The 57,553-nt window shown below is 73.3% G+C and carries 44 protein-coding genes (2 of these 44 only partly in view); 19 read left to right on the forward strand and 25 right to left on the reverse strand.

Annotated elements, in window-relative coordinates; translation table 11 throughout:
* Positions 1–2,019: the 5' portion of an FUSC family protein gene (locus ACIRQ9_RS14120; protein ID WP_404171526.1), read on the reverse strand. The gene continues 279 nt to the left of window position 1, outside the view; only the first 2,019 of its 2,298 coding nucleotides appear in the window; the start codon lies at positions 2,017–2,019; its stop codon lies beyond the left edge, outside the window.
* A gap of 118 nt (positions 2,020–2,137) precedes the next feature.
* Positions 2,138–2,917, reverse strand: coding sequence for a polysaccharide deacetylase family protein (locus tag ACIRQ9_RS14125; RefSeq protein ID WP_404171529.1), 780 nt, complete (start codon positions 2,915–2,917; stop codon positions 2,138–2,140).
* Positions 2,918–3,134: 217 nt separating this feature from the next.
* On the opposite strand from ACIRQ9_RS14125, the gene ACIRQ9_RS14130 reads away from it, so the two are divergent.
* Positions 3,135–3,785 (forward strand): TetR family transcriptional regulator, encoded by a 651-nt coding sequence (locus ACIRQ9_RS14130; protein WP_404171532.1) that lies wholly within the window; start codon positions 3,135–3,137, stop codon positions 3,783–3,785.
* A 51-nt stretch (positions 3,786–3,836) separates the two neighbouring features.
* Here ACIRQ9_RS14130 and ACIRQ9_RS14135 read toward each other — a convergent pair whose 3' ends face one another.
* The 3 genes from ACIRQ9_RS14135 to ACIRQ9_RS14145 all read right to left on the reverse strand — a co-directional run bounded on the left by ACIRQ9_RS14135 (position 3,837) and on the right by ACIRQ9_RS14145 (position 6,011).
* The gene (locus tag ACIRQ9_RS14135) at positions 3,837–4,895 is read right to left on the reverse strand and encodes an LLM class flavin-dependent oxidoreductase (RefSeq protein ID WP_404171536.1); all 1,059 of its coding nucleotides are present in this window, start codon (positions 4,893–4,895) and stop codon (positions 3,837–3,839) included.
* Positions 4,895–5,401 (reverse strand): SRPBCC family protein, encoded by a 507-nt coding sequence (locus tag ACIRQ9_RS14140; RefSeq protein WP_404171539.1) that lies wholly within the window; start codon positions 5,399–5,401, stop codon positions 4,895–4,897. The genes ACIRQ9_RS14135 and ACIRQ9_RS14140 overlap by 1 nt, the downstream gene beginning before the upstream one ends.
* 109 nt (positions 5,402–5,510) lie before the next feature.
* Positions 5,511–6,011 (reverse strand): winged helix-turn-helix transcriptional regulator, encoded by a 501-nt coding sequence (locus ACIRQ9_RS14145; protein ID WP_404171542.1) that lies wholly within the window; start codon positions 6,009–6,011, stop codon positions 5,511–5,513.
* Between the two features lie 172 nt (positions 6,012–6,183).
* Here ACIRQ9_RS14145 and ACIRQ9_RS14150 point away from each other — a divergent pair, with 172 nt between their 5' ends.
* From ACIRQ9_RS14150 to ACIRQ9_RS14170, 5 genes are all read left to right on the forward strand, one after another.
* Positions 6,184–6,885, forward strand: a complete 702-nt coding sequence (locus ACIRQ9_RS14150) for an SDR family oxidoreductase (RefSeq protein ID WP_404171545.1) — start codon at positions 6,184–6,186, stop codon at positions 6,883–6,885.
* A 53-nt stretch (positions 6,886–6,938) separates the two neighbouring features.
* A complete protein-coding gene (lpdA, locus tag ACIRQ9_RS14155; protein WP_404171548.1) occupies positions 6,939–8,336 on the forward strand; it encodes a dihydrolipoyl dehydrogenase in 1,398 nt (465 codons plus the stop codon).
* 86 nt (positions 8,337–8,422) lie between these two features.
* Positions 8,423–9,562: a DNA alkylation repair protein gene (locus ACIRQ9_RS14160; RefSeq protein WP_404171551.1), complete on the forward strand. Its 1,140-nt coding sequence runs from the start codon at positions 8,423–8,425 to the stop codon at positions 9,560–9,562.
* Positions 9,563–9,637: 75 nt separating this feature from the next.
* Positions 9,638–10,003 (forward strand): ArsR/SmtB family transcription factor, encoded by a 366-nt coding sequence (locus ACIRQ9_RS14165; protein ID WP_404171554.1) that lies wholly within the window; start codon positions 9,638–9,640, stop codon positions 10,001–10,003.
* A gap of 136 nt (positions 10,004–10,139) precedes the next feature.
* The gene (locus ACIRQ9_RS14170) at positions 10,140–11,147 is read left to right on the forward strand and encodes a zinc-dependent alcohol dehydrogenase family protein (RefSeq protein WP_404171557.1); all 1,008 of its coding nucleotides are present in this window, start codon (positions 10,140–10,142) and stop codon (positions 11,145–11,147) included.
* A 39-nt stretch (positions 11,148–11,186) separates the two neighbouring features.
* Here ACIRQ9_RS14170 and ACIRQ9_RS14175 read toward each other — a convergent pair whose 3' ends face one another.
* From ACIRQ9_RS14175 to ACIRQ9_RS14220, 10 genes are all read right to left on the reverse strand, one after another.
* Entirely contained in the window at positions 11,187–11,360 is a 174-nt protein-coding gene (locus ACIRQ9_RS14175) for a hypothetical protein (protein ID WP_404171770.1), read from the reverse strand.
* A 171-nt stretch (positions 11,361–11,531) separates the two neighbouring features.
* A complete protein-coding gene (locus tag ACIRQ9_RS14180; RefSeq protein WP_404171560.1) occupies positions 11,532–11,705 on the reverse strand; it encodes a CsbD family protein in 174 nt (57 codons plus the stop codon).
* A 98-nt stretch (positions 11,706–11,803) separates the two neighbouring features.
* On the reverse strand, positions 11,804–12,229 hold the full coding sequence (locus ACIRQ9_RS14185; RefSeq protein ID WP_404171563.1) for a gas vesicle protein K: 426 nt from the start codon (positions 12,227–12,229) through the stop codon (positions 11,804–11,806).
* Positions 12,226–12,456 carry a gas vesicle protein gene (locus ACIRQ9_RS14190; RefSeq protein WP_404171566.1) on the reverse strand — a complete coding sequence of 77 codons (231 nt, stop codon included), beginning with the start codon at positions 12,454–12,456 and terminating at the stop codon, positions 12,226–12,228. The genes ACIRQ9_RS14185 and ACIRQ9_RS14190 overlap by 4 nt, the downstream gene beginning before the upstream one ends.
* A complete protein-coding gene (locus tag ACIRQ9_RS14195) occupies positions 12,453–13,277 on the reverse strand; it encodes a GvpL/GvpF family gas vesicle protein (RefSeq protein ID WP_404171568.1) in 825 nt (274 codons plus the stop codon). The genes ACIRQ9_RS14190 and ACIRQ9_RS14195 overlap by 4 nt, the downstream gene beginning before the upstream one ends.
* Complete coding sequence (locus ACIRQ9_RS14200) at positions 13,270–13,704, reverse strand: gas vesicle protein (RefSeq protein ID WP_404171571.1); 435 nt, start codon at positions 13,702–13,704, stop codon at positions 13,270–13,272. The genes ACIRQ9_RS14195 and ACIRQ9_RS14200 overlap by 8 nt, the downstream gene beginning before the upstream one ends.
* 21 nt (positions 13,705–13,725) lie before the next feature.
* On the reverse strand, positions 13,726–13,980 hold the full coding sequence (locus ACIRQ9_RS14205) for a gas vesicle protein GvpG (RefSeq protein WP_404171574.1): 255 nt from the start codon (positions 13,978–13,980) through the stop codon (positions 13,726–13,728).
* A 12-nt stretch (positions 13,981–13,992) separates the two neighbouring features.
* Complete coding sequence (locus ACIRQ9_RS14210; RefSeq protein WP_404171577.1) at positions 13,993–14,706, reverse strand: GvpL/GvpF family gas vesicle protein; 714 nt, start codon at positions 14,704–14,706, stop codon at positions 13,993–13,995.
* 2 nt (positions 14,707–14,708) lie between these two features.
* Positions 14,709–15,158, reverse strand: a complete 450-nt coding sequence (locus ACIRQ9_RS14215; RefSeq protein ID WP_404171580.1) for a gas vesicle structural protein GvpA — start codon at positions 15,156–15,158, stop codon at positions 14,709–14,711.
* Between the two features lie 32 nt (positions 15,159–15,190).
* Positions 15,191–15,559, reverse strand: a complete 369-nt coding sequence (locus ACIRQ9_RS14220; RefSeq protein WP_404171583.1) for a gas vesicle protein — start codon at positions 15,557–15,559, stop codon at positions 15,191–15,193.
* A gap of 146 nt (positions 15,560–15,705) precedes the next feature.
* Between ACIRQ9_RS14220 and ACIRQ9_RS14225 the strand changes: the two genes are divergently transcribed.
* From ACIRQ9_RS14225 to ACIRQ9_RS14245, 5 genes are all read left to right on the forward strand, one after another.
* A complete protein-coding gene (locus ACIRQ9_RS14225) occupies positions 15,706–16,602 on the forward strand; it encodes a histone protein (protein WP_404171586.1) in 897 nt (298 codons plus the stop codon).
* 3 nt (positions 16,603–16,605) lie between these two features.
* On the forward strand, positions 16,606–17,643 hold the full coding sequence (locus ACIRQ9_RS14230; protein WP_404171589.1) for an SRPBCC family protein: 1,038 nt from the start codon (positions 16,606–16,608) through the stop codon (positions 17,641–17,643).
* A 263-nt stretch (positions 17,644–17,906) separates the two neighbouring features.
* Complete coding sequence (locus tag ACIRQ9_RS14235) at positions 17,907–18,116, forward strand: ferredoxin (protein ID WP_404171592.1); 210 nt, start codon at positions 17,907–17,909, stop codon at positions 18,114–18,116.
* Positions 18,106–19,479 (forward strand): NAD(P)/FAD-dependent oxidoreductase, encoded by a 1,374-nt coding sequence (locus ACIRQ9_RS14240; protein WP_404171595.1) that lies wholly within the window; start codon positions 18,106–18,108, stop codon positions 19,477–19,479. The genes ACIRQ9_RS14235 and ACIRQ9_RS14240 overlap by 11 nt, the downstream gene beginning before the upstream one ends.
* A 38-nt stretch (positions 19,480–19,517) precedes the next feature.
* A complete protein-coding gene (locus ACIRQ9_RS14245) occupies positions 19,518–20,705 on the forward strand; it encodes a cytochrome P450 (RefSeq protein ID WP_404171598.1) in 1,188 nt (395 codons plus the stop codon).
* Here the strand turns inward: ACIRQ9_RS14245 and ACIRQ9_RS14250 are convergent.
* The gene (locus tag ACIRQ9_RS14250; protein ID WP_404171601.1) at positions 20,688–21,659 is read right to left on the reverse strand and encodes a GlxA family transcriptional regulator; all 972 of its coding nucleotides are present in this window, start codon (positions 21,657–21,659) and stop codon (positions 20,688–20,690) included. The two genes, ACIRQ9_RS14245 and ACIRQ9_RS14250, sit on opposite strands and share 18 nt — an antisense overlap.
* Before the next feature lie 102 nt (positions 21,660–21,761).
* On the opposite strand from ACIRQ9_RS14250, the gene ACIRQ9_RS14255 reads away from it, so the two are divergent.
* Positions 21,762–22,400 carry an HD domain-containing protein gene (locus ACIRQ9_RS14255; RefSeq protein WP_404171604.1) on the forward strand — a complete coding sequence of 213 codons (639 nt, stop codon included), beginning with the start codon at positions 21,762–21,764 and terminating at the stop codon, positions 22,398–22,400.
* Between the two features lie 148 nt (positions 22,401–22,548).
* Here the strand turns inward: ACIRQ9_RS14255 and ACIRQ9_RS14260 are convergent, their stop codons facing one another.
* Together ACIRQ9_RS14260 and ACIRQ9_RS14265 are read right to left on the reverse strand one after the other, a co-directional pair.
* A complete protein-coding gene (locus ACIRQ9_RS14260) occupies positions 22,549–25,071 on the reverse strand; it encodes a right-handed parallel beta-helix repeat-containing protein (RefSeq protein WP_404171607.1) in 2,523 nt (840 codons plus the stop codon).
* Positions 25,072–25,112: 41 nt separating this feature from the next.
* A complete protein-coding gene (locus tag ACIRQ9_RS14265; protein ID WP_404171610.1) occupies positions 25,113–41,342 on the reverse strand; it encodes a hypothetical protein in 16,230 nt (5,409 codons plus the stop codon).
* Between the two features lie 169 nt (positions 41,343–41,511).
* Here ACIRQ9_RS14265 and ACIRQ9_RS14270 point away from each other — a divergent pair, with 169 nt between their 5' ends.
* Positions 41,512–42,402 (forward strand): hypothetical protein, encoded by an 891-nt coding sequence (locus ACIRQ9_RS14270; protein ID WP_404171613.1) that lies wholly within the window; start codon positions 41,512–41,514, stop codon positions 42,400–42,402.
* A gap of 50 nt (positions 42,403–42,452) precedes the next feature.
* The gene (locus tag ACIRQ9_RS14275) at positions 42,453–42,764 is read left to right on the forward strand and encodes a hypothetical protein (protein ID WP_351323681.1); all 312 of its coding nucleotides are present in this window, start codon (positions 42,453–42,455) and stop codon (positions 42,762–42,764) included.
* A 64-nt stretch (positions 42,765–42,828) separates the two neighbouring features.
* Here the strand turns inward: ACIRQ9_RS14275 and ACIRQ9_RS14280 are convergent, their stop codons facing one another.
* The 3 genes from ACIRQ9_RS14280 to ACIRQ9_RS14290 are packed head-to-tail and all read right to left on the reverse strand — an operon-like array spanning position 42,829 to position 49,167.
* Entirely contained in the window at positions 42,829–47,367 is a 4,539-nt protein-coding gene (locus ACIRQ9_RS14280; protein ID WP_404171616.1) for an FtsK/SpoIIIE domain-containing protein, read from the reverse strand.
* Positions 47,368–47,419: 52 nt separating this feature from the next.
* Entirely contained in the window at positions 47,420–48,598 is a 1,179-nt protein-coding gene (locus ACIRQ9_RS14285; RefSeq protein ID WP_404171619.1) for a hypothetical protein, read from the reverse strand.
* On the reverse strand, positions 48,595–49,167 hold the full coding sequence (locus ACIRQ9_RS14290; RefSeq protein WP_404171622.1) for a sigma-70 family RNA polymerase sigma factor: 573 nt from the start codon (positions 49,165–49,167) through the stop codon (positions 48,595–48,597). Before ACIRQ9_RS14290 ends, ACIRQ9_RS14285 begins: the two co-directional genes overlap by 4 nt.
* A gap of 305 nt (positions 49,168–49,472) precedes the next feature.
* Between ACIRQ9_RS14290 and ACIRQ9_RS14295 the strand changes: the two genes are divergently transcribed.
* Positions 49,473–50,438: a ricin-type beta-trefoil lectin domain protein gene (locus ACIRQ9_RS14295; RefSeq protein ID WP_404171625.1), complete on the forward strand. Its 966-nt coding sequence runs from the start codon at positions 49,473–49,475 to the stop codon at positions 50,436–50,438.
* Between the two features lie 24 nt (positions 50,439–50,462).
* On the opposite strand, the gene ACIRQ9_RS14300 is transcribed toward ACIRQ9_RS14295, so the two are convergent.
* Genes ACIRQ9_RS14300 through ACIRQ9_RS14310 form a run of 3 tightly spaced genes read right to left on the reverse strand, consistent with a single transcriptional unit; the run spans position 50,463 to position 54,076 of the window.
* Entirely contained in the window at positions 50,463–51,377 is a 915-nt protein-coding gene (locus tag ACIRQ9_RS14300) for a phytoene/squalene synthase family protein (protein WP_404171627.1), read from the reverse strand.
* 52 nt (positions 51,378–51,429) lie between these two features.
* Positions 51,430–52,383, reverse strand: coding sequence for an alpha/beta fold hydrolase (locus ACIRQ9_RS14305; RefSeq protein ID WP_404171630.1), 954 nt, complete (start codon positions 52,381–52,383; stop codon positions 51,430–51,432).
* 52 nt (positions 52,384–52,435) lie between these two features.
* Positions 52,436–54,076, reverse strand: a complete 1,641-nt coding sequence (locus tag ACIRQ9_RS14310) for an MFS transporter (RefSeq protein ID WP_404171633.1) — start codon at positions 54,074–54,076, stop codon at positions 52,436–52,438.
* Between the two features lie 399 nt (positions 54,077–54,475).
* Between ACIRQ9_RS14310 and ACIRQ9_RS14315 the strand changes: the two genes are divergently transcribed.
* The 3 genes from ACIRQ9_RS14315 to ACIRQ9_RS14325 all read left to right on the forward strand — a co-directional run bounded on the left by ACIRQ9_RS14315 (position 54,476) and on the right by ACIRQ9_RS14325 (position 55,432).
* The gene (locus tag ACIRQ9_RS14315) at positions 54,476–54,796 is read left to right on the forward strand and encodes a DUF6479 family protein (RefSeq protein ID WP_404171636.1); all 321 of its coding nucleotides are present in this window, start codon (positions 54,476–54,478) and stop codon (positions 54,794–54,796) included.
* Positions 54,797–55,025: 229 nt separating this feature from the next.
* Positions 55,026–55,307 (forward strand): hypothetical protein, encoded by a 282-nt coding sequence (locus ACIRQ9_RS14320; RefSeq protein WP_404171639.1) that lies wholly within the window; start codon positions 55,026–55,028, stop codon positions 55,305–55,307.
* Entirely contained in the window at positions 55,304–55,432 is a 129-nt protein-coding gene (locus tag ACIRQ9_RS14325) for a hypothetical protein (RefSeq protein WP_404171642.1), read from the forward strand. Before ACIRQ9_RS14320 ends, ACIRQ9_RS14325 begins: the two co-directional genes overlap by 4 nt.
* Positions 55,433–55,524: 92 nt before the next feature.
* On the opposite strand, the gene ACIRQ9_RS14330 is transcribed toward ACIRQ9_RS14325, so the two are convergent.
* Positions 55,525–56,730, reverse strand: a complete 1,206-nt coding sequence (locus ACIRQ9_RS14330; protein WP_404171645.1) for a cytochrome P450 — start codon at positions 56,728–56,730, stop codon at positions 55,525–55,527.
* A 237-nt stretch (positions 56,731–56,967) separates the two neighbouring features.
* Between ACIRQ9_RS14330 and ACIRQ9_RS14335 the strand changes: the two genes are divergently transcribed.
* Positions 56,968–57,553, forward strand: partial view of a glutathione-independent formaldehyde dehydrogenase gene (locus ACIRQ9_RS14335; protein WP_404171647.1) — the 5' portion only. The gene runs 566 nt beyond the window's last position; only the first 586 of its 1,152 coding nucleotides appear in the window; the start codon lies at positions 56,968–56,970; the stop codon falls past the right edge of the window.

The following is a 57,553-nucleotide window of genomic DNA, read 5'->3' on the forward strand; positions in this document are numbered from 1 at the left end:
GCGATCCGCCGAGTCGAGGACGGCGCAGTGGGCGTCGGTCCGCACGGCCTGGACGCGCGCCTGGTCCTCGCCCTGCCACAGGGAGACGACGGCGTCGGCGGCGAGCCGCAGGCCGACGACCCCGGAGACCAGGGTCGTCGCGCAGGCCAGCGACAGCGGTTTGGCGCCGCGTTCGGCCAGGAAGCTGCGGAACGCGTCGTCGAGGCGGCGCGCGGAGGCGGCCGCCGCCCGGCTGCGCGGATCCGGGTCGGCGGGGCCGTTCCGACCGAGGGCGTAGTCGACGGCGCCCGCGAGATAACGGGCGCTGTCCTCGTACGCCTGGGCGAGGGCCTTGTGGACGGCGGCCTGCGCGCCGCGCGGCCAGAAGAACACGGCGACGACGATGCTCACCAGGCAGCCCAGCGCGATGTCCTGGACACGCAGCAGGGCGACGTGCCAGTTGGGGTCGTGGCCGATGTTGAACAGCACCACGAGCGTGACCGTGAACGCCGCCTGACCCGCGGCGAAGGAGATGGCGGCGGGCGCGATCCCCGCGACCAGGATGGCCACCGGGAGCACGAACCACAGCGCGGTGCCGTGATGGCCGATCAGGTGCAGCAGGGCGGCACCGATGACGGAGCCCGCGACCGTGCCGAGGACCGCGCGGACCGCGTTCTGCCCGGTGCTGAGCGCGTTGGACCGCAGCACGGACAGGGTGCCCAGCAGGACCCAGAAGGAGTGCCCCACGCCGGTCGCGTCGGCGAGGAACACGGAGATGCCGAGTCCGACGGCGCCGCGCAGACTGTTGTGCATCCATACGGAGTCGGTCCTGAGATGGGCCGCGGCCCGCTCCCGTGCCGCCGCCAGCGGCGCGGCCAGCGCGCCCGGCTCCCGGCCGAGCAGCCGCTCCTGCCAGCCGCGCCGCCAGGCGGTGGCCGCCGTGTCCACGTTCTCGGCGATCTGCAGCACGGCGAAGCCGAGTTCCTGGGCCCGGAAGGACACGTCGAGGGCGGCGATGAACCCGTAGACCTCCGCCGTGCTGTCCCCGCCGGGGTGTTCGGCGGGCACGCGGACGGTGGAGCTGTGCTCCATCGCGTTCAGCGCCGCCCGCAGGTCCTCGCCGCGGGCGCGCAGCGGGCCGGTGGCACCGCGCAGGTCGGTGAGCAGCGCGCGGGCCTCGTCCAGGACGCCGGCGGCGGCGCGCCGCACGTCGTGGGCGACCGGATCGCAGCCGGGCGGCTCGTCCGTGTGCTGGGAGCGGTCCACGAGGATGGCGCACAGCCAGGTGAGTTCGTCGACGAGCCGGACCAGGGCCCGGGAGGTCGCGGACAGGCCGGTGGGCCGGTAGGGGGTGGCGTCGAAGGCGGCGCGCAGGTCCGCGCCGGTCCGCGCGGTGATCTCCGCCGCCGCCCTGCAGTGGTCGGCGAAGGCCGCCGGTCCGTCCGGGGCCGGTCCCGAGGAACGGGCGCGCAGATAGCCGGCGGCGGCGCGGCAGACGGCCGCGGCCGGGGTGCTGAGCGGGTCGGCGACGGGGCGCGGCCACAGCAGGGCGATCGCGGGCAGGGCCACCGCCGCCGCCAGTCCCGCTCCGGCCAGGCGGTCGGGCAGCTGGGACAGCGGTACCGGCGCGCTGACCGGCAGCACGAACGCCAGCAGGAGCGCCGTCGAGCTGCCGGCCAGCACCGAGCTGACCACGCCGGCGAAGAGGATCACGAAGCCGACCACGACCGTGGCCGCGACGGCGAGCCGGATGTCGGCGGCCGCCAGCGTGCCGACACAGATCAGTCCGAGCCACGCCACGGCGAGGGCGGCCTGTGCCTGCAGCCGCTCGGCCATCGGACCGGAGTAGTCGACCAGCAGCAGCATGGAGAACGTCCCGAACGCGGCGAAGCTGGCCATCGTCGCGTTGTGGAGGGCCTCGCCGCACAGGGCGAACAGCGCTGGCATCACCAGGGCGGTGCGCGCGGCCCGCCGGGTCGCCCCGAGGTCCGGGTCCCGGTCGCGCAGCCACCTCAGCCAGCGCGGTGCCCGCCCCGACATCTGCACCTCCCGCCGGCCCGGGGCAGCCGGCCCGGCCGCCGCACCGCGCACGCCACCCGGGTGCGGACACCGCCGCGCGGTCCGCACCGTCTACCGGGACTGTACGGCCGGGCCGGGCTCAGCGCACCGGGAAGCCGAACGTGTAGCCCTGTCCCCTGAGCCACGGCAGCAGCTCGCGCAGGGCGGCCACGGTCTCGGAGCGGTCGCCGCCGGCGTCGTGGAAGAGGACGGTCGGCCCGTTGGGCATCTCGTCCTTGACGGTGGCGACGACGGCGGACGTGCCGGGGCGTTCGAAGTCCTTGGAGTCGACGTTCCAGCCGAGCGGCCGCATGCCGTGCGAGGCGGCGAGCTTCCTGCTGTACGGGGTGAAGGCGCCGCCCGGGGCACGGTAGTAGAGCGGCCGGACGCCTCCCGACGCCTCGGTGATCATCCGTTCCGCGTCGAGGATCTGCCGGGACTGGTAGGCCTCGGACTTCTTGTCCATGGTGACGTCGTGCGACACCGTGTGGTCGCACAGCCGGTGGCCGGCCGCGACCACGGCCTTGACCAGGTCCGGATGTGCCCGCGCCTGCGGGCCGATCATGCAGAACGTGGCCTTCACGCCGTACTCCTCGAGCACCTGGAGCACCTTCGGCGTCCAGACGGGGTCCGGGCCGTCGTCGATCGTGATGTTCACGCCCCGGGCGCCCCGGTCCGAGGCGTGCGTGATCTCCACCGACACCGGGGCCGCCTTCGGTCCCGCGCCGGGCGCGGCGGGACGCTCCGCGGCCCGGGCCCGCGTGCTCCCGCCGGCGGGACCGGCCGGCGAGGTCCACAGCGAGGCAGCCACGGCCACCGCCGTGACACCCGTCGCAGCCGCGGCCACCTGGCCGTACCATCCTCGTCCGCGCCGTGCCATCGTCCGCCCCGATCCTCGTTCCGTTGTCCTCGTGCACCCGTGCAGACGGAAGGCGGTGGGCTCCGGCTCCATCCGTTACCGATCACGGACAATTCCGCGGGGGATCCGCGACAGGCTCCCCGCGTGTGCTCTAACGGCGGCCGGGCCGATCGGTGTTGGCGCTGGGGTCCGGACGGGTCGCGAAATTAACGCAACCGAGTTGTGCTATGATCCCGCCGTGAGTTCGACCCGCCCCCAGCGCGCCCGCAGCACCGAGGCCAAGCGACAGCGGGAGCGGGAGATCCTCGACGCCGCCCGGTCCCTCGGTAGCGCCGGCAGCGTGCGTGAGGTCACGCTGACCGACATCGCCGCCGCCGTCGGCATGCACAAGTCCGCGATGCTGCGGTACTTCGAGACCCGCGAGCAGATCTTCCTGACACTCACCGGCGAAGGCTGGCAGGAGTGGTCGACGGCGCTGCGCGCGCGGCTCGGCGAACTCGCCGGCGCCGGGAACGAGGAGATCGCGGCGGCCGTCGCCCGGTCGCTCGCGGCACGGCCGTTCTTCTGCGACCTGCTCGCCCAGGCTCCGCTGAACCTGGAGCGCAACGTGTCGCTCGACTCCGCCTACGCCTTCAAGACGGTCGCGCTCGCCGAGGTCGCCTCGATCGCCGCCGCGCTGCGCGGCCTGCTCGGGATCGGCGAGGACGCGGCCGTGGACGTGATCGCCACCGCCACGGGCATGGCCGGAGCGCTCTCGCAGATGGCCGCACCCGGCACGAGCCTTCGCGAACTCTACGAGAAGCACCCGGAGATGGCGCACGCGCTGGTCGACGTGGAGCCCCGGCTGACCCGCATTCTGACCGCCCTCCTGGACGGCCTGCGGGCCTGAGGTGCCGTTCCCGGAGCCGGCCGCCCGCCCACGGCGGCCGGCCGGCCGCGCTCAGGAGGCCCGGTCGGTCTCGCGGACCAGCTCGACGGCACGGCCCAGCGTGGCCAGCCTGTCCTCCAGGGTCGCTCCGGCCGGGTAGAGGCGGACCGTGTCCACACCGGCGTCGCGCCAGACGGCCAGCCGCTCGCGCACCATGGCCTCCGTGCCGATCAGCGTCGTGCCGAGCACCATCTCGTCCGTCACCAGGGCGGCCGCGCCGTCCCGGTCGCCGGCCTGCCAGCGCTCGTGCACCTCGGCGGCCACTTCGGCCCAGCCCTGACGGCTGTAGGCGCCGTTGTAGAAGTTGGTCGACGCCGAGCCCATCCCGCCGAGACTGAAGGCGAGTTCCTTCTTGCGTCCGGCCACCATCGCGCCGAGCGCCTCCTCGTCCGGTGTGAAGGCGACCTCGGCGCCCTGGCACACGTCCAGGTCCGCCCGGGTACGACCGCCGCGCGCCAGGCCCTCGTCGAGCGGGGCGAAGTAGGCCTCGGCCGCGCCCTCGGGCACGAAGCTGGTGCCGAGCCAGCCGTCGGCGACCTCGCCGGTCAGGCGCAGCATGGCGGGGGACAGGGCGGCGAGGTAGACCGGGATCCGGTGTTCGGCGCGCATCGACAGCCGCATCGGCCTGGCCTCGCCGCCGGGCAGCGGGACGGCGAACTCGGCGCCCGAGTAGGAGAGTCTGCCGCCGTCGAAGACCCGCCGCACGATCTCCACCGTCTCGCGCATGCGCCGCAGCGGCCGGGCGAAGGGCACGCCGTGCAGGCCCTCGATCACCTGCGGCCCGGAGGCGCCGAGGCCGAGCAGGAAGCGCCCGCCGGACAGGTTGGAGAGGGTGACGGCCGTCTGGGCCACGGCCGTCGGGGTCCGGGTGCCCAGCTGCATCACGCCGGAACCGAGCAGCATCCGCTCGGTGAGCGCCGCGTAGTAGCCGAGCGCGGAGGGCGCGTCGGAGCCCCAGGCCTCGGCGACCCAGCAGATGTCAAGACCCAGCTTCTCCGCCTCGACGACGAAGTCGCCCAGCTGGGACCAGTGGTCGCCGCCCGAGGCCTCGATCGTGGTGGCCGTCCGCATCACGCCTCCGCCCGCCGCTTGATCTGGGCGAGGGTGGCGGTGATGTTCCGCTCGAACTCCCGCAGCCGGACGAACACGATCTTCTGCTCCTTGTCGGGCATCCGGTCGATCGCCGCGGACAGCCCCGACCGGCCCGGTCCCAGCTGCATCCACTGCGCCAGTTCGGTCCCGCCGTTCTCCGGGCGCAACCTGAACCGCCAGACCGCGGAGGGGGCGGCGGGGTTCTCGACGGCCCAGGCGAAGACCGAGCCGGGTTCGCACTCGATCACCTGGGAGGTGGTCTGCCACGTGCCGAACGCCTCGTGCTCGCTGCGGCCGACGAACCTCGCGCCCACCGCGGGCCGGGTCGCGCCGTCCAGCCAGGAGACGGAGCGGAGTTCCTCGCTCATGTCCGGCATCAGCGCGATGTCGCTGACCAGGGCCCACACCTTCTCCGGTGGGGCGTCGATCCAGGTCCGCACCTCCACCGTGGGTCTGTCCGTGTAGCGTGCGCCCGTCCACTCCAAGGTCGTCGGCCTCCTCGCCGTCCGGGTTCCGACCTTCAGAGTTGCTTCATGAGACTCTCCATGTCAAGAGTCCGGGCCGGGCCCGGCGCGGGCCGGCACCGGACGGCGCTCACTCCGTGCCGAACCGCCGTCGCACGTCCGGGCGCCGCGCGAGCCGCTCGGGATAGCCCGGACCCATCCGCATCGAGGTGTCCCCGGCCCGCAGCGGCGCGCGGCACGCGGCGCAGACCACCTCGGCCGTGGTGTCGTGGTCGCAGGACTCGTGGTGGAACACCACGGGCACCCCGCGCTCCCCGGCCAGCCAGCGGTCGCCCCAGGCGGACATCGCGGCCAGCACCGCGAACAGGTCCCGCCCCTTCTCCGTGAGGACGTAGTCGTACCGTGGCGGCTCGGCCTCGTACAGCCGCTTCTCCAGGATCCCCGCGTCGACCAGGTGGCGCAGCCGGTCGGTCAACGTGTTGCGGGCGATGCCCAGTTCCCGCTGGAACTCGTCGAACCGACGGATCCCGTAGAAGGCCTCCCGCACGACCAGCGGCGTCCAGGGGTCACCCAGCAGGTCGACGGTCCGTGCGATGGAGCACGGCCACGTGGCGAACGACGTCCGTTTCATGGCCCCACGATACCGAGCCCCACGAGCCGAGTCTCATAGGAAAACTGACCTGACGGCAGCGTGTGCGAACGGTTCCACGGCGGTCCGCCGGGCGCGGGCCGCGTGGACAGCGCCGCCGGGTGCGCTTTGACTGGTCATGACGGAATCCCTACGCCGAGACGAGGTGCCGGCCATGGAGATCGCGGGATCGGTCGCCGTCGTGACCGGAGCGAACCGGGGGATCGGGCTGGCGTTCTGCCGCGCCCTGCTGGACCGGGGCGCGGCCAAGGTGTACGCCGGCGTCCGCCGGCCGGAGGACTTCGGCGAGCCGGGTCTGGAACCGCTGCGCCTGGACGTCACCGACCACGACCAGGTCGCGTCGGCCGCGCGGACGGTGTCCGACGCCACCGTCGTGATCAACAACGCGGGCATCCAGGGCGGCCCGCCGCTGCTGGCGGACGGCTCCCTTGACGGGGCCCGGCGCGAGCTGGAGGTGAACTACCTCGGCACCTGGGCCGTCTCCCGCGCCTTCGCGCCGGTCCTCGCGGCCAACGGCGGCGGAGCGCTGGTGAACATGCTGTCCGTGGCCTCCTGGCGGGCCAACAGCAGGTTCCCGAGCTACGCGGCGTCGAAGTCCGCCCAGTGGTCGCTGACCAACGCGCTGCGCCTGGCCCTGCGGGACCAGGGGACGCTGGTCGTCGGCGTGCACGTGGGCTACGTGGACACCGACGCCACCACGGAGGTCCCCGGTCCGAAGATCGACCCGGCCGAGGTGGCGGCGCGGACCATGGACGCCGTCGCCCGTGACGAGCCGGAGGTGCTGGTCGACGAGGCGGCCCGGAAGGTCCGCGCGGCGCTGTCCGGGCCGCTCGACCTCCTCTACGACACCGTCTGAGCGTGCGGCGGCGCAGGCCGCGGACGGGACCCGACCCAGTGGTGAGGTGAGCCATGCAGAGCGACTTCGACGTCGTCGTCCTGGGGGCCGGGCCCGGCGGCTACGTGGCCGCGATCCGCGCCGCCCAGCTGGGCCTGCGCACCGCCGTCGTGGAGGGCCGGTTCTGGGGCGGGGTCTGCCTGAACATCGGGTGCATCCCGGCCAAGGCGCTGCTGCGCAACGCCGAGGTGGCCCAGCTCGTCACGCACGACGCGGAGAAGTTCGGCGTGCGGATCAGCGGCGAGGTCGCCCTGGACTACCGCGCCGCCTACGAGCGCAGCCGGGTGGTGGCCGACGGACGCGTCAAGGGCGTCGGCTACCTGATGCGCAAGAACGGGATCGCGCAGTTCGACGGACAGGGCACCTTCCTCGACCCGCACACCCTCCAGGTGCGGATGCGGGACGGTGAGACGGCCCTGTCCTTCCGCTCCTGCGTCGTCGCGACCGGCTCGACCGTGAAGCTGCTGCCGGGCACCACCCTGGGACGGCGCGTGGTCACCTACGAGGAGCAGATCCTCTCCGACACCCTGCCCGGCAGCCTGGTCATCGCGGGCGCGGGGGCCATCGGCGTCGAGTTCGCGTACCTGCTGCGGTCCTACGGCGTCGAGGTCACCCTGGTGGAGTTCCTGGACCGGATCGCACCGCTGGAGGACGAGGAGGTCTCCGCCGAACTCACCCGGCGCTTCAAGCGCCTGGGCATCCGCGTGCTGACCTCGACGGCCGTCCAGGGGATCGAGGAGACCGAGGACGGCGTGCGCGTGAGCGTCCGCCGGGGCGGCACCGATCAGGTCCTCGAGGCCGAGAAGGTGCTCCAGGCCACCGGCTTCCAGCCGCGCACGGCCGGCTGCGGACTGGCCGCCGCCGGAGTACGCCTGACCGGGCGCGGCGCCGTCGACATCGACGGGTACTGCCGGACCAGCGTGCCGCACATCTACGCGATCGGGGACGTCACGGCCAAGCTGATGCTCGCGCACACCGCCGAGGCGATGGGCATCGTCGCCGCCGAGAGCATCGCCGGCGCGGAGACCATGGAGCTGGACTACCGCATGATCCCGCGGGCCACCTTCTGTCAGCCGCAGATCGCCAGCTTCGGCTGGACCGAGGCGGAGGCGCGCGCCGAGGGCTTCGACGTGCGGGTGGCGAAGTTCCCCTTCACGGCCAACGCCAAGGCGCACGGCTTCGGCGACACGGCCGGGTTCGTGAAGCTGGTGAGCGACGCCCGTCACGGCGAACTGATCGGGGGACACCTGATCGGCCCGGACGTGACCGAGCTGCTGCCTGAGCTGACGCTGGCGCAGAAGTGGGACCTCACGGTGACCGAACTCGCCCGCAACGTCCACGCCCACCCCACGCTGAGCGAGGCGGTCCAGGACGCCCTGCACGGACTCGCCGGCCACATGATCAACCTCTGAGGCCCCGCGAACCACCGGTGACCCGGGCCTTCGGGCGGGTGGAGTAACCTGCTTCGGCCCCGGCAACCCGCGTCCCTGGAGGAAGCATGCCCACCGCGGACGAGCTGATCAGCCCCGACGGCATCCGTCGTCTGGCGGCCGTCCTCCAGGAGGCGGCCCCCCGCGCGTCGCGCTGGCAGGCCGTCGCGGACAGCCCGGCCCTGCTCGGCCCGCTGGGTCTGAGCGACCGGGCCCGGACGGTGGCCGAGGCGCTCCTGGCCGACTGCGGCCGGGACTACGAGGAACTGGCCCGTGCGGTACGGCGGGCGCTCACCCGGACCGAGCTGACGGGCTGGATGATCTGGCCGGTCAGCGAGGCCGTCGCCGTCGCGGCCACCGCCTCCGGCACCGGCCGGCACGTCGACGACGGCCTGGACCTGCTGGCCCGGCTCACGCCGCGGCTGACGGGTGAGTTCGCGCTCCGCACCTTCCTCGTCGCGGACCTGGACCGCACCCTCGCCACGGCCCTGGCCTGGACCGCCTCCGCGGACCCCGCCGTGCGCAGGCTGGCCAGCGAGGGCACCCGCCCCAAGCTGCCCTGGGCCCGGCAGGTGCCCGCGCTCAACCGCGACCCCGCCGTCACGGTCCCCGTCCTGGACCGGCTGTACACCGACGACTCGCCGGACGTGCGCCGCTCGGTGGCGAACCACCTCAACGACATCTCCCGGCTGGACGCCGGACTGGCCACGGGGACCGCGGCCCGCTGGCTGCGCGAGCCGCGGGCCACCACCGCCGCCCTGGTCCGGCACGCCATGCGCACCCTGGTCAAGCGGGGCGACCCGGCCGCCCTGGAACTGGTCGGGTTCCACGGCGGTGCCGACGACCTGAAGGTGGTCGGGCCACTGCTGGCGGAGAGCGACGTCCCCATGGGCGGTGACCTCGTCTTCACGGCCCGCATCACCAACGTCTCGGCGCGCCCCGTCTCCCTCGCCGTCGACTACGTCGTCCACCACCTGAAGGCGAACGGCAGGCCGGCGCCGAAGGTGTTCAAGCTCGCCAAGCGCGAACTGGCACCCGGCGAGTCGGCCGACGTACGGCGGAGCCATTCGTTCCGGCCCCTCACCACCCGCGTCTACTACCCGGGCGCGCACGCCGTGCAGCTCCAGGTAAACGGGCACCGCTTCGACCTCGCGGACTTCCGGCTGCTGGCGGCCGACGGCCCCGCGCCGCGGGCCGCCGGGGAATGATCCCCGTCCCGCCGGTGGTTGCGAGGACGGCCGTACCATGACCTGACCGTCCCCAAGCCGTCCCGAGGAGCCACCGTGGCCCGCCCCCGCACCGCCGCACGCACCGTGGAGCACCCCGAGCTGTCGGAGGTCTCGCTCCAGCAGGTGCTGGAGGCGCTGGTGGATCCGGTACGGCGCATGGTGGTGGCGCAGCTCGCCCGCGCGGGCGAGGACCTGAGCTGCGGGACGTTCCAGGCCCCGGTCTCCCTCTCCACGCTGACCCACCACTTCAACGTGCTGCGCGAGGCCGGCGTGATCCGGCAGTACTACGTCGGGACCGCCAAGATGAACACGCTCCGCGCCGACGAGGTGGAAGGGCGTTTTCCCGGCCTGCTGACGGCCGTGCTGGACGCCGTGGCCGCGGAGGACGGGAAGCGCGTGGACGAGGTGAGCGTCGGCTGAGGCCGCCGTCCGGATTATATTTTGATCGCCGTCGAAATTTGACGACTATCGAAGCTTGGGGCAGGGTGGCTCGTGCCGCCGAGCGCGTTCGGCGCGCGGCACCTCCCTTCTCTCCTGTCCCGAGGACGGATTCACCATGGCACGACTCGTGCAGTTCGATCAGACCGGCGGACCCGAGGTCCTGACCCTCCGCGACGTCGAGGTCGGTGATCCCGGCGCCGGGGAGGTGCGGATCCGCGTCGACGCGATCGGCCTCAACCGCGCCGAGATCATGTACCGCGAGGGCAGCTACTTCTACGACCCGGTCTTTCCCTCGACCCTGGGCTACGAGGCCGCCGGCGTCGTCGAGGCGGTCGGCGAGGGCGTGACCGGCCTCGCCGTGGGCGACCCGGTCGCCGTCGTACCGCAGTTCCTCCAGACCGACTACGGCACCTACGGCGACCACGTCCTCGTCCCCGCCTCGGCCGTCGTGCCCCGCCCCGCCGACGTCGACCCCGTCCGGGCGGCGGCCGTGTGGATGGCCTACATCACCGCCTACGGGCCGCTCGCCGAGAGCGGCCGGGTGCGGCCCGGCGACCACGTACTGATCTGCGCGGCCTCCAGCAGCGTCGGACTGGCCGCCGTCCAGATCGTCCGCCACATCGGCGCGATCCCGATCGCCACCACCCGCGGCCCCGGCAAGAAGCAGCGGCTCCTGGACGCGGGCGCGGCCCACGTGATCGTCACCGACGAGGAGGACCTGCCCGCCAGGATCAAGGAGATCACCGGCGGGGAAGGCGTCCGGCTGGCGTTCGACCCGGTCGCGGGACCCGGTGTCGAGACCCTCGCCCAGGGCATCTCGCCCGGCGGATTCCTGGTGGTCTACGGCGCCCTCGACCCGCGGCCCACGCCGCTGCCCAACGCCCAGTCCTTCCCCGCGCTGACCAGCAGCACCTACACGCTGTTCGAGATCACCACCGACCCCGAGCGGCTGCGGCGCGCGGTCGCCTTCATCAACGCGGGGCTCAGCTCCGGCGCCTTCGTACCGGTCGTCGACCGCACCTTCGACCTCGCGGACATCGCCGAGGCGCACCGCTACATGGCGGCCAACGAACAGGTCGGCAAGATCGTCGTCACCGTCGGCCACGACGCCACGGCGGCGTGACCGCGCCGTACCGCGGCCACCGCCAGCGCGTGTGAGGGCTCAGTCCTCGCCCCGCACCACGTTCCAGTCGTCCCCGGGCCGCGGCCGCTCCGGGCCGCCGTCGGCCGTCGCCCGCACCCAGGTGCGTACGCCCTTTCCGCGCAGGCGGCGTGCCGTCGCCCATCCCGTCTCGGATCCGCGGCTGCCGCTGGTGTCGATGACTTCCATGCTCACGACGTCGTCTTCTCTCTGCCCCGGCCGACCGGGTCCGGGGCGTCGCGGGGTCGTTCTTGGCGGGTCCCCGGTCGGCGGCCCCGGAAACCCCGGGCCGCTCCCGGCGGGCCCCTGGTACGCCGCAGGGCGGGATCCCGGAAGAGGGATCCCGCCCTGCGGGGTACGGCTCCGTCAGTGCTTGAAGACGTCCTTGGTCTTCTCCTTGGCCTGGCGGGCCGCGCCCTTCGACTTCTTGGCCTGGCCTTCGGCCGTCATCCGCTCGTTGCCCACCGCGCGGCCGACCGTCTCCTTGGCCTTGCCGGTGGCCTCTTCGATCTTGCCCTTGGCCTTCTGCTCTCCGGACATCCTCGTTCACCGTCCTCATCCCGTGGGGGAAACCGTGCTGACCACCGAGTAACCCCATGGCGGCCGTCGAAACAGGACGTCACCCGTTCGGCGTGCCGTCACTCGGAACCGGACGGCGGGAGCAGTGTGCCCAGCGGACCGAGATCCAGGTTGAGGTCCTCCATGGTCAGCCCGTGGTCGGCGCACAGCTCGGCCATGCGGTCGTGGAGGATCATGAGGGTCGAGCCCAGCCGCTCCTCCTGGTCCTCGGTGAGGTCGCCCTGGTCCACACGGTGCAGCGCCTGGCGCTCCATGAGCTGCCGCAGCAGCTCGACCAGCGTGAGCACGAGCCTGACCAGGTCCCGTTCGACGGTGTCGGGATCGGTCCTGATGCGGCGGACCGGCTGCGACGGCCCCGGCCGCCCGGCGGGCGCCGCGTCCTCGGGTACGGCGGGCAGCAGCCGGAAGGCCCGGCCGGCCGCGTCGGCCACCTCGGCCAGACGGTCCGGTGACCCGGGAGGCCGGCCGGCGCGTCCGCCGGTCACGACGGGTCCTCCGGGCCTTCCGGGTCCGCCCACGGCGAGGGGTTCCGGGCGCTCACGGAGACGATCAGGGCCCGCAGCGAGACGCGCACCAGGTCGATGTCGGCGATCGAGAGCACCAGGTCGCCGGTGACGACGACACCGCCGCTGAGCAGCCGGTCGAGCAGGTCGACGAGGGCCACCTGGCGCTGGGCCAGCGGCTCGGTCCCGGCCCGCTCCACGTCCGTCATGGCGCCCGCTCCGCCGCGGGCGGCTCACCGCCGGGCGGCGCGGTGAAGGAGTACGGCGCCCACGGGCCGGTGACGTCGATCCGGACGCCGGGCAGGTCACGGACGGCCCCGAGGACCTGGGCACGGAAGTCCGCCGCCGTCTCGCGGGACAGCAGATAGGCGTCGTTGACGACGTTCTCCCCGCCGCCGACCGCCAGTTCTCCCTGCTGGACCCGGTGCCGGGCGTGATCGGCGGCCAGCGCGCGGCCGATCGCCTCGACCCGGTCGGCGGCCTGCCGGGCGGCCCGGTAGGACTCGTCGCGCGTGTGCCGCTGGGAGCGCCGGGCGCGGAGGTAGGCCCGGCCCGGGCTGACCCCCTCGGCGGTGCCGGCCGCCACCGCCGCGTCGGCGTCCTGCGCCTCCGGCCGGCCCTCGACGTAGATCTTCACGCCCCATTCGAGACGGCCCGCCAGCCGCCGCAGGGCCTGCGAGAGCGCGTCCGCCTGCTCGCGCAGCACCGCCGCGACCCGCTCGTCGTCCAGGTACACCGTGGCGAGCCGCAGCGGCAGCACCGTGGTGCGCGCGGCCGCCGCCTCGATCACCCCGTGGTGGGCCCTGGCGACGGACTCCAGCCAGCCCAGGTCCTCCAGGTGACGGCGCAGGGCGTCTTCCCGGAAGTCCTCGGCGGGTACCGCGCTGACGGCCGCCACCGGCGCGTCCCCGGCGTCCTGCGGCACCAGGCGCACGGGCGCTCCCGCGACCCCCGCCACCGCGCCGAGGGCCGCGCCGAGGCCCTCGGCGGGGCGCAGCACGGCGTAGACGTAGGCGACCTCCTCAGTCATCGGCCGCTCCGTTCCCGCGCCGGGTGCGGGAGGTCCGCGGCGGACGCCGGCGTCCGGCGGCCGGCCGCGGCTCGTCCGCGGGCAGCGCGGGCTCCTCCCGCAGGGCCTCGATCTCGGCCCGCAGCCTCCGGTTCTCCTCGGCCAGGGCTCGTTCCCCGGCCCGGGAGGACAGCGACGGGTCGTGCTCCCACCAGTCGATGCCCATCTCCCGGGCCTTGTCGACGGAGGCGACGATCAGCCGGAGCTTGACGGTGAGCAGCTCGATGTCGAGGAGGTTGATGCGGATGTCTCCCGCGATGACGATGCCCTTGTCCAGGACGCGTTCCAGGATGTCGGCCAGGTTCGCGGAGGAGCCGTGGTCGTAGCCGTACGGAGCCGTCGCGCGCGACGGGTACGTGCTCAGCCGGTCGGCCGGTGGTCCGGACACCGCAAGCACCTCGATTCCGGGTCAGGGAGCGGGATCGCCCCGCCGGAAGGCCGCGATCTCCTCCAGCCGGTCCAGCAGCCGGTCCTCGCGCTCCTCGAAGGCGGCCTGGTCGATACGGCCCGCCAGCAGCTCTCTCTCCAGGGCGGCCAGTTCACGCTCGACGGGTTCCGGGTCGTAGTACTCCTGCTCGGCGGCCTCGACCACCCGGTCGACGACCCAGCCCACCCCGCGCACCGGCGCGAGCGGAAGGGTCAGGAGTTGAGTCAGCAAGCCCATGAGCGGTGCCTCTCAGACGAAACTGTAGGGAGGCAGAGGTCCGCGCAGCCGGATCTCGCACTCCTCGCCGAGCTGGTTGGCCAGGCTGATCCCCGTGGCCAGGAACATCTCCTCCTTGTCCGCGGGGACCAGGAAGGAGACGCTGAGGAAGTCCTCTCCGCCGGGAGCCGAGACGCTCTCGTCGGAGACGTACGGGTGCAGGGCCTCGACGATGCCCTTGGCGAGCGCCTCCTGGCGCGTCTCGGCCTCCCGCGCGACCAGCTCGCCGAGGGCGAGCGACATCTGCGGGGTGCCTGAGCCGTCGCGGATCGCGGTGTTGAGCTCGCGGGCCTCGTCGGACTCCAGCAGGATCCGGCGCAGCAGCGCCGCCTCCTCCCACGAGCACTTCAGGTTGTACTCGGTGGTGGCGTCCAGCGTGCGCAGCCGCTCCGCGTACTCGGCCGCCCTGCCCTCCAGGGCCGCGCGCACGGCGTCGTCGTCCTCGGTCGTCATGCCGAACCGCAGCGGCAGCACGGCACCGTCGGCCATCAGCCGCTCCTGGACCTCCTGATGGGCCGCGACGTCACGCCGCCTGGCCCGCAGTCCCTCGGGCGCCTCGCTGACGACCGCGCGCAGGCCCCCGCCGGCCACCGTGCGCAGCGCGGCGGGCGGGTCGCCGACGCCGTGGACGCCGTCGAGCCGCGCCGGATGGTCCTCGGAGATGATGGAGTACACGTAGACGGCCATGGTCATTCCCTCCGCCGCCGCGATGCCGTTCTGGCCGGCCGCCGCCGCTGGCGTGGCTCCTCCTCGTACTCGGGCTCGTCCTCCTCCTCCTCGTCGCCGTCGCCGCCCGTCAGGGTGTCCTTGACGGCCTCGACCGCGCCGGTCAGGGCGCCCTTGGACTTGCCCGCGGCACCGCCCTCGGTGATCTCGCCGACGAGGTCGGTGAGCTGGGTGGGCTGCTTGCTGCCCGATTCGAGGTCGAGGCGGTTGCAGGCCTCGGCGAAGCGGAGATAGGTGTCGACGCTCGCCACGACGATGCGGGCATCGATCTTGAGGATCTCGATGCCGACGAGCGACACGCGGACGAAGACGTCGATGACGAGCCCGCGGTCCAGGATCAGTTCCAGGACGTCGTACAGGCTGCCGGTGCTGCCGCGCGAGACACCGCCCGCGCCCTGTGGCACCACAGTCATGGTGCCTCCCTTCACCACCCCCTGGTGCGGATTCAGCGGCGCCGGTCGATCTGGCCGCGGGTGTAGCGGCGAGTCCGTTCGTACGCCAGCAGTTCGCCTCTCGCACTCAGCGTCACGTGGTAGGTACCCAGGACGCTGGTGGTTTCGGGTACTCGTTCCAGTTCGAGTACCTCGACATCGGCTTCCCATCCCTCCTCGGTCCGTCTGATTGCCGAAACCGACTCAGGGGCGCGTCCGAGGAGTTCCTCCAGCTGCCCCGACGCGGAGCGCATGGCCCAGGCCGCCGAGTGTCCGGCGGGTCTCCGGGTGCTGCCGCCCGTGCGGGTGCTGCGCCGTGCATCGTCGTGACTGCGGGAGGGGCGTCTGCCACTCCCCGTGCCGTTCTTGTCGGACGCGGCCATGTTCCCAACTCCGTCGCTGGAGCGCGCTCCACCATGGTCAAAATGTACTATTTCACCATATACATCTTGAAAGTGTGCTGCGACGGGCCGATGGCGACCGTGCGCCGCCGTCCGGCCGCGCAGCGGCTCGCCGGAGGGAATGATCGATGAACGAATCGACGAAAATCGCTCTCGCTGCCGCCGTCGCCGGCGGCTACGTCCTCGGCCGCACCAAGAAGGGAAAACTCGCGTTCGGCCTCGCCACGTACATGGCGGGCCGCCGTTTCGGTCTCGAACCCCAGCAGCTGCTCACCGAAGGACTGCGCAGGCTCCAGGAGATCCCCCAGGTCGCGGACCTCAACGAGCAGCTGCGCGGCGAGTTCAAGGACGCGGGACGCAAGGCCCTCGTGGCGGCCGCCGACCGTAAACTCGCGGACTTCGCGGACGCCTTGCACGAGCGGACCGCGCGCGTCGGAAGCGGGAAGCGGAAGGACGAGGACGAGGAGGAGTACGAGCCCGAGGAGGACGAGGAGGGCGAGGAGGAGGAGTACGAGGACGAGTACGAGGACGAGGGCGAGGGCGAAGGCGAGGGCGAAGGCGAGGGCGAAGGCGAGGGCGAGGCCCCGGAGGTGGAAGAAGAGGACGAGGACCAGGGGGAATTGGAGGACGAGGAGGAGGAAGAGGAGCCCGAGGAGGAGGAGTCGGAGGAGCCCGAGCCGGAGGAGAAGCCCAGGGCCAGGAGGTTCGGGTCACGGCGGAGCCGGTCCGGGCAGCGGACCGAGGACACCGAGAAGGAGCCGTCCGGACACCGTACGTCCGCGCCTCGCAAGGCCCCGGCGCGCAAGGCCGCCGCCAAGAAGGCGCAGCCGGCCAAGAAGGCGACCGCCGAGAAGCAGGCACCCGCCCGGAAGTCCGCGGCGAAGAGGACAGCGCCTCCGGCGAGGAAGGCCGCGGCGAAGAAGACCGCGGCGCCCGCCAGGAAGACCGCGGCGAAGAAGACCGCCGCGAAGAAGACTGCCTCGAAGAAGACGACTGCCAAGAAGACGTCCGCGCGGCGGAGGTAGGCCATGGTGAGGACGGAACAGCAGAACGAGCAGGACCAGTCCTCCGGCCTGGACCGGTTGCGCGAGGAGGTCGTCGACTTCCTCGGTGCGCAGGTGGAGCATCTCGCGGACGTCGCGGGCGGCAAGGTGGAGGGACTGACCGACCAGTTGATGGACGTGGTCGACGGCGGCGGTGTCCTGCCGAAGGTCGGCGCCCGTGTCCTCCAGGGGGATTCGCCCGTCAAGGCGCTGATCGGCGAGAAGGCGAAGAGCATCAAGGACAGCGCCACCGAGAAGATCTCGAACCTGTTCGGCGGCGGCGGCAAGGGCCGCAAGTCCGGAACTCCCAAGGTGACGACCATCATCGAGCACCTGGACGTGGGTGTGCCGATCCGGGTCGCCTACGACCACTGGACCCATTTCGAGAAGTTCAGCTCCTTCACCAAGGGCGTGCGCAGTGTCTCCCAGGGGGACGAGACCAGCAGCGACTGGAAGGTGAAGGTCGGTCCCTCCACGCGTTCGTGGAAGGCCACCGTCCAGGAACAGGTCCCGGACGAACGCATCATGTGGACGTCCGACGGTGCCAAGGGCAGCACCCGGGGCTGCGTCAGCTTCCACGAGGTGACGCCCACGCTCACCCACATCGTGCTCGTCGTCGAGTACTACCCCTCCGGCCTCTTCGAGAAGACCGGCAACCTGTGGCGTGCCCAGGGCCGCCGGCTGCGGCTGGACGCGAAGCACTTCCAGCGTTTCGTCACCCTCTCCGACGAGGACCCCGACGGCTGGCGCGGCGAGATCCGCGACGGCGAGGTGGTCCGCACGCACGAGGAGGCGATGGAGGAGGAAGAGGCGGAGCGCGAGGACGGGGAACCGGAAGAGGAGACGGGCGAGGAGGACGAGGAGCAGCGGCCCGAGGACGAGTACCCGGAGGAGGACGCGGACGACGACGACGAGTACGACGACGAGTACGAGGACGAGGACGAGGAGGACGACGGCGAGGGCGAGGAGGCCGACGAGTACCGCGAGGACGAGGCTGAGGAGGACGACGTCCGCAGGCGGTGAGGGCGGGCGCGGGAGCGGTGGCGGCGGCGTGGCTCCGCGGACGTGCGCAAGTGACGCGGCCCGCGCGGCCGAACACGGCAGTCCCGGCGAACTCCGGTCCGGGGACGGGATCTACGCGCGTCTGCGGGCCGCCTGGGCGGAGGGACGCGGCTGCGCCCTCCGGCACCCCGGACAGCGTGGCGTGCGGGAGTCCCGCACTGGCTCCATGCTGGAGACGAGGGGCGGCAGACGAGGGGGGCGCGGCAACGGAGGGAGTGGTGGGGATGCAGGTCGTTGTGGACCTCACGCGCTGCCAGGGCTACGCACAGTGCGTCTTCCTCGCACCGCAGGTTTTCGAGCTGCACGGCGACGAGGGGCTGCTGTACGCCACGGCCGTCCCGGACGACCAGGTGGAGCGGGTGCGCCAGGCCGTGGCGGCGTGCCCGGTGCAGGCGATCCTCCTCGGGGAAGGGGTGAGCGGCGGTGCCCGATGACCTCAAGGACGGCCGGATCGTCGTCGTCGGCGCCTCGCTCGCGGGTCTGAGGGCCGCGGAGGCGCTGCGCGACGAGGGCTTCGCCGGTTCGGTGACCGTGGTCGGCGACGAGTCCCGGCCGCCCTACGACCGGCCGCCACTGTCCAAGCAGGTGCTGCTCGGGCAGGCGACCGCGGACACCACCGGACTGCCGATGCGCCGCGACCCGGACGCCGACTGGCGGCTCGGCGTACCCGCCACGGGCCTCGACCCGCTCGCGAAACAGGTACTCCTCGCGGACGGCGAGTCCCTGCCGTACGACCGGCTGCTGATCGCCACCGGCACCCGCGCCCGCCCCTGGCCCAAGGCCGACGAGGGCGCCCTGGACGGCGTGTTCACGCTGCGCACCAGCGAGGACGCCGCGGGACTCGCCGCACGGCTGGCCGCCGGACCCGAACGGGTCCTGGTCATCGGCGGCGGCTTCACCGGCTCCGAGATCGCCTCCGCCTGCCGCGAACGCGGCATCGCCGTCACCGTCGCCGAACGCGGCCCCGCACCGCTCGTCGGCGCCCTCGGCGGCACCCTGTCGAAACTCGCCGCCGTCATGCACCGCAACCACGGCGTCGACCTGCGCACCGGCGTGACGGTCAACGCCCTGCTCGGCGACGGCGACGGCGCCTTCGTCGGCGCGCAGCTCTCCGACGGCAGCCGCGTCGACGCCGACGTGTGCGTCGTGGCGCTCGGCGCCGTCCGCAACGTCGAATGGCTGGCCGACTCCGGACTGGCCGCGGGCCCGCGCGGCGTGACGTGCGACGCCGGCTGCCGCGCCTTCACCATGTACGGGATCGTCACCGACGACGTGTTCGTGGCCGGCGACGTCTCGCGCTTCCCCCACCCGCTCTTCGGCTACCAGCTGCTCTCCCTGGAGCACTGGGGCAACGCGGTCGAACAGGCAGCGGTCGCGGCCCACAACATGGTCAGCCCCGGCCCGCTGCGCCGCCCGCACCTCGCCATCCCGACGTTCTGGTCGACCCAGTTCGGGCTCAACATCAAGTCCGTGGGCGTGCCGACCTACTCCGACCACGTGGTCATCGCGCAGGGGTCCCTGGAGGCGCGCCGCCTGGTCATGGTCTACGGCTTCCAGGGGCGGGTCACCGCCGCGGTCACCGTCGACATGGCCAAGTCCCTCGACTACTACCGGCACATGATCGAGACGGCCGCCCCGTTCCCGCCCCCGCCCGGCGCGGCGGACCGGGCGCTCGCGGCCGACGTCCCGGTCCCCTCCGACGTCCCGGACCCCTCCGTGCTCTCCCACGGCCCCACCGTGGCGCTCACCGGCTACCTGCCCGACCGCCGGCTGGCCGTGGTGCGGCCGACGCACTGACCCGAGCCCGGCCACGACTCCCACCCCGAGGAGCCACCATGGACTCCGAGACGCTACTGGCCCGGATCACCGACTACGCCAGCCGCCCCGACCCCTACCCGCTCTACGCGGAACTCAGGGAGACCGGCCGCGCGGTACGGCAGGCGGACGGCAGCCACCTCGTCGGCGGCTACCACGACATCGCCGCCCTGCTCCACGACCCGCGGATGAGCGCCGATCCGCGCAGCCGCGGCCAGGAGACCCGCAAGCCGCCCTTCCTGCGGCTCGACGACCCCGAACACCACCGGCTGCGCACGCTCGCCATGCGGCCCTTCGGACCACCGCACAGCCCCGGACACGTCGACGCCATGCGCGACGAGGTCGCCCGCATCACCGCGGAACTGCTGGCGCCCCTGGAGGCCGGCGGCCGGATCGACATCGTCGACGAGTTCGCCTACCCGCTGCCCGTCACGGTGATCTGCCGCCTGCTCGGCGTACCGCGCGAGGACGAACCGCTCTTCCGGGCCTGGTCCGACACCCTGGTCGCGTCCGCCGACCTCACCCCCGAGGACGCCGGCTCCGCCGCGAAGCACGAGGCGGGCGACCAGGCACGGACCGAGCTGGGCGGCTACCTGGTGAACCTCGCCGAACAGCGCCGCGGCCACCCGGACGGCGACCTGCTCTCCGCGTTCGTCAACGAACCCGACCCGGCCCTGCGGCTCACCCAGGAGGAACTCGCCGAGACCGCAGTCCTGTTGCTCATCGCGGGCCACGAGACGACCGTCAACCTCATCACCAACGGCGTGCTCACCTTCCTGCGCGGCCCCGAACACCTGGACCTGCTCCGCCGCGAACCCGGCCTGATGCCGCGCACGGTCGAGGAACTCCTGCGCTACGAACCCCCCGTCCACATGCGCGAACGCATCCCGCTCACCGACATCGACGTCGACGGCACCACCCTTCCGCGGGGCACCCCGGTCGTCCTCGCGCTCGCCTCGGGCAACCGCGACCCGCGCCGGTTCGAGGACCCCGACCGGTTCGACCCGACCCGCCCGGACAACGAACACCTCGGCTTCGGGAACGGCATCCACCTCTGCTACGGCGGACCACTGGCCCGTATCGAGGCCCAGACCGCGCTGAGCGCGCTGCTTCCGCTGCTCGGCACCGCGAGCCTGGTCGAGGACCCGCCGCCGTACCGGCAGAACGCCATGCTGCGCGGCCCCCGCCACCTACTCCTCCAGCTGTGACCCGCCGCCCGTGGTGGCGAACTGCCTGCGGTAGTGGGTCGGGGTGGTGCCCAGGTGGCGGGCGAACACCCGGCGCAGGGTCTCGTCGGTGCCCAGCCCGCTGCGGTGCGCCGCCGAGGTGACGCTGTGGCCCTCCAGAAGCAGTTGGCGGGCCCGGTCCAGCCGGACCCGCTCGACCCAGCGGGCGGGCGTGGTGTCCAGTTCGGCGCGGAACAGCCGGGCCAGGTGACGCGGGCTGACGGCGGCCGACGCGGCCAGCGACGGCAGACTGTGGTCGGCGGTCGGGTCCGCCAGCACGGAGGCGACCAGACCGCGCAGGAGGTCGCTGCGGGCCGGCGGGGTGGTGAGGGCCGTGGAGAACTGCGACTGCCCGCCCGGCCGTTGCATGAAGACGACCAGTTCGCGGGCGATGTCCCGGGCCACACCTGCGCCGTGGTCCTCCTCCACCAGGGCCAGCGCGAGATCGATGCCCGCGCTGATCCCCGCCGAGGTGAGGTACCGGCCGTCCCGGACGTGGATGGCGTCCGGCTCGACCCGAACCCGCGGACAGCGGCGGGCGAACGCGTCCGCGTGCCGCCAGTGGGTCGTCGCCCGGCGCCCGTCGAGCAGGCCCAGCTCGCCGAGCACGAACGCGCCGGTGCACACCGAGGCGACCCGGCGCGCCGGTCCCGTGAGCCCACGGACCGAGGCCAGCAGTTCCTCCTCGACCGGCCGCTCGGCCAGCCGGTCACCGCCCGCGACCAGCACCGTGTCGACGGGACCCGCGTCGGCCGCCGCCACGGTGCCGCAGAGCGCCGGTCCTGCGGAGCTGGTGACCGTCCCGCCGGCGGGCGAGACCAGCACCAGCTCGTAGGGGCCGGCGAGCCGGCCCGCCTGGTGCAGCACCTCCGAGGGACCGCTGACGTCGAGCAGGGTGACGCCCTCGAAGACCACCAGGCCCACACGATGTGCCATGTCCGAATCCGTGGTTTTCCCGGCAGCAGAGACATGGCCCAGCCTACGCCGCCCCGGCGACCCTGGACGCAGTCACCCCATCCACCACGGAGGCAGAGGACGATGAGCGAAGAGATCGCAGGCGTACGGATCCCGGACACGGCGCTGGTGCGGGAGGCCACCGAGCTGGTCCGCGACGTCGCCGAACCGCTGGTGTTCGACCACTCCCGGCGGGTCTTCCTGTGGGGCTCGCTGCGCGGCACGGCCCTCGGGCTGTCCTACGACCCCGAGCTGCTGTACGTCGGGGCGATGTTCCACGACCTCGGGCTCACCAAGAGCCTGCGCCGCACCGACCAGCGTTTCGAGATCGACGGCGCCGACGAGGCCCGCCGCTTCCTGCACGGCCACGGCGTCACGGGCGAGCCCGCCGACCGGGTCTGGACCAGCATCGCCCTGCACACCACGCCGGAGATCCCGCTCCACATGGCACCCGAGATCGCGCTGGTCACCCGCGGGGTCGAACTGGACGTCCTGGGCATCGGCTACCACGAGGTCAGCGACGAGCAGCGCGCCGCGGTCGTCGCCGCGCATCCGCGCCCCGACTTCAAGAACCGGATCCTGGCCGCCTTCACCGAGGGCATCCAGGACCGCCCCGACACCACCTTCGGCAACGTCAAGGCCGACGTCCTGGCCCACTACGTCCCCGGTTTCCACCGCGGCGACTTCGTCGAGGTCATCAAGGGCTCCGCCTGGCCCGAGTGACCGGTGCCCCGGCAAGCTCTGCTCGTCATGGGCGTCCACCAGGTCAGCCCCCGCGACAAGACGTTCGCCGCCGTGGCGGGCCGTGCGGCCTCCCTGGCGGAACGCCCGGACGGCCGCGCTCTGACGGCCGCCGGGACCGGCGGCGCCCTCAGCGCGCCGCCGGATGCGGCAGGTCCTGCGCCTCCAGGCTGATCAGCTGCTCCGACGTCGGGGCGGACAGCTCGGCGACCCGCTGTGCCTGGCGCTCGGTCATCTCCTGGAATATCTGGCGGGCCGAGCGGCCGTTGCCGAAGCCCTCGCCGCGGGGCATCCCCTCGAAGAGGCCGAGCAGCTCGGTGCGGGCGGTGGACGTCAGCTCGTAACGGTGCTGACCGGCCTGGAACTCCACGATCGAGACCAGCTCGGCGGACTCGTAGTCCTCGAAGAGCAGCGTGCGGCCGAAACGGGAGGCCAGACCCGGGTTCGAGCCGATGAAGCGGTGCATGTCACCGGGGTAGCCCGCGGCGATCACCACGACATCGTCGCGGTGGTCCTCCATCAGTTTCACCAGGGTCGCCACGGCCTCGGTGCCGAAGTCGTTGCCCGCCAGCGCCGGCGCCAGCGAGTAGGCCTCGTCGATGAAGAGCACCCCGCCGAGCGCCCGGTTGAAGGCGGCGGTGGTCTTCGGACCGGTGTGGCCGACGTACTCGCCCACCAGCGCGGTCCGGTCGACCTCGACCAGGTGGCCCCGGCGCAGCAGACCGAGGGCCTTGAGGAGCCGGCCGTACAGGCGCGCCACCGTGGTCTTGCCGGTGCCCGGGTTGCCCGCGAACACCAGGTGCCGGCTGAGCGGCGGGGCCGGCAGCCCGGCCTCCTCGCGGCGCCGTACCGTCTGCATGAGCTTGACCAACGACCCGACGTCCTGCTTCACCCGGTCCAGACCGACCAGCTCGTGGAGTTCGCCGAGCAGGTCCTCCAGGTTCTCCTCCTCCGGCTCCTCCGTGTCGTCCCCGGCCTTCTTCGCGGCCTTCGTGGAAGGGGCCGCGCCCGAGGTGCCGTTCGCCGGGGCCGCGGCCGGAGCGCCGAAGGTCAGCGGGGCGCCGTCGGCCGTGCAGTCCTCCAGGACCGGCTTGGCGCCCTCGTCGGTGCCCAGCGCCTCCTCGCAGTCACGGACCTGGCAGTGCCGGAACACCGGGTCGGCCCCGGCGGCGACGTGCAGCGCCGGGAAGCCGGCCCGGCTGACGTCCAGCCCGGTGAACGTGCCGCCCGCGCCCTCCGCCAGGAACACGCCGTTCTTGCCCGGCCGGTCGATGCGCAGCCCGGTCATCTCCGGTCTGGCCCCGGTCCACACGACGGCGCCGGACCCCGCGCAGTTCTCGACCCAGCCCCCGGTCACGGTCGCCTCGGCGCCCTCGTCGACCACCAGCCCGGCCGCCCCGGCGCCGCTGATCCGGATCCCGGCGAGCGAGACGGCGGCGCCCTTGGCCACCTGTACGCCGATCTCCTTCGTACCGGTCACCGTGGAGTCGGCGACCGTGCTCCCGGTGGGCGAGCCGATGCCGATGCCCGCGGCGGACCCGGTGACCCGGCAGCCGCTGAGCGTGGCCACCGCCCGCTCCAGGATGCTCACCCCGGTCATCGCGACGTCGACGATCCCGCAGTCGGTCAGCTCGACCCGGGCCTCACCGGTGGCGTGCACACCGTGCTCCGCACCACCGCGCACCCGGCAGTCGGCGAGCCGCCCCACGGCCGTACCGGCGAGGTGCACCGCGCTGAAGGTGCTCCGGTCGATCCGGCAGTCGGCCAGCTCGGCCTCGCCCGCGCCCGTCACCAGCAGCCCGTTGGCGCCCGCGTCGGCCACCGAGCAGCCGGACGCGCTGAGCCGCGCGGTCTCCTGCACCACCAGCCCGCTCGCGGCCGCGCCGCGGATCTTGCAGTCGGTCAGCTCCGCACGCGCCGACCCCGTCAGGTGCACCCCCGCCGCGCCGGGCGTCTCGATGCGCGACTCCCCGGCGGTGGCCTCGGTGGCGTCCTCGAGGAGCAGCCCCGCCCGGCCGCTGCCGGCCAGCACCGAGTCGGTCAGCCGCAGCCGGGACCGGCCGCGCAGCCGCACCCCGGACCCGGTGGTGCGTTCCAGCCGCAGCCGCAGGGCGTCCAGGCTCGCGGTGCCGGACAGCACCACGCCGGTGCCGTCGACTCCGGTGACCGCGGTGTCCTCGACCCTGGCCCGGACACTCCCGGCCAGGTGCAGACCGGCCAGCCGGGCGCCCTCAAGGCGGCAGCGGCGCAGCACGAGAGCCGTCGTACCGCCCTCCTCGTCCTCCGGGCCCTTCGCCTGCACCCGGCCGCCCTCCACCGAGCACTCCTCCAGGACCAGACCGGCCCCGGGCGCCACGCTCACCGCGGGCAGCCCCGCGTCGGACCCCCACACGGTGATGTTGTGCAGGGCGCAGTCCGGGCCGGCCACGGTCACCGCGGGCGCCTCACCGGGCGGCGGCGCGATCACCACGCTGCCCCGGCCGTGCTCCGCCGTGAGCACGACCGCACGGTCCAGGACCAGGTTCTCGGTCCAGGTGCCCGGCGCGATCACCACCAGGTCGCCGGGCGAGGCGGCGCGTATCGCCTCGCCGATGGTCCGGTACGCGCCCCGGCCGCCCTGACCCTTGGGCGCCACGGTGTGACGGGTGGTCATCTACGTTTCCTCAGTGTCCTCGGTGATCGCCGCTGGCCCGATCATGGTGCCTGGTAATAGGTGGGATTGATGCTCGCACGGTAGGCACTGGTCAGGTACAGCGACTGGATCGACTTCTCGAAGATCTTGAAGGGTAGCTGGATCCAGAAGTCGGCGAATCCCTGGCGGTGGAAGAGCCGGCCGCCCGCGCTCATCACGAACACGTTCTTGACCAGGCCGGTGGTGGCGGCCGTGGTGACCGAGGCGGCGGCGTTGATCCCGCCCTCCCAGACCGCGTCCCCGCCGTGCAGCTTCACCGTCTGCCCGTCGGCGTCGGTCACCCCCCACACGGCCGCGTTCATGCTGCCGTTGACCCAGCCGGACAGCGCGCTGCTGAGCACACCGAACGAGAAGTCGTAGGTGCCGCCCCGCCAGCGGGTCGGCGTCTCGTTGCCCGCCCACTCGTTGACCCAGGTCTTGTCGTGGTTCATGGGACGCCGGGTCCACGGCTTGCCGCCGTCGATGTTGGCGACACCGGCCTTGAGCGAACCGAGCTTCTCGAACCCGAGGGCCCGGTTCTCGTGCACCGCGGTGGTCAGACCGGTCTTGACGGTCGCGCCGACCGCCGCGTTCGCGAACGACTTGAGCGCGTCCTTCCCGGTGAACGGCTTGTTCTGGACGGCGGCCACGATCCCGTTGACGGCCAGGTTGGCACCGAACTCCAGGATGAACTCCTGGCCGAACTCCAGCGCCGCCTTCTTCGCCAGGCTCCGCCAGTACGGCTCGTAGCGCGCCTCGCGCAGCGCCGCGTCGCCGTTCGGCAGGACCGTGCCCGACCACGGCATGCGCTGCGCCTCACGGGTGGTGCGGCCCCAGCCGCGGATCTCGGTGAGCGGGCCCCGGAAGTCGTACTCGTTGCCGGTCAGCCGCATCCGGCCGAAGCTGTCCCGTTCGAAGACCAGCCCGTTGTCGGTGCGCTGGGCGATCAGCTCGCCCCGGTCGCTGTACCGGTTCCACTGGCCGCGCCAGGAATCGGTCTCCAGGAAGCCGGTGCCCTCCGCCTTCCGCTCGCGGACCACACTGCCGTGGTCGTACTCCTTCCACACCGACCCCGGCGTGTTCGCCGCGGTGTCGTACGTCCGCACCCGCACCGGACCGCCGTTGTGCACCGGGGTCTCGCGCAGGACGGTCGGCGCCGCGCCCTGCCCGGCGCCGGGCAGCTGGTCGCGGAAGTGCCGGGAGCCGGGCGCCCACTGGTCGTGCCAGGCGCCGCCGTGCCACCAGCGGCGGGACTGGTTCGCCAGGGCCGGGTCCAGGGCCGTGCCGTCCCGCCGGAAGGCGTTGGCGTTCCACCGGCCGTCGGCACCCCGCCAGGAGTCCACGTAACCGCCCGAGTCGAGCATTCGGCGCTCGCGGACCAGCCGTCCGTTCGCGTCGAAGTCCCGGTAGGAGTCGTCCCAGGGCAGCCGGGAGTCGGTGGAACCGCGGAAGTGCTCGCGCCGCCCGCCGGCGACCTGGACGTCGTTCGCGTCCAGCTCCCGCCAGGTCCAGCGGCCGGAGTCGGCGCGGCCCGAACCCTGGACGACATGACCCGGCCGGTCCGGCATCGCGTGGCTCTGGCCGACCAGGTTGCCGTGCGCGTCCCGCTCGACCCAGCGCCGGTCCGCCGGCAGCCCGGTGTACTCCCTGACCACCCCGTCCGGCAGTCCCTCGCGGGCGACGTGGGTGGTGCCGCCCGCGTCCTGGTAGACGTCCTGCCAGAGCCTGCCCGCCGGGTCGCCCACGAGCCGCTCGCGGTAGCCCCGGACGGCACCCGCCTGCCAGGGCTGGTCGGCGGGGTGCGCCGGGGCGTGCCCGGGACGGCCGGCGTGGTCGCCGACCTTCAGCGAGGTGCCGTCGTGCAGTTTGCCGCTGAACCGGGCGAAGCTCCCGTCGGCGGCCAGGTCCAGCGCGCTGCCGTCCATGCCGACGTAGCGCACACCGGAGGCGGTGACGGTGCCGTCGTGCGCCTCCCTGCTCCAGGTGAACATCTGGTAGGTGTCGTCGCCGCGCACGTGCGCGTACGGCGGCCGGGTGTGCTCGGCGCCGGTCAGCCAGCGCGTGCGCACCCAGGTCGGCGGGCGCTGCTCGCGCCAGCGGTCCGTGGTCAGGAAGCCGTCGCCGAACGCCTCGCGCCTGCCGACCTCCTTGCCGTGCGGGGAGTGCCGCTCCCAGGTGCCGCGCAGGGTGCCGTCCGGGTGCATCGCGGTCTCCTGGTACTGGCCGGCCCGCTCGGGCCACTCGGCCGTGCCCCACTGCCGCTGCGCGACGTCGCCGCCTGCGGTGCGGTCGGTCCAGCCGCCGCCGAGGTGCTCACGGGTCCGCGGACCGGAGGCGAGCTCCCTGCCCGCGCCGTCGTAACGGTGCCAGGTCCAGCCGTCGCCGTGGTCGACGCCCAGGGTGTGTCCGGCCCGTCCGTCGAACTTCTGCAGCCCGTCCCGGTACTCGCGCACCGTGCGGCCCCAGCCGTCGGTGTCCCGCCAGCCGGTGCCCGCCGTGTCGTAGTGCCGGCTGCCGGTACCGGCCGGGGTACCGGTCTCGTCCCAGCGCACCCAGTGGGTACGGGGGTTGGTGCGGGCGAAGGCGATGGTGTCGGTACGGCGGAAGGCGTCCACCGCGTCCTGGGCGGCGCCGGGCAGCACCCGCCGCTCGAAGACCGGCACCCGCGCCTTGGTCGAACTCAGGAGGCGGACGTGGCCGCTCGCGGCGCCGGACAGGTCGGCGGTTCCGTGGTGGAAGGAACCGGCGGCCGTCGGCGTCCCGTCCGAAGCGGTCCGCTCCCAGGTGCCCGCGGTGTGGTCGACGACGTACCGGAAGTTCGTGCGCCGCCCGTCGTCGAGCACGTTGAAGCCCTGCCGGGCCGGGGTCCCGTCGGCGGCCAGCTCCAGGAACTCGCCGTGCCGCGGACGAGCCGGGTCGTTGAACGCGATCCGGGCGGTGCCGTCGGGGTTGCGGACGGCGTCCCAGTGCGCGAGCCTGCCGCCCGCGCCGTCCTCCAGCCAGGCCCCGGGGCGGGCGGCGGTGGGCGGGTCCACGACCAGGAAACGGCCGCCGTGGCCCGCGGGCAGCGGCGTGCCGGTCGCCGTGACGGCGCCGTGACGGTCGTACCGGGTGAACGAGCCGTCGGCCAGGGTGGTGCGGTGGCCGCCGCCGGGCAGCGGGACGCTCTCCTGGACGAACCGGCCGGTCGCCTGGTCGAAGCCCTGGCGGGCGCCGCCGGCCGCACCGACGTCGATCCGGCCCGCCGCCGGATCGAGGGTGACCACGCGCGCCGGGTCCGGGGTGAAGGTCCCGTCCAGCCAGCGCGGACCCGCGCCCAGCGGCCGGTCCAGATATCCGGCCGGCGTTCCGTCGCGTCCGGTCAGCCGCAGCCCGTCGCCCGCGTAGTCGCCGTCGGCGCCGAAGGTGCGGTAGCCGGTGTCGTGGCCGGTACGGAAACCGCCCTGGTTCGGAAGCGCGGTGACGGTACCGGGCAGCACGTTGCCGTCCGCGTCGGTCAGCCGGTGACCGCCGGCGCCGTCGGGCTCGGCGAAACGAGCGCCGCGCGGCCCGCCGGCCGGGTCGGCCAGCGCGGTCGAGGTGCTCACCGGGCGGCCCTGGACGTCGTACAGCACGGACTCGCCGGTGACGTCGTCGATCGTGCGCGGCCGGTTGCCGTCGACCGCGACCACCCGCTGGGGCAGCGGCTGCCCCGCCGTGTCGGTGAGCAGATGGCCGCCCGCGCCGTCCGGTACGAGGATCCGGCCGCCGCGCGCGTTGACCGCCGGGTCGAACAGCGCGAGGCCGGTGTCCCGGTACCCGCCGTCGGCCGCGAACCTGCTGGTCGCGCCGGTCGTCTCGTCCGTCAGCCGGAATCCGGCGCCGCCGGGCAGCGCGGTGACCGTCCCGGTCTGCCGGGCACCGGCCGCGTCGGTCAGGGTGAAGCCACCCGTGCCGTCGCCGGCCAGGAACAACTGCCCGCGCGCGCCGTGCGGGGCGGTCAGCGAGACACCGGTCTCCTGGAGGCGGCCCTGACCGTCGTGGCGTACGGACACCCCGGTCGTCTCGTCGGTGACCCGGACGCCGTTCCCGTCGCCCAGGTGCTGCACCCGCAGGTCCAGACGGTCGCCCGCGAGACCGGTGACGTGGACGTCGCCGTCCGCGGTGACCAGCACCCGGTCGGTGCCGCCGGGTACGCCGTCGCGGCCGGTGAGCTGGACACCCTCGTCGAGCCGCAGGCCCAGCGAGTCCACGCGGTGGGTGACGCCGGTGTCGAGGTGCGTGATCCGCGCCGCGCCGTCGGGCAGCGGGAAGGCCGTCAGCCGGTCGGCGCCGGGCCCGTGCACCGTCAGCTCCTGGCGGACGCCGTGGCCGTCGAGGCCGGCGTGCAGCCGCAGGCCGGTCGGCTCGCCGTCACCGCCGTACAGCGGCATCTCGTGGGCGATCCGGTCGCCGTTCACGGTGTACGTGTCGACGGAGCCGGACGGCGTGTGCCGGACGTCGAAGCCGCCGTCCGGCCGGGTGGCGACGGTGCGCGTCGGGTCCGGGTGCAGCTGCTGGTCGAGCACCCGCAGGGTCACCGCCTGGTCCTGACCCGTGCTCCGCTCGATGACCAGGCCGTTCGGTCCGGACACGCCCGAGTTGTTGAGAGGGATCTGTTGGACGGTGTGCGGGACGCTGTCCGGCAGGGTGTTGAGCTTGCCCGCGCCGAGCGTCGCGCCACGCTCGGTGGCCGCCCTCTCGATCTCGTGGATCCGGGTCTCGATCTCGGCCGGACCGACGCCGAGGTCCTCAAGGTTCGTGTAGGCGGCGCGGAACCGGTCCTGGGCGGCGACCAGTTCGTGGTTGAGCTGGACGTCGTACGCGCTGACACCCCGTGAGGTGCTCGCGCCGCCCGGCGCGCCGCGCAGGTCCTCGACCCGGTTCAGCTCGGCCCGCGCGGACGACAGCTCGACCCAGGCGTCCCGGATCGGCCGGCCCTCGCCGCCGAGGAGCGCGTCGAACCGCGCCCGGTCCTCCTGCCACAGCCCCTCCATGGGCTGCCGGGAAGGCACGGCCGGGCCCTTGCCGTGATGCGGCAGGGCGGGTGCGGCGGGGCTGGTGTCGTCCTCCGGACGGAACGGTGCCGCCGGTGCGGTGGCGCCGTCCGGCCGGGGCGGGGCGGCGAGGGTGGTGTCGGCGGTGTGCGGGAGCGGCGGGGTGCCGTCCAGCAGGCTCAGGGCGTCGTTCTGCCGCCGGTCCCGCGCGGAGCGGTCCAGGCCGTCGAGCGCCGTTCGGAGCCCGGTCCGGGTGTCCGGGGTCGTGCCGCCGTCCGCGAGGGCGGTACGGATACGGCCGGCGAGCCCGTCCCCGTCGCCGCCGAGCCGCCGGACGTCGTCGAGCAGCCGGTAGGCGCGCGCCTCGGCGCGCGCCTGACGCAGCAGGTCCTCCACTCCGGGGCGTCGCACCGAGACCGGGCGGTCCCGCAGGAAGCCCTGCGCCGCCTCGGCCACGGTGTCGAGCGCCTGGGCCCGGCGCGCCAACTGGTCGGCGGGGATGTCGTGGAAGTCCTCCAGGGCCCGGTCGACGAACCGGATCTGCGAGCGGGCCCGGATGCCGTGCTCCCGGTACGTGTTGCGCCGGAAGGCGGCCCGGTCGAGGAGGTCGGCGGCGGGCGCGTGGGAGGTGCCGGGTGCCGCCGTGGCGGTGGTGTCGCCGGTCCGCCGGGGCGACCCGAGCAGGTCGTCCAGGGCGGGGGCGCCGGGGCGGTTGCCGTCCCGCGGGGGCAGCACCGCGAGACCGCCGTCGTCACCGTGGCGCGGCACGACGGGGTCGACGTCGTCGAGGTGTACGACGGCCGCGTCGGTGTCGGTGGGGTGCGGCGGGGTGGTGTCGGTGTCGGTGGGGTGCGGCGTGCGTGTCTCGGGGTCCGCGAGGTGCGGTTCCGCACCGTGGTGCGTGACGTCGAGGTCGTGCGGGGCAGGGGACGGGATGTCCGTGCCGGTGCCGTGCGGGGCCTGGGCGCGGGTGTCGAGGGGGTGCGGTGCCGTGCCGTCCGTGGTGAGCGCGGGGGACCTCGTGTCGAGGCCGGGCGAGGTGGGGGTGGGGGACGGCTCGGCGTGGGTGGAGGGCACGTGGACGTCGGCCGTCGTGGACGGCGGTGGCGCCAGGGTCCCGGTGTCGGCCTTGGGCGGCAGCAGCAGCCCCTTGCCCTGGTCGGTGAGATGGAGGCCGCTTCTGTCGCCCCGCACCAGCCCCGCACTCCTGAGCCCCTCGAACGCCGAACCGAAGGCGTCCTTGCCGAGCCCGACCGCCTTCTGGGTCTGTGCGTCCCTGCGGGAGTCCTTGAGAGGGCGGGTGCCGTCCGAGTTGGCCAGTACCCGGGCCATCTTCTTCATGTCGTCGGTGATTCCCGGAACGGCGTCGAGCGCGTCCTCGGCCGCCTGCGGAAGCGGCCTGAAGTCGGGACCGTCCGTCACCGCGGTCGAGGACGAGGTTCCGGCACCCTGGCTCCTGCCCGGCCTCGGCTGTGTCTTCACCGCGTCGGTGTCGGGCTGGCCCCTCAGCGCGTCGAGACGTCCGTTGACGGTGTCGAGGAGCTTCACCCGCTCGTCGAGCAGGCCCTTGGCCATCTCCTTGCGTGCGCCCTGGGCGATGTCGTGGAACTCCTGGGTCAGCTTCACCGCCTGCTCGGCGAGGGGCTGCGCCTTGTTCAGGTTGTAGCGCTGTGCCTTCCTGCTGTTGCTCGCGACGGCGTTGTCGGCCTGGCGCAGCTTGTCGGACGCCTCGTCGAACGCCTTGCCCGCGGCCCGCGCGGCCGGGTCCACCGTCCCGTCGGCGAGGTACCGTCCGTCGCCCTCCGCGTCGTGGACCGCGAGCGGCTTCGGCCACTCGGACCCGACCCGGCTCTCGAACGGGTTGATCGGCAGCCCGGAGCCGAACTTCGCCTCGGGCCGGTACAGCTTGGAGACGACGGCGCCCATCTTCTCCACGTCGACCGTCCCCTCGGCGAGCCGCAGGACGTCGTCCATGAAGCCGCCGCCGATGAGATGCACCTCGCGCACCACGGACAGGGCGAGCGCCTCCTGCACGTGCGCGCCGTGGAAGACCTCCTGGTCGAAGGAGACCGTGCGGGACCCGCCGCCGCCCGGGTACTCGTAGGTCCAGCGGGCCCGCTTGCCCATCTCGTCGAAGCCGTCGTCGTACTTCGCGCTGCGGACGGTGTCGTCGCCGAACTTCAGGTCGCGCATGGTGTCGCGGTCCAGTGGGTGCAGCTGGTCGTGGAGCGAGACCCAGCCGCCCTTCTCCTCCAGGACCTTGGCGTCGAAGACGAGCGTGGTCGGCCCGTAGCGGGTCGCCATCGGCTTGTCGCCGGCCTCCATGCGGAAGAAGACGAAGTCGTCGTTGCCGAGGTTGGAGGTGTTCTTCGCCGAACTCTTGCCGGAGGCCAGGAACCTGATACCTCGTCGGGCGAGGTCGCCCTGGGAGGACATCACGCCGCTGTTGGCGATGGCGTGGTAGGCCGGAGTGGCGTGCTTGATCCGGTAGGGCAGGTTCTCCAGGCTGTCCAACAGCTTCTCGAACCGGGCGCGTTCGGTCGTCGGCAGGCCGTCGAGCAGGCCGCGGACGTCCTGCCGCAGTTGCGTGATGTTCCGCTCGGACAGCTTCTGCACGAACTGCGTCTGCTGCGCGGCGGACAGCTTGTCGAAGTCCTCGAAGTCGTCGAAGACCTGCTTCCACTGGGCCTGGGAGCCGGGAAGTTCGGCCTTCCACTGGAGGCCGCTGGGCACCTCGGCGTACGCCCGGTCGGTCCGGAAGCGGCGGGCGATGGCGGGCATGTCGCGCTGGAGACGGGTGATCGAGGCCTCGGTGCCGATGAAGCCCTTCAGCGCGATGGACTCGTAGGGCTTCGCGGCCGTGACGGCCTCGTCGACCGTCCTGGCGAGCTGGTGGGCCACCGTGGAGACGGGGGCGTGCTCGTTGCGCAGGGTGTAGACGCCGCCCAGCTCGGCGGCGTCCTTGACGAAGCCCTGGAGGGACGAGTCGAGGGTGAGGGCGGCCTCGTCCAGGGTGTGGGCGAGGGCCTGGAGTTCCTGCGGGCTCTTCTTGCCCGCGACGACCAGGTCCTCCAGCCGCTGCGTGAGCGCGCGCAGGTCGCGCGACTGCTCCAGGATCTCCCCGCCGGTCCTGATGAACTGGTCCGCGCGTGCGGTGCCGGGCGCGCGGCGGGCCTCGGCGTCCAGCCGCAGCGCGTGCTCCTGGAACCGCAGGGCCCGCCGGATGTCACCGGCGCCGGCGAACTGGTCGACCAGCAGGTTGAGGTCGCGCTGGGAGAGGCGGCCCTCGGTGAACGCCTGTGTCATGGCGTCGTCCAGCCGCACGGAGACCTGGGACGCCTCCTCGTTCGCCTTGGCGAGGGCGGTCTCCATCCCAGGGCGCTGCTTCGCCGTGGCGTTGGCGAGGTTGATCTCGGCCTGGTGCACGCCGCGCTGTGCCTCGGTGTGCTCGCCGAGGATCGCCGCGAGCCGCCGCGGCGGCGTCAGGTCGGCGGCCGCCTCCGTCTCGCTGTGCGGGGTCGGGCCGGAGTGGACGGGCGGGGGAGTGGCGTCGTCGGCGGGCAGCGAGGTGCCGCCGAGCAGGCGGGGCCGTTCCGTGAGGCTGAGCTGTCGCAGGTCGGCGAGGTCGGCTTCCATCCGGGCGGGGTCGACGCCGAGTTCGGACAGGCGGTGGTGCGTGGCGTCGTACTGTGCGCGGGCGGTGTCGACGTTCTCGCGGGCGCGGATCTCGGCGGGGGTGGGACCGTGGGAGCTGCCGGCGTGGCCGTTGTGGGGCAGCAGGTCCTCGGCCCGGCCGAGGTCGTAGCGTGCCTGGACGTGGTCCCGCCAGGCGTCGCGGCGGGCGCCGCGCAGGGGGTCGTCCAGGTCGCCGAAGAGCGCGTCGACGCGCCGGCCGTCCCGGAACCAGGCTTCCTCGATCTGGGCCGGGGTGAGCCGGGATCCATGGCCCGGCAGTTCCTGGCCGCCGGTGTGCGCGCTGTCCTGGTGCGGCCTCGGAGTCGTGGTCGGCGTGGTGTCCGGCATGCCGTGGGCCGGGCTCGGGACCGAGGGGCTGGTGTCCGGGACGTGGGACGTGAGGCCGTCGGCGGTGAGGGCGGGGGGCGTCGTCTCGGCGCGCGGCGGCAGGAACAGCCTGCGTCCCTCGTCCGTGAGGTGGAGGCCGTCGGTCTCGCCGCGGACCAGTCCTTGGCCGGACAGGTTCTTGAACGCCTTGCTGAAGGCGTTCCTGCCCAGTTCGACGGCTTCCGTGGTGAGGGTGCCGTTGCTGGAGTCCGACAGGGCCCGGAAGCCGTCCGAGTTGGCGAGTGCGCGGATCATCTTCCGCATGTGGTCGGTGATCCCGGGGACGGCGTCGAGCGCGTCCTCGGCCGCCTGCGGAAGCGTGCCGAGGTTCGGGCCGTTGGGCGCCGCGGCCGACGAGGACGTTCCGGCGGGCTGGTTCCTGCCCGGCTTGGGCTGCGCCTTCGCACCGTCGGGCCGGTTTCCGCCCTTGAGGTCGTCGAGGCGGACGTTGATGTCCTTGAGGAGCTGCTCACGCTGGTCGAGCAGGGTCTGCGCCATGGCCTTGCGTTCGCCGACGGAGGCCGCGTGGAACTCCTGGGTCAGCTTGACCGCCTGCTCGGCGTGCGGCTGCGCCTTGTTCAGGTTGTAGCGCTGCGCCTTGGTGTTACCGCTCTTGAAGGCGTTGTCCGCCTGCCGCACCCGGTCCGAGGCCTCGTCGAACGCCTTGCCGGCGGCCCGTGCCGCCGGATCGACCGAGCCGTCGGCCAGATAGCGTCCGTCGCCGTCCGCGTCATGGACCGCGAGCGGCGACGGCCACTCGCTCGTGACATGGCTGCCGTGCGGGTTGATCGGCAGCCCGGAGCCGAACTTCGCCTCGGGCCGGTACAGCTTGGAGATGACCGAGCCCAGCTCCTCCGGGGTCGCCGTGTCGGCGAGCAGCCGGAAGACGTCGTCCTTGAAGGCACCTCCGATGAGGTGCACCTCGCGCACCACGGACAGGGCGAGCGCCTCCTGCACGTGCGCGCCGTGGAAGACCTCCTGCTCGAAGGAGACCTGCCGGGTCCGCCCACCGGAGTACTCGTACGTCCAGCGGCCCCGCTTGCCCACCTCGTCGAAGCCCTCGTCGTACTTCGCGCTGCGGACGGTGTCGTCACCGAACTTCAGCTGGTTCATCGTGTCGCGGTCCAGCGGGTGCAGCTGGTCGTGGAGCGAGACCCAGCCGCCCTTCTCCTCCAGGACCTTGGCGTCGAAGACGAGCGTGGTCGGCCCGTAGCGGGTCGCCATCGGCTTGTCGCCGGCCTCCATGCGGAAGAAGACGAAGTCGTCGTTGCCGAGGTTGGAGGTGTTCTTCGCCGAACTCTTGCCGGAGGCCAGGAACCGGACGCCCCGTCGGGCGAGGTCGCCCTGGGAGGACATCACGCCGCTGTTGGCGATGGCGTGGTAGGCCGGAGTGGCGTGCTTGATCCGGTAGGGCAGGTTCTCCAGCTTCTCCCGCAGCTCCTGGAACTTCAGGCGGTCCGCCTCCGGCAGGTCCTTGAGCAGGCCGTCGACGTCCGCGCGCAGGTCCGCGATGTTCTTCTCGGACAGGCTGCGCACGAAGTCGTGCTGCTGGGACCGGGACAGCTTGTCGAAGCCGTCGAAGTCGTCGAACACCTTCCGCCACTGGGCCTCGGTCCCGGGCAGGACCGCCTTCCACTGCTCGCCGGTGTGCACGTCGCCGAACGCCTGGTTCTCGCGGTAGCGGCGCAGCAGGTCGGGGATGCCGCGCTGGATCCGCTCCACGGACGCGTCGGTGCCGAGGAAACCCTTGAGGACGAGGCCGTCGCCGGGCTTCGCCGCCTTGACGGCGTCGTCGACCAGCTCCGCGAGATGGTGGGCCACGGCGGCGACGGGTGCGTGCTCGTTGCGCAGCGTGTAGGTGCCGCCGAAGCGGGCGGCGTCGGTGACGTGTCCCTGGAGGGCCGCGTCCAGGTCCTTGGCGGCCTGCTCCAACCCCTCGGCCAGTCCCTTGAGTTCACCGTGGGGCGTGGTGCCCGCGCTGACCAGGTTCTCCAGTTCGTTGGCGAGCCGCCGGACGGTCACCGACTGGGACTGGATCTCGCCGCCGGTCCTGATGAACTGGTCCGAGCGCACCGGGCCGTTGCCCGCGCCGCGGGAGGCGGCGTCCAGGTCCTGCGCGTGGGCCTGCAGCTTCCGGGCCCGTCCGATGTCGCCGGCGCCGGCGAACTGGTCGACGAGCAGGTTCAGTTCACGCTGGGAAAGCAGACGGTTGTCGAGTTCGTGCTGGAGCGCCTCGTCGAGTTCGCGGGTGGTGTCCTTCAGCTTGGTGTTCGCCTCGGACAGGTTGGTCCTGGCCTCCGCGATCTTGTCGGCGTCCTTGCCGGTCTGCGTCTGCTTGATCTCCGCCTGCTGCAGGTCCTGGTGGGCCTTGGTCTGGTCGGCGAGGATCTCGTTCAGCCGCCTGGGCGGTGTCACCGAGGCCGCGCCGCTCTCGCCGTGGGCGGCGGGGACGGCGCTCGCGGGCGGGGGAGTGGCGTCGTCGGCGGGCAGGGAGGTGCCGCCGAGCAGGCGGGGCCGTTCCGTGAGGCTGAGCTGTCGCAGGTGGGCGAGGTCGGCTTCCATCCGGGCGGGGTCGACGCCGAGTTCGGACAGGCGGTGGTGCGTGGCGTTGTAGCGCTGCTGGGCGGTGTCGACGTTCTCGCGGGCGCGGATCTCGGCGGGGGTGGGGCCGTGGGAGCTGCCGGCGTGGCCGTTGTGGGGCAGCAGGTCCTCGGCTCGGCCGAGGTCGTAGCGTGCCTGGACGTGGTCCCGCCAGGCGTCGCGGCGGGCGCCGCGCAGGGGGTCGTCCAGGTCGCCGAAGAGCGCGTCGACGCGCCGGCCGTCCCGGAACCAGGCTTCCTCGATCTGGGCCGGGGTGAGCCGGGATCCATGGCCGGGCAGTTCCTGGCCGCCGGTGTGCGCGCTGTCCTGGTGCGGCCTCGGCGTGGTGTCCGGTGTGGCGCGGGCCGGGCTCGGGACCGGGGTGTCCGGACGCGAGCCGGGGTGGACCGGGGCGGGGAGTTCCCTGCCCCAGGACGTGGGGGTCGGCAGCGAGCTGAGCAGTTCGTTGTTGTGGAGGACGTGGCCGCGCAGGTCGGCGGCGAGGTCGTTGAAGCCGGTGCCGCTCCACTCCTTGGCGAAGGTGCGCTCGCCGCCGGAGATCGTGACGGAGACGGCGTTCGTGTCCGCCTTGTGGGTGACCGTGATGGTCATCTCGTCCGCGTAGCCGGGCCGGCCCACCGTGAACGTCCTGACATCCGGGCCGTCACCGCCCTCCCGTACGATCGCGTCGCCCAGGCCCTCCCAGCGGCGCATCGCGTCCTGCCCGAAGGCACGGCCGAAGTCCTCGAACGCCTCGCCCGAGTGGAGTCCGGACCACTTCTCGTTGATGAGCCCTTCGAGCTGGGTCTCCGGGATCTGCTCGGCGCGCACCGGGACGACCGTGATGCCGTTCTCGACCCGGGCGGGCCCGGTCCGCACCAGCCGGGTCGGCGCGAGGGTGACCTCGCGCTGATCCTGGTTGAGGGCGATGGCGTCGTCGGCGGACCTCTCGTACCCCGGCGGATAGGCCATGGAGAACTTGCCGTGGTCGGCCGGCACGTCGATCTCGAAGACGACCCGGTTGCTGTTGACGCCGTTCTTCGCCCATTCCGCCTGGAAGGTGAAGTCGTTGGACGTCGAGGCGGGCAGCCGTTCCACGAACACGTCGGCCTGGGCTGCCCGCGGGTCCATGGACACGCCCCGCCAGACCGTCATGCGCTGGTTGGGACCCTCGAACATCAGGTCGCCGGCGATCTTGTTGAACTGCTTGACCTTGGCGACCAGTCCGCCCTCCAGCGCACTGGGGTTGACGAAGCCCCCGTAGCCCTTCTTCGAGGTGAAGGCGCCGCCGATGACCCCCTGCATGAACAGCTTGGTCTCGTTGTCGGTGGCCGCCCTGCCCATGTGGCTGCGGGTGGCGTGCGCGGCGGCGTCCCAGCTGTCCGCGTGCGCGCCGACGAGTCCGGTCGGGCGCGGGGGCAGGGTGACGTCGGGGGTGGCCGAGCGCAGCAGGTCGCCGGTGGAGCGGCTGTAGACATGGGTGCCGGTCGTCGAGGCGACGACGATCTCGTCGTCGCCGCCCAGCTTCGCCGGCCAGGTGCCGACGCCGTCGCTCACCGGGTCCACGGTCCTGCCCGCGACCTTGACGCTCACCCCGCCGAAGGGGCCGTCGCCGAACCGCACGGTCTCCTCGGCGAGGCGGATGCCGCCCAGCCGCCTGAACGTCCAGCTGTGCACCACGGTGCCGCCGACGGCGTCCAGCTGCCGTACGACGAAGCCCGTGCCCAGCTTGTCCACGGAGAACAGGCCCGACTCGACCGCGCCGCCGTGCAGTTCGGGCGCGCCGCCGCGCGGTGCCTTGACCGCGAGCTCGTGGTTGCCGGGGACCTTGACGACGTTCGGGTCCTTGAGCAGCGCGTCGAAGGCGCCCGTGGTGTCGGCGGTGTGGACGGCCGGCGTGGGCGAGGAGTGACCCGGCAGCGGGGTGTGGGCTCCGGGCGGGGCCGGCGCGGTGTGGGCCGGCAGCGTCTCGGGGAGGTGCGCCGAGGTGCCGTTCGCCGATCCGGCCAGGCCCTTGTCGGCGTCCGTGTGCGTGGGCGTGCCGGCGAAGGCGGGGCTGTCGGCGGGGCGGGCGCTGCGCCCGGTGTCGACGAGATCGAGGGCGGCGCTGTTGCCGTGCGCGCCTCCCTGTCCGAAGCCGCCGGGGGAGGCGGGCGCCGGGTCGTGCGGGCCACCGTTGCCGGTGAAGCGGTCGGGGCTGCCGGCGTTCCCGGGGCCGGTCGTGAGCCGGTCCGGGGTCGTCACGGACGCCGGGTTCGTGGTGAGGCGTTCCAGACCGGCCGGAGGCGTGGCGGGCGTGGTGTGCGGCAGTTGCTGCGGCCCGGCGGGGTGCGGGGAGCCGGGGCTCTGGACCAGTTCGTCCAGGTGCAGCCGGGTCTGGTTCGCCGACAGGGCGCTGGTGGTGCGGTCGGCCAGGGCGTTGCCGGTACCGGGGGCCACCGGGGTGTTCGGTGTGCTGTGGCGGGTGCCCGCGAGCAGGTCGAACGCCGAGTTCCCGGTGTCGAGGCTGCCCGGCACGCCGTGCCCGATGCCGGTCGGCGACGGGTGGCTCACCGTGGTGGGGCCGGTGAGCAGGCTGTTGGGGGCGGTCACGTCGTGCGGGGCACCGGGCGTCGGCGTCGAGTTCAGCGCCGTGTGCGCCAGGTCGGTGCCGGGGGTGCCGGTCAGCGTGGTGTGGGCGGCGCCGATGCCGGGCGTGCCGGGGGCGTGCACGGTGCCGACGCCCGGGTTCCCGGTGAGCGCGGCGTGCACGGAGCCCACGGCCGGGCTTCCGGTGGAGAGGTCGCCGACGGTGCCGGTGACCGGCGGCGGGGTGGCGTGCGTGCCGGTGAGGACGATGGCGCCGGGTACGTGGTTGGCGTTGTGCGCGCCGCCGGGCAGCAGCACGTCGGCGCTGGACGTCAGGTTCGCCGGCGTCGGGTGCAGACCGGTGAGGGTGGTGTGGGCGCCGCCGGGGACGGCCGTGGCCGGCGCGTTGGTGAGGCCGTGCGTGGTGCCGGGAACGCCGGCCGACGCGGGCACGTGGAGGCCGGAGGCGGTGGTGACCGTCGGCGTGGCCGCGCTCACGCCGACCTCCGAACGGCCGCCCAGCGCGCCGAAGTTCTCCACGTGGACGTTGGCGAGCTGCACGTGGGGCATGTCGACCAGCGCGTCCACCGTGCGCGCCGCGTGCACACCGAAGTTGCCGCGGTGCGCGATGGCGCCGACGTCACCGAGGTTCAGGGTCGGCGGCCGCAGGGTCGAGGTGACGTCCAGGTGCGGGCCGGGCAGGTTGAGATCGAGGTTGCGGATGCCGCTCTGCCCCGGACCGGCGCCGAACCGCACCTGGTCCAGCTGGATGCGCGGCATGTCCACCAGGGCGTCCACGCCGCGCGGGTCGATCGGGACCGAGCTGATCGTGCGGCCGATGCCGCTGGTGATCGGGGCGCCGAAGACGTGCTGGCCGAGCACACCGCGGTCGAAGAGGCTGATCCGCAGGGCGCGCGCGAAGCCGTACTCGCCGATCTCGGCCGCGTCCACCGGCAGGAAGATCCGCAGCCACTTGGTGCCGCCGAACTCCTGGCCCACCCAGGTCTTGGTCGCCTGCCAGCCCCGGGAGAACGTCTCGGGCAGCCCGCGCACGAACCCGGGGATCCCCTTGATGCCCTGGACGATGGTCAGGCCGGCCGAGTTGACCCCGCGGCCGATGATGCCGGGCAGGTTGTGGATGCCGTCCAGCACCCACAGGCCGCCCTTGTAGACCCAGGTGCTGCCCAGTTTCACCAGGTCCCGCAGACCGAGCAGCAGGGTGGTGGGGCGGAAGCCGTTGGTGAACAGGTTGCGCAGGGCCTGGAAGGTGCCCCGCGCGATGTTCGCGAAGCCCTTGGCGAAGGCGGTCGTGCCGACGCCCTTGATGATCTGGAAGATCGGCAGCGCCTTGGTGGTGGGCGCCAGGATGCCGAGTCCGGCGAGGAAGAGGTCGAGGAAACTGGCGTCACCGTTGGCGAAGTCGACGATCGTCTTGATGAAGAGCGTCAGGTTCACGCCGAGGGCGAGCAGCGCGATCGGACCGCCGAAGATCAGCGCGGGCACGATCAGGATGATCGCCAGCCACTGGAACGCCTCCCAGAAGATCTGGCACTTGGAGATCGGCAGCTGGATGTTGGAGACGCCCGAGATGCTGCCCGCCGCCGCCGAGGCGCCCTCGCCGTGCTCGGTGCCGGCCTGTCGGGCGGTGGAGGCGTAGGTCTCGCGGTCGGGGTCGTCCTCGGACAGGCCACGGCCCGAGTTGAGGGCGCCGTCCGCGCGCGACTGCAGGTCGACGAGCTTGTCCGCCCACGTGGTCAGCGCCGTCGCCGCGCTCTCGAAGGACTGCGCGACGTCCTCGATGTGCCCGCGCAACCGGCCGTTCACCTTGTCCCGGAGCGCGTTCGCGGCCTCGCCGACGAAGACACTGTCACCGGCGGTGTTCATCACCGCGTCGATGGCCGTGCTGATGCGCCGGGCCTCGGATCCCAGGTGGTTGAGCTCGGTGGACAGCGTCCGGATCTGGTCCGGGTCACCCGGCGTGGGGTCGCTGTCCAGCCCGATCGCGTTCCAGTCGGTCGGGCGTGGCATACGGGTTCCTCCCGGCAGCTGCGTGGCTCGGGGCGGTCACTCCCCAATGGACCACGCCGCAGTGCCCGCAGCGGTTCACGTGATCTGGGTTACACCCGTCGCCCGCGGTGAACCGGCGGGACGCGTGCGGCGTGGTCCAACTGACCGGAGTCTCGACTGGGAGGCCCACATGGCCGATAGCCTGAAAATCGAATACAACGTCCTCAACGACGCCAAAAGGGACCTGGAGAGCCTGGCCGGAGACATCGGCCCGCTGCTCGACAACAGCCTCTTCTCCCAGGTGGGACAGCGGGATTACGACGGATACACCTCCGGCGACGCCTTCACCATCCTCGGCGACGCGACCCTCGCCGACGCGGTCGCGGGCTTCTACGACAACGCCAGTAGCACCATGAGCCACGCGGACAAGGGGCTCAAGGAGCTGGCCGGGGCGTTCGGCTCGGTGGGCGAGGCGTTCCTGTCCTTCGACTCGGAACTGGCCCAGGGCATGGGCATCACGGGCAGCAACCTGGGCCTGCAGAACTACTTCCGGGACAAGGAACTGTGGGACTACAAGCAGTCCCACCTCGACCAGTGCGTGCCCGGCCCGGACGGCTCGATGCCGGACTTCTGCTCCGCCACCGACCCCGGCGACCCGCCACTGGACCAGACGATCAACACCGAGCGGGGCAGCGTCCACACCCACCTCACGCTCGACGACCAGCACCACGTGATCAAGGAGGAGTCCACCGTCACCTACGACGGCAAGACCTACACCTCGGTCACCAACTACTCCAGCGACGGCAACCACTACACCACGGACACCTCGTACCCGGACGGCTCCACCGTCCACTCGGAGACCAACCTCAACTCCGACGGCAGCGGCACGATGGTCACCACCGGCAGTGACGGTGACCGCACCGAGTACACCCGAGGCCCCAAGGACGCCAACGGCAATCAGCCGGACTGGCAGCAGGTGGGCGGCGACCCGGACGACGACGACGGCGGTTCGGGCGGCGGCGGGTCCGGCGGTGGCGGCTCGGGCCACGGCTCGGGCGGCGGCACCCGGCCCGTGATGTAGCCCGACCTCCTCCCTCAGAGCACGACCCCTTCGAGAACGACAGGAAAGAAATGGCGAACTACAACGGCATCAACCTCGATTACCACAAGATCGAGGAGGTCGTGAACCTGCTGCACGACGCCCACGAGAACCTCCTGCCGGTCCTCAGCAACCTGCGCAACCGGGTCAACACCCTGGTCGACGACGGCATGGTGTTCCAGCAGTCCAGCGAGGTCATCCGGACCACCTACAACAACTTCGACACCAGCCTGCTGGCCGCCGTGAAGGGCATCAACGACTTCTCCGAGATGTTCAACGGCATCAAGGAGAACGCGATCCAGTTCGACCAGGGCATCAGCAGCAGCCTGCAGAACAACTCGTAACCCCGTACGCGAAGGGCCTCCCCCTGCACTCCGGGGGAGGCCCTTCGCGTGTGCGCCGCGCCGGTCAGCCGCGCAGCGGCGTCAGCGGCACCTGCACGGAGAGCAGCGTGCCGCCCGGGCCGGCCGTCCAGGCCCGGCCCGGATGCGTGGCCGCGCGGACCACGCTGGGCAGCAGCCGCAGGCCGACCAGGTCGCCCTCTGACAGGTTCTTCGGTGCGAGCAGCAGACCGCTCCGGGCCCGCCGGGCGGCCAGCGTCCAGCCGCTCATGCCGCTCTGGAAGCCCTCCGCCGAGGCCGCGTAGACCAGGCCGAGACCCTGGTCACGGCCGGACACGGCGAGCTCCTTGAGGAGCTTGTCCGCGGCCGAGTTGGTGAGCAGGTCGGCGTCGTCGATCATCACGACCTTCGGGCCGGGCAGCGCGTCCAGCGCCGCCCGCACCGTGTCGGCCGAGGGGTCGCTCTCGGTGAGCACCGTGGCGGTGGCATGCCGGTCCAGGGCCCGCAGCGGCGACTCGCGCGGCGTGAGCACCACCAGCGAGGTGCCGCCGGCCAGCAGCGACACCGCGATCGAGGCGAGCGTGTTGCTGCGCCCCGACCCGGCCGGCCCGAACACGCCGAACGCCGAGGCGGTACCGGCCAGATCGGTGCCGACGGCGCCGCCGTCGTCGCCGCCGACGCCGAGCAGACCCCACAGCGGCCGCCGCCGGTCCGGCTGCACCTTCGCGTAGGCCTCGGCGAACTCCACCGAGCGCGGCAGCACGGCCACCTGGAACGGCCGCCGGGCGTCCGGCACCTGGGCGTCCCGCTTGCGGGCGCTCTCGCCGATCGAGCGCAGCGCCTCCGCCTGCTCGGTGCCGCCGCCCTCGGCGAGCAGCGCCACCTGGGTCTCCGTGCCGCTGAGCACGTGCCAGCCGCGGCCCGGCGGGATGTCCGCCGGGATCTTGTTCGGCATCATGCCGACGGCCTGGTAGTCGCTGCGGTCGCCCTGGCGGAGCAGCAGCTTGTGGTCGTTGTGCGCGGCCATTCGCCCGCCCAGCAGCGACCGTTCCGAGGTGGCGACGACGTGGATGCCGGCCGCGGCACCCTCGCGCATCAGCCGGACGACCTCCTGGAGCAGCTGACCGTGGTCGTGTTCGTCGAGCAGGATCTGCAGCGAGTCCCAGCCGTCGATCAGCAGGATGATGTGAGCCGGCCGCTGGGCCTTCGGCAGCAGCCGGCGCAGCTCCGCGATGCCGGTCGCGCTGTGCGTCTGGGCCAGGTCCTGCCGTTCGGTCAGTTCCCGGTTCAGGCGCCGCAGCATCCGGCCGAGCCGCTCCAGGTCGTGCCGGGAGACCACGCCGCCGCAGTGCGGGAGCGCGCCGACGGCGCTGAGGCCGCCGCCGCCCGCGTCGATGCCGTACAGGTGCACGTCGGCGCTGCTCGCCACCCGGGCCGCCGAACCGGCGAGGGTCCGCAGCACCTGGGTGCGTCCGGAACGCGGCGCGCCGATGATGTACAGGTGCCCGAAGGTGGTGAGGTCGGCGACGGCGACCCGGCGCTGCTGGAGCTGCGGGACGTCCTCCAGCGCGTAGGGGATGACCAGGCGTCCGTCGCGGGTGGCACCGAGTTCGTCCAGGTCGTCCAGGACCAGCCGGCGCTGGAGCGGCGGCAGCCAGGGGCTGGGCTGCTGGGTGAAGTCGTCCAGCAGGTCGGCGGCCGAGCGGATCTCCTCGACGAGGACCTGGAGGTCGGTCGGCGCCGGGCCCCGCGGGGCCGAGGCCGTGACCGTGCGGGTCTCCGCGGGGAGTCCGGCGGGCCGGCCGAGCGCGTCCCAGCCGACGTCCACCGAGCGGACGGGCTTGCGGGGACCGGCGTCCGGCTCGGCCGCCGCGGCCGGGTTCTCCCGCGGGCGTTCGGCGCCGACCCAGGCGGTCTGGAACGGATCCGCCTGCCGCGGTCCGCGCCGTACCAGGGCCCGGCCGGGCGTGGCCGTGGAGATGTCGACGGCGTCCTTGACGTCGATGATGTCCTGGCTCTCGGTCTGGTCGGTGACCCGCAGCGCGATCCGCAGGTTGGTGTTGGCGCGGATGTCACCGGTGACCACACCGGCGGGCCGCTGCGTGGCCAGGATCAGGTGGATGCCGAGTGAACGGCCCCGCTGGGCGATGCTGATCAGTCCGGGTACAAAGTCGGGGACCTCGCGGACCAGGGTGGCGAACTCGTCGATGACCAGCAGCAGCCGGGGCAGCGGCGCGAGGGAGGGATCGGCGGCCCGCTTGGCCCGGTACTCCGGGTGGTCCTTGGCGTCGGCCGCGGCGAGCACCTGCTCCCGGCGCCGGAGTTCGGCGGCCAGCGACTCCAGGGCCCGTTCCACGAGGTGGGCGTCGAGGTCGGTGACCATGCCGAGGGTGTGCGGCAGGTGGGCGCACTCCTTGAAGGCGCTGCCGCCCTTGTAGTCGACCAGTACGAAGGTGAGTTCGTCGGGCCGGTTGGCGGCGGCCAGCGAGGCCACGAACGTCTGCAGCAGTTCCGACTTGCCGGAACCCGTCGTACCGGCGACCAGGCCGTGCGGCCCGTCCTGGACCAGGTCCAGGGAGAGCGGGCCGTCGAAGCCGGTGCCGATGAGGAAGGAGGTGCTGGCGGGCTGGTGCTGCCAGCGCTCCAGCAGGCCCTCGGCGTTCGGCGGTTCCTGCTCCAGCAGGTCCAGGAGGCGGACCCGCTGGGGGAGTCCGGCGTCGTGCTCGGGGCTGACGTCCCGGATCGGGGCCAGGGCCCGGGCCAGTTGCTCGCACCACTCGGGGGAGACCCGGTCGGCGCGGACGGCGGGCAGGTCGGGGGCGCCGGGACGCTTCACCGTCAGCCGGCCGCCGGCCGCGAGGACCACTCCGGTGCTCTCCTCGGGCAGCAGCCGCTCCTGCTCGTCCAGGCAGATGCTGAAGATCCGCACCCGCGGGCCCTCGGTGAGCACCTGGACCATGCCGGGCACGTCACGCAGCCGCCGGGCACCGTCCGCGATGACCAGCACGTCGGGCTCGGTGAAGACCACGTCCCGGTCGTTGCCGGCCTGCCGGCGGCGCGCCTGGACCTGCGAGACCAGTTCGCTCATCCGGGCCGCGGTCGACTCGGGGTCGTTGCCGATCAGCACCATCGGGCCGGCGGCCGTGCCGGGCTTGAGATGCGGCAGCCAGCGCGTCCACGCCCAGTCCGTCACCCGGTCGGGCTCGGTGAGGACGACGATCCTCAGGTCGCGCGGGCTGTGCAGGACGCCCGCCTGCGCGACCAGCCAGCGCGCCAATGGCTGCACCTCGGCGGCCGGGCCTGCGACGCCGACGACGCCGTGCGCGGGGATGTCGACGCCGATCGGCGTGTCGGGGATGTTCCAGCGGATCGAGCGGTGGTTCTCGTCCCGCGCCGGGTCCTCCAGCTCCCGTACCGACGGCTGGTCGACCGTGCCGAGGCGCAGCACCAGGTGGTCGGGGTCCCGGCGGCGGCGCTCCCACAGGCGGCCGCCGGGTCCGGTCGCGATCAGGGCGACGGCCGCCGGGTCGGGGCCGGTCTTGTCGCGGACCCGGCGCTCGCCGACGACCGCTTCCCTGACCTGCTTCTCCAGGACGTCACGGCGCTGTTCGTAGGCGCGCTCGGACTCCAGGAACTGCTTGCGCGCCGCACGCCGGCCGGTCGCCCAGTTCGACAGCATCATCATCGGGCTGAGGAACAGGAACACCAGGAAGTAGTACGAGTGGAAGATGCTGACCATGAACAGACCGAGGATGATCGGCGAGATCATCATCACGGTCGGGAACGGCCGCTTCTGCGGCGGCGACGGCGGCTGCGGCAGCCGGACCCGTTCGGCGTCCAGGTGCGGGGCGATCCGCGGCGGCCGGTTGTAGTCCACGCCGTACCCGTCGGCGGACGGGGTCACGGCCGCGTCCGCCTCGACGGGCGCGCTCATCCGCAGCAGCACCGGACCGACCGTCAGGTCCTCGCCGGCCGGCCAGGGCACCGGCCCCGGACCCGCCGGGCGTTCCCGCGGCGGCTGCGGGCGCGGCCGCCGCAGCTGGGTGATGGCGTCGTCCGGCGGCGGCGAGGCGAGCCGGGCCCGCACGGTCGCCTCGGGCTCGTCGTCGGTGCGGTGCCAGGCCGCGGAGCCGTCCGCGCCGACCGTCACCCACAGCCCGGACGCGGGCACCCCGGTGCCCGCGTCGAGCCGCAGGGCGCACAGCGGGTCGGTGCCGATCTCGTGGCTGCCGGGGCCGAGCCGCCAGGTGCGCCCGGCGCCGGGCCCGGAGACGATGTGCACCTCGGCGAGCACGCCGTCCCGGTCGCCGTCGTCGTGGACCCGGACCAGGTCGGCCGGGCGGGCCGGGCCGCCGAGGCCGAGCAGCCCGCCGTCGCGGATGCCGCTGCCGCAGACGCGCGTCGCGGGGTCGAGCCGGTGGCCGTCGGCGTAGAGGTTGCGAGCCTGCGGGGCGCCGGCCGCGGCCCAGTCGGCGCCGCCCGCGGCGGCCTCGTCCTGGGTCAGGGCGGCGGCGAGATCGCCGACGGTCGCGTTCGAGGGCAGCCGGACCTGATGGTCGCGGCGCTGTCCGTCCGTGGCGTCCACGGTGGTGATGGTGAGGTTCACGGCTCCCAGCCGGGCAATCGTTCGTACGGGATCGGGGGACGGGTACGGCGGTTTACGGCGCCGGCGGCGAACTGGCGGAGACACCGGCCGCACCGGAGGTGCTCGGTTCCGCGAAGTCGTCGTCGCCGTCGGCGGCCGGAGCCGGAGCGGGGACCGGCGCGGCGGCCGGTGCGGGCTCGGGGACCGGCCGGGTGGCCGAGACTCCGGTCGGCTCGGCCGCCGGAGGTGCCTCGGTGCCGCGGCCGGGCTCGTCCGGCAGCAGGTCGGGGTCGGCGGCGGACGCGGTGTCCCGCGGGCGGCCCACCTCGTCGTCCGGGCGCTCGGGGCACGGCGGCAGGACGGCCAGCGTCCGGGCCACGGCCCGCGACAGCGGCAGGACGTCGACGCGGGCGGCGGCGGGAACGCCGTGCACCGTGAGCGTCGAGTCCGGCGCGATCTCCAGCAGCCTGGTCCGGCCCCGGGCCACTCCGAGACTCAGCAGCCGCACGGTGGACGGCAGCGACCGCTCCAGCGGATCGGCGCACACCGCGACCTCGATGCCGGGCTGTCCGACGGCGGCGGTGGCGGTCGGTCCCTGATGCCGCGGGTGCACCCCGGCCGCGATGGCCACCTTGCCGTCGGGCAGCCGGGCCTCCGCCTGGGCGGCGAGCGCCTGGAGCACGGCACGGGCGGTACGGGCGGCGCGCGGCGCCCCGTACACGGAGAGCGCGGGCGGTCCCGAACGCGCGTCGAGCAGCACGGCGTGCCCCATGTCATGGCCCACGCAGACCAGCAGCGGCGTGGCCGGGTCCTCGACGTCGTCCGTCAGATCGGTGCGGTCGATCCACCACAGCCGCGGATCGCTCTCGTCGGCCGCCCACGGCTCCGGCGGCTCGCGCAGCGCCTCGCCGTCCGCCGCGACCATGACGGCCATCCACTCGGGCCCGGCCAGCACGCCGTAGGGGCGCACCCCGGGACGGACGGCCGCGGCCTGGGCGGTGGCCCGCTCGGCGTCGGACCACACGGCCGGCTCGCGCAGCAGCCGTACCAGCAGGCGCAGTCCGCGCCGGTAGCGCAGTTCGGTGCGGACCGGTCCGGTGAAGGCCTTGACGGTGAGGGCCGTCTCACGGCGCAGGCGGCGCCACAGGGCCTTCCAGCCGCCGCCGCGCCGGACCAGCCAGCTGGTGACGGCGAGGACGAGGACCAGCACGCCGACGAGGCCGAGCAGGGTGGTGATGGTGTCGGAGGTCATCGGGTCTCTCTCCGGAGTTTCTCTGCTCCGGCCGTGGGGCAGCCGTGGGATTCGAGGGTGGTGCGCAGCGCGCGGATGCCGTGGTGGGTACGGGATTTCACGGTGCCCGGCGGCAGCCCCAGCTGACGGGCCACGTCGTCGCCGGACTGGCCCAGCAGGTGGACCCGGGCGACGGCCTCGCGGTGGGCGGGGGTCAGGGTGCGCAGCGCGGAGACCAGCACCCGGCGGTCGCCGACCTGTTCGGCGTGGTCGGGCACGGCCGGCGTCAGGGCGGGGCCGAAGTCCGCCGCGGTGACGCCCACGGGGACGGACCGGTCCCGGCGCCTGCTGTCGACCACGAGGTTGCGGGCGACCCGGAACAGCCACAGGCGGATGGGCCGGTCGTGCCAGTCCAGCCGGCCGGCCGACTGCCAGGCCCGCAACAGGGTTTCCTGGACGACGTCCTCCGCGCCGTGGGGGTCGCGCCCCATCATGCCGGTCACGAAGCGGCGCAGGCTTTCGCGCTCCGCGAGCAGGAGGCCGAGCGTCCGGTCCGCGCCGTCGGCGCGGTCAGGGTCGATGAGGCTCAATGCCTCCGCCTTCCGGTGTCGGGTGGTGCTGTTGTGCTGTTGTGCTGTCGTGCGATGTTGCTCTGTGTCACTGTGAAACGCTGCAGGGACGAACGCTAGCGCGAAAAACGGAACTTCCCGAAGCCGGCATTGCTGCGAAGCTCAACAACTTCGTCACAGCCGACTCCGCATAGGTGGACGGAAGGTGACGTTCGGCGGGATCTTCGGCGACTGGCGTCCGGAGCCCGGTCCCGCCTTGGTTAATGTTCCTGTGTCCCGCTCGTTCCGGGCGTTCCGAGAACTTCACGAGACCTTCAGGAGACGACGTGCCGCCCCTTCGCAAACCCCGGCCCTCGGCAGGACGGCCCGGCAATCCGACGGGACGTTTCAGTGACACCTTCGCCAACCGTCCCGCCACGCCCCGTCGCGGCCTGGTGCCCGGCATGCGGGTGTGGGCGACCGTGGCGGGAGCGGCCGGACTGACCGTCGTCGCGGCCCTGGCCGTTCCGGTGCTGAGCCATGTGGACCTCTTCCCGGACCCGGACACCAAGGCGGCCGCGGCGGTGGTGCCCGGAGAGCCCACAACGCTGTCCAGCGCGTCCGAGTCGCCGTCCCCGTCCTCCTCGTCGTCGACGCCGTCCCACGCCCCCTCCCACCAGCCCGCCAGGACGGACCAGGGCGGCTCCGGGTCCGGCGGCGGCACGGGCGGCGGCGCCGGCGGCGGCAGCGGCTCGACCGGGCAGCAGTCCGGCGGCGGGTCCGCCGCCTCCGGCAGCGGTACCGGAGGCGGCACCAAGTCGGGCTCCACCTCGTCCGGTACGAAGTCGGCCGGCACGAAGTCGTCCTCCTCGGGCGGGAAGACCTCCTCCGGGGGCTCCTCCACGGGCGGGGGCACGAAGACCACCACCGTCCCGGGCGTGGCCCTGATCGGCAACCCGTCCGGCCGCTGCGTCGACGTCACCAACGCGGGCGGGGACGGCACCCGGCTGGAGATCCTGGACTGCTCGGGCGCGGCCAAGCAGAAGTGGGTCTTCCAGTCGGACGGCACCATCCGCTCGCTCGGCCTGTGCATGGACCTGGCCTGGGGCAACACCGCCAACGGCACCGCGATCCAGGTCGCCAAGTGCAGCGGCAACCGCGCGCAGCTCTTCTACCTCAGCTCGGCCGGTGACCTGGTCAGCGCGCTGGCCGACAAGTGCGTGGACGTCACCGACAAGGGCACGGGCAACGGCACCAAGCTCCAGCTGTGGACCTGCTCCGGCACTTCCAACCAGAAGTGGCACAAGGGCTGACCGGTCCGCGGCCGCCGACACCGCCTACCGCCGAGCACCGACCGCCCCGCGGCGGGCACCGAGCACCAGCTTGAGCGTGCCCGCCGCGGACGGCGACGCCGAGCCGCGCAGCACGTCCGTGCCCGGTGCGAGCACGGCGTCGGCGGTGAGCAGTTCGATCTCGATCAGCGTGCCGACCAGCGGCCGGTGGGCCACCGGGACCACTTCGAGCAGGTCCCGGGCCGCGCGCAGATCGGTCCGGGACCTCTCCACCTCGTGCGCCACGAGCGCGCGCAGACCCAGGGAGGCGCGGCGCGCCCCGAGGTCGTCCGCCGTCACCGAGAACCGCTCCAGGGTCTGTGCCGGAATGCCCGGCCGGCCCTCCCGCAGGTCCTCCGCAAGGTCGTTGACGAAGTCCAGCCGCTGGCTGCCGTCGATGAGCCTGCGGCAACCGGCCAGGAACCGTCCGCCGGGATCGGCCGCGGGCCCCAGCAGCGCGCCTATCAGCAGGAAGGCCGGCATCGAGTAGGCGTCGAGATAGTCCTGGTACTCGGCCTCGGTACGGAAGCCCGTGAACTCCAACTCGGTCCCGGCGGTGCCCAGATACGTCTCCACCACCTCCCGGTGACCGGGGTGCGCGGTGACCGTGTGGAGCAGGGTGCGGACCAGGGGATCGGCGCTCGTCCCCGTCTCCAGCCCCGCCCGCACCCGCCGCTCCCAGTCCGCCCACGCCCGCGCCCGCCCCGCCTCGGGACCGCTGTCCAGCAGGTCGTCGCCGTGGTGCATGACCGCCGTGGCGGCCACCACGTACGGCTGCACCGCGGGCGGCAGCAGCAACCGGCAGGCCAGGTAGGCGCTGCGGCGGTACCGCCGGACCGTACGCCGCTGGGTGCTGTAGTCCTGCCGCAGCCGCGGATCCCGGATCCCGGCCGCGGTCAGGCTCTGTTTCCACGCGCTCACCGGATGATCGTAGAGGCAGCGGCGGCCTCCGGTCCCGGCCGGGACCGAGCGCTCAGGAGAGGGAGGTCAGGAACTCGACGAGCGCCGCGTTCACCTCGTCGGGGCGCTCCTGCTGCGTCCAGTGTCCGCAGCCCGCCAGTTCGAGCGGCTCGCGCACCAGGTTGGGCATCAGGGCGGGAAGCCTGGCGATGAGTTCGGGCGTGCCGGGGAACGCCGGGACCACGTCGCGGTCGCCGTAGACGTAGAGCGCGGGCGGGGTGACCCGGGCGCCGTGCCAGGGGGCGGTGAGTTCCCAGTTGCGGTCGAGGTTGCGATACCAGTTGAGCGCCCCGGTGAAGCCACCGGAGAAACTCTCGGTCAGCGCGTCCAGGTCCTCCTCGGTGAACCACGCGGGCAGCACCTCGGGATCCGGCATGTCGGCGAGCCAGCCGCGCTCGGGGTCCACCAGGGGCTGCCCGGCCGCACCACTGTCGGCGGAGGCCAGGTGGAAGAACTTCCGCAGCGTGGTGCGCGGGTCGCGGCCGAACTCGGCGTCCGCGACGCCCGGCCGGGCGAAGTAGTTCCAGTAGAAGCGGCCCCCGAACATCTCGTCCATCGCCCGCAGCGGCGGCCTCGTCCCACGGAACGGCGGCGGCACGCTCAGCCCGGCCACCCCGCGCACCAGGTCCGGACGGAAGAGCGCGGTGTGCCAGGCCACCGGCGCGCCCCAGTCGTGCCCGACGACGAACGCCCGCTCCTCGCCCAGCTCCCCGATCAGCCCGACGACGTCGCCGACCAGATGGAAGATGCTGTACGCGTCGACGTCCTCGGGACGGTCGCTGCCGCCGTAGCCCCGCTGGTCCGGGGCGACCACGTGGAAACCGGCGGCGGCCAGCGGGCCGAACTGGTGCTGCCAGGAGTGCCAGGACTCGGGGAAACCGTGCAGCAGCACGACCAGGGGGCCCGAACCCTCCTCCGCGATGTGCAGCCGGATTCCGTTCACGTCGATGAATCGATGCTGGACCATGGCCCGAGCGTACGCAACGATCTTCCGCTCCGGCGCCCCGGGCGACGGGCGTTCAGGCGACGGCGTCCCGCGCGGTGGCGGTGACGTCGACGGCGTGCGTGACCTCCGGCTCGGTGCCGGGCAGGACCAGGGCCCGGGCCGTCGTCTCGAAGCGGCGGTCGGTCTCCGTCAGTCGGGTGTGGTGCTGGGCGAGATGCTCCGCCCAGGAGCCGATGAGGTAGTTCTCGATGAAGCGGCCCGGCTCGTTGCCGTCCTCGTACAGGCCCCAGGTGAGCGCGCCGGTCCGGCGGCGGGAGCGGGCCACGTTCGCCATGGCCGCGGTGAAGGCGGCACGGTCGGCGGGCGCGACGCGGTAGACGACGGAGACCAGGACCGGGCCGTCGGCCGGACCGGGCTCGTAGACCAGGGGCGGAGCGGGCCAGTGGTCGGAGGGGGTCGGGTCGATGCGGGTGGCGTCGTACAGCGGCCACCGCGGCACGCTCGCCGCGGCGAGCAGCAGCAGGAGCGCCGCTATGAGCAGCGCGGTGGTCAGCCCGAGCCACTGGGCCAGTCCGCCCCACAGCGGCGCGGCGAGCGCCTGCCCGCCCTGGAAGACCAGGAGATAGACGGCCAGGCCGCGGGCTCGTACCCAGCCGGGCAGCCGGGTCTGGGTGGCCGCGCTCAGGGTGGACAGGACACCGATCCAGGCAAGACCGGCGGGCAGCAGGGCGAGCGCCACGACCCAGGTGACGTGGACGGTGGCGAGGACGGCCAGGACCACGGCGAAGACGGCGGCCCCGGCCACGAGCGTGCCGTTGGCACCGAGCAGTCCGCGCATCCGGGGCAGCAGGAAGGCGCCGCTGACCGCGCCGACGCCGACGGCGGCCAGCAGCAGGCCGTAACCGCCCGAGCCCAGGCCGAGCGAGCGGCCGGCGACCAGCGGCAGCAGCGACCACACGGCTGCCGCGCCGGGGATGAACAGGGCCGTGCGCAGCAGGACACGGCGGACGCCGGGCGCGTTGCGGACGTAACGGCGGGCCGCGTACAGGGCGGTGAGGAACCGTTCGCGTTCGGCGGCCGGGACGGGCTCGGCCGGCGGCCGCTTCCACAGCACCAGGACGACCACGATGCCCAGGAACGAGACCGCGTTGAAGGCGAACGACCAGCCCGCGCCCGCCGCCGTGACCAGCGCACCGCCGACGGCCGGTCCGATGGCCCGGGCCAGGTTCATGTTCACCGCGCCCAGCGCCGACGCCTCCGCCAGCCGGCTGCGGGCGACCAGCTCCGGCTGGATCGCCTGCCAGGCCGGCCCCATCAGCGCGGTGCCGCAGCCGAGCAGGAACGTCAGCACGAGCAGCGGACCGGGGGACAGCTCGCCGGCGAAGGCCAGGACGGCCAGGACGGTGGCCACCGCGCACATCGCGAGCTGGGCGACGACCAGCAGCCGGCGCCGGTCGAAGCGGTCGGCGAGCACCCCGGAGGGCAGCGCCAGCAGGACGACCGGCAGGCTGGAGGCGGTCTGGACGAGGGTGACCAGGGTGGCCCCGTGGCCGAGGAGCAGCCACTGCGCGCCGACCGTCTGCATCCAGGTGCCGACGTTCGACACGAACTGCGCGATCCACAGGGCCCGGAACACCGGGAGCGCGAGGGGCGCCCAGGACGACTCGGAGCCGGAGGAACCGCCGCCGGGTCCGGCTTTCGTGCTCACTGCCATGTCACCGCTCCGCGAGAGTTGGGCCCGTGCGCCCCGGCGGCGCGCACGCGACCGGACCGGAACGCCGTAAGCCTGTCAGAGGCGGCCCCGCAGATCATCTGTCGAACGACCGGGAAAGCGCCGGACGGTGGCGCGCGGCATCGGCGTGAGGCACCGACAGCGGGCCGTGGGAGGACCCGGCGGCAGGACCGGCCGACGGGCCCTGTCGGCGCTCGCGATGGTCGCCGGTGCCCTCGTCGGCGCCCTCACCGTCCGTCACGGCAGCCCCGACCTGCCGCTGCTGCCGGCCGGCCGCGCGCCCGGCGCGTGCGTGCCGGGCCGCTCCGACGCCCACTGGGGCGAACCGCTCCGAGCCGAGCCCACGGGTATCCGTCGCGCGACGGTGGGTACCCGGGGCCGATGGACATGACTAGTGAACAGCTGGCCGCCGCCGGTTCGGCGGCGGGAATGATCGTGATCGTCGTCTGCGGGCTGATCGTCGCGGCCGCGCTGGTGGCGGCGGTCCGGCTCGGAATCGGGGTGCGCCGCCGGGAGTCCCCGCCGCCCCGGAGCACGGACCAGCCCACCCCGCCCGCCACCGGACCGGTGCGGGAGGAGAGCGAGATGCGCGAGCCGAACGAGGTGCCGCGGGCCGGGAGCGACGGCACCCGTCTCACCCCGCACCAGCTCGGCAACGCGCCCACCAGGACGGGTGAGGACCAGACCCGTCGCCGCTGGTAGGCAAGGCCGCCCGGAAGCACCGGCAAACCGGTCCGGCTCACCGAGACCAGCGACCTCTCGCCCGCGACCGTCCTCGACGACGTCCGCCTCGACGCCGGGTCCTCCATCCTGTGGGCCCGGACCACCGACCAGGACGGCGGAAGCCTGCACTGGAGGCCGTCGCGGGACAACGGCATCGACTGGGACCGGGTCGCGGGCGACCACCAAGTGGCCCGGCCGTCCGGTCACGGTGAACACCGGCACCCGGACCTTCACGGTCCGAGACGAGCTGTACGCACGGGGACAGTTCGCGAAGCACCTGTCGCCCGGTGACGTACGCCTGGAGTCCAGCGCCGCGCAGAACGGCGTCGCCGACGTGGTCCACCGGACCCGCGGGGGCGGCTGCACGGCCGTCCTCGGCAACGGCGCCGGCGTCGGCGCCGACCGCAGGGTCAGGATGTCCGTCGGCGGCCGGACGTTCGTCGTGACCGTGCCGACGGGCTCCTTCGCCACCTACCGGTGGACCAGGTGACCGCACCGGGCGCCGGCGGCACGCACGCCGTGTGCTGCCGCGACGACACCGGGACGGCTCCGGTGACGGCGTCCGTGCCGTCCGCCGGATTCCGCCTCGGCCACCCGCGGTTCGGCGCCCGCTGACGGCGCTCTTGACAGACTCCGCCCTGGTGCCGGGCCGGCCGCGCGCCCCCGGCCCCGGGGCACGGCCAGCCCTCCGGGCCGTCGTGCACGGCTCAGAACCGCACCGGCAGCGCCAGCAGGCCGCGGGTGCGCATCGAGGGGCGGTGGCGCAGCGCGTCGACGGGGACGTCGAGTGCGAGATCGGGGAGGTGTTCCAGCAGCGCGGTCAGGGCGATCTCGGTCTCCAGGCGGGCCAGCGGCGCACCGACGCAGTAGTGGATGCCGTGGCCGAGGGCCAGGTGACCGATGTCGTCGCGGCCGAGGTCGAGCCGGTCGGGCTCGGGGAACCGCCGCGGGTCACGGTGCGCCGCAGCCAGGGACAGCAGCACCGTCTCGCCCGCCGGTACGGTGACCCCGCCGATCGTCACGTCCTCGGTGGGGAAGCGCCGGATGGCCAGCGGGACCGGCCCGTCGTAGCGGAGCAGTTCCTCCACGGCGGTGCCGATCCCGGCCGGGTCCGCGCGCAGGGCGGCCAGCTGGGGCGGGTCGGCGAGCAGGGCGAGGACGGCGTTGCCGATCAGGTGCACGGTGTTCTCGTAGCCGGCGAAGAGGATGAGGAAGGCCAGGGACATCAGCTCGTCCTCGCTGAGCCGGTCCTCCGCGTCCCGTACGGCGATCAGCGCGGAGAGCAGGTCGTCGGCGGGCTCGGCGCGCTTGCGGGCGAGCAGTGCGCCGAAGTAGGCGAGGAGCGCCTTGACCGCCTCCCGCGGGCCGTCGGGCCGCGCGGGGTCCGGGACGACGAGCGCGTCGGTCCAGGACCGGAAGTCCGGCCGGTCGTCCTCGGCCACGCCCAGCAACTCGCAGATCACGGCGATGGGCAGCGGCGCCGCGTAGTCGGCGATCAGGTCGGCACGGCCGAGCGGTCGGACGGCGTCCAGGAGCGCGTCCGCGGTGCGCCGCACGGGTGCGCGAAGGCGCGCGACACGACGCGGGGTGAAGGCCTGGGACACCAGGCGCCGGATCCGGGTGTGGTCCGGCGGATCCATGTTCAGCAGGTTGGCGTCGAGCGCGGGCGGCAGCGCCAGCCCTCGGTAGCCGCCCGGTTTCGCGCGGGCCTTGTCCAGCGACAGCCGCGGGTCGGCGAGGGCCTGCCGCACGTCGTCGTACCGCGTCACCAGCCAGGCGGGCAGCCCGTCCGTCCCGGCGAACCGGTGCACGGGCCCGGCCTCCCGGAGCCGTGCGTACACGGCGTACGGGTCGGCGAACAGCTCCGCGGGGTCAACGGCGGCCCGAGCGGAGGGCGTTGTACTGGCATCCATGGCCCACACCCTAGACACCGGCCGGCCGGGGACCGCGCCGTCCGCGCTCCTTGATCGGCCCCGGGGGTTGCAGCGCCCGCGGGACCGGCGTTTTCTGGAAGTGTCCGATGGTGAAACACGAGCGCCTAGGGCTGCGGCATGGACCGGGGGCTCGGCTCCCCCATGTTTCTCCTGGCCAGAGCCTCGGTCTGTGCGGTCCGTCGTCGTGTCCCGGCGTTCGACGCGGAGGTGAACCAGGTGAAAGCCGTTGTGTACGAGAAGCCCTTCAGCGTCGCTGTCAGGGACGTCGACGATCCACGCATCGAGCACCCGAACGACGTGCTGGTACGGGTCACGTCGACCGCCATCTGCGGCTCCGACCTGCACATGTACGAGGGTCGGACGGCAGCCGAGTCGGGCATCGTCTTCGGGCACGAGAACCTCGGCATCATCGAGGAGATCGGCAGCGGTGTGACCTCGCTGTCCAAGGGCGACCGTGTGGTCATGCCGTTCAACGTGGCCTGCGGATTCTGCAAGAACTGCCTGGCCGGCAAGACCGGCTTCTGCCTCACGGTCAACCCCGGCTTCGCCGGCGGAGCCTACGGCTACGTGGCCATGGGCCCCTACGAGGGCGGGCAGGCGGAGCTGCTGCGGGTGCCGTTCGCCGACTTCAACTGCCTCAAGCTGCCGCCGGGCGATGAGTTCGAGACCGACTTCGTGCTGCTCGCCGACATCTTCCCGACCGGCTATCACGGCTGTGAGCTGGCCCGCGTGTCCCCGGGCGAGAGCGTCGCCGTCTTCGGCGCCGGCCCGGTCGGGCTGATGGCCGCGTACTCCGCGCTGC

Origin of the sequence: Streptomyces sp. NPDC101237, from assembly GCF_044767465.1 — a bacterium.
In the GTDB taxonomy this organism is placed as follows: domain Bacteria; phylum Actinomycetota; class Actinomycetes; order Streptomycetales; family Streptomycetaceae; genus Streptomyces; species Streptomyces gramineus.

Excerpts from the sequence above, each read along its gene's own strand:
- ACIRQ9_RS14205 (WP_404171574.1), bottom strand. The coding sequence starts at position 13,980 with ATGGGCTTGCTGACTCAACTCCTGACCCTTCCGCTCGCGCCGGTGCGC.
- ACIRQ9_RS14315 (WP_404171636.1), top strand. The coding sequence starts at position 54,476 with ATGGACATGACTAGTGAACAGCTGGCCGCCGCCGGTTCGGCGGCGGGA.
- ACIRQ9_RS14235 (WP_404171592.1), top strand. The coding sequence starts at position 17,907 with ATGCAGGTCGTTGTGGACCTCACGCGCTGCCAGGGCTACGCACAGTGC.
- ACIRQ9_RS14305 (WP_404171630.1), bottom strand. The coding sequence starts at position 52,383 with ATGGTCCAGCATCGATTCATCGACGTGAACGGAATCCGGCTGCACATC.
- ACIRQ9_RS14230 (WP_404171589.1), top strand. The coding sequence starts at position 16,606 with ATGGTGAGGACGGAACAGCAGAACGAGCAGGACCAGTCCTCCGGCCTG.
- ACIRQ9_RS14190 (WP_404171566.1), bottom strand. The coding sequence starts at position 12,456 with ATGACGGACGTGGAGCGGGCCGGGACCGAGCCGCTGGCCCAGCGCCAG.
- ACIRQ9_RS14220 (WP_404171583.1), bottom strand. The coding sequence starts at position 15,559 with ATGGCCGCGTCCGACAAGAACGGCACGGGGAGTGGCAGACGCCCCTCC.
- ACIRQ9_RS14135 (WP_404171536.1), bottom strand. The coding sequence starts at position 4,895 with ATGCGGACGGCCACCACGATCGAGGCCTCGGGCGGCGACCACTGGTCC.
- ACIRQ9_RS14225 (WP_404171586.1), top strand. The coding sequence starts at position 15,706 with ATGAACGAATCGACGAAAATCGCTCTCGCTGCCGCCGTCGCCGGCGGC.
- ACIRQ9_RS14275 (WP_351323681.1), top strand. The coding sequence starts at position 42,453 with ATGGCGAACTACAACGGCATCAACCTCGATTACCACAAGATCGAGGAG.
- ACIRQ9_RS14215 (WP_404171580.1), bottom strand. The coding sequence starts at position 15,158 with ATGACTGTGGTGCCACAGGGCGCGGGCGGTGTCTCGCGCGGCAGCACC.
- ACIRQ9_RS14285 (WP_404171619.1), bottom strand. The coding sequence starts at position 48,598 with ATGACCTCCGACACCATCACCACCCTGCTCGGCCTCGTCGGCGTGCTG.
- ACIRQ9_RS14170 (WP_404171557.1), top strand. The coding sequence starts at position 10,140 with ATGGCACGACTCGTGCAGTTCGATCAGACCGGCGGACCCGAGGTCCTG.
- ACIRQ9_RS14265 (WP_404171610.1), bottom strand. The coding sequence starts at position 41,342 with ATGCCACGCCCGACCGACTGGAACGCGATCGGGCTGGACAGCGACCCC.
- ACIRQ9_RS14160 (WP_404171551.1), top strand. The coding sequence starts at position 8,423 with ATGCCCACCGCGGACGAGCTGATCAGCCCCGACGGCATCCGTCGTCTG.
- ACIRQ9_RS14245 (WP_404171598.1), top strand. The coding sequence starts at position 19,518 with ATGGACTCCGAGACGCTACTGGCCCGGATCACCGACTACGCCAGCCGC.
- ACIRQ9_RS14310 (WP_404171633.1), bottom strand. The coding sequence starts at position 54,076 with ATGGCAGTGAGCACGAAAGCCGGACCCGGCGGCGGTTCCTCCGGCTCC.
- ACIRQ9_RS14210 (WP_404171577.1), bottom strand. The coding sequence starts at position 14,706 with ATGGCCGTCTACGTGTACTCCATCATCTCCGAGGACCATCCGGCGCGG.
- lpdA (WP_404171548.1), top strand. The coding sequence starts at position 6,939 with ATGCAGAGCGACTTCGACGTCGTCGTCCTGGGGGCCGGGCCCGGCGGC.
- ACIRQ9_RS14150 (WP_404171545.1), top strand. The coding sequence starts at position 6,184 with ATGGAGATCGCGGGATCGGTCGCCGTCGTGACCGGAGCGAACCGGGGG.
- ACIRQ9_RS14125 (WP_404171529.1), bottom strand. The coding sequence starts at position 2,917 with ATGGCACGGCGCGGACGAGGATGGTACGGCCAGGTGGCCGCGGCTGCG.
- ACIRQ9_RS14145 (WP_404171542.1), bottom strand. The coding sequence starts at position 6,011 with ATGAAACGGACGTCGTTCGCCACGTGGCCGTGCTCCATCGCACGGACC.
- ACIRQ9_RS14260 (WP_404171607.1), bottom strand. The coding sequence starts at position 25,071 with ATGACCACCCGTCACACCGTGGCGCCCAAGGGTCAGGGCGGCCGGGGC.
- ACIRQ9_RS14250 (WP_404171601.1), bottom strand. The coding sequence starts at position 21,659 with ATGGCACATCGTGTGGGCCTGGTGGTCTTCGAGGGCGTCACCCTGCTC.
- ACIRQ9_RS14270 (WP_404171613.1), top strand. The coding sequence starts at position 41,512 with ATGGCCGATAGCCTGAAAATCGAATACAACGTCCTCAACGACGCCAAA.
- ACIRQ9_RS14330 (WP_404171645.1), bottom strand. The coding sequence starts at position 56,730 with ATGGATGCCAGTACAACGCCCTCCGCTCGGGCCGCCGTTGACCCCGCG.
- ACIRQ9_RS14180 (WP_404171560.1), bottom strand. The coding sequence starts at position 11,705 with ATGTCCGGAGAGCAGAAGGCCAAGGGCAAGATCGAAGAGGCCACCGGC.
- ACIRQ9_RS14195 (WP_404171568.1), bottom strand. The coding sequence starts at position 13,277 with ATGACTGAGGAGGTCGCCTACGTCTACGCCGTGCTGCGCCCCGCCGAG.
- ACIRQ9_RS14255 (WP_404171604.1), top strand. The coding sequence starts at position 21,762 with ATGAGCGAAGAGATCGCAGGCGTACGGATCCCGGACACGGCGCTGGTG.